The sequence below is a fragment of the Arthrobacter sp. BI5 genome, assembly GCF_056680065.1.
The window spans coordinates 226,884-281,219 of record NZ_CM155264.1 but is presented as its reverse complement, the minus strand read 5'-3'; the positions used below and the strand labels follow the sequence as shown (position 1 = coordinate 281,219).

58 protein-coding genes (1 of these 58 cut by a window edge) are annotated in these 54,336 nt (G+C 68.6%); 33 read left to right on the top strand and 25 right to left on the bottom strand.

Annotated elements, in window-relative coordinates:
- The first annotated feature begins 362 nt into the window (after positions 1-362).
- The 4 genes from AC1MED_RS01360 (at position 363) to AC1MED_RS01345 (ending at position 5,488) form a co-directional block, all read left to right on the top strand.
- A complete protein-coding gene (locus AC1MED_RS01360; RefSeq protein WP_479785063.1) occupies positions 363-1,832 on the top strand; it encodes an amidase in 1,470 nt (489 codons plus the stop codon).
- Positions 1,833-1,914: 82 nt separating this feature from the next.
- A complete protein-coding gene (locus AC1MED_RS01355) occupies positions 1,915-3,027 on the top strand; it encodes an alcohol dehydrogenase catalytic domain-containing protein (RefSeq protein WP_479785061.1) in 1,113 nt (370 codons plus the stop codon).
- A gap of 125 nt (positions 3,028-3,152) precedes the next feature.
- Positions 3,153-4,622: a peptide MFS transporter gene (locus AC1MED_RS01350; RefSeq protein WP_479785059.1), complete on the top strand. Its 1,470-nt coding sequence runs from the start codon at positions 3,153-3,155 to the stop codon at positions 4,620-4,622.
- Positions 4,623-4,627: 5 nt separating this feature from the next.
- Positions 4,628-5,488 carry a phosphotransferase gene (locus AC1MED_RS01345; RefSeq protein ID WP_479785058.1) on the top strand — a complete coding sequence of 287 codons (861 nt, stop codon included), beginning with the start codon at positions 4,628-4,630 and terminating at the stop codon, positions 5,486-5,488.
- Here AC1MED_RS01345 and AC1MED_RS01340 read toward each other — a convergent pair.
- Complete coding sequence (locus tag AC1MED_RS01340) at positions 5,478-5,939, bottom strand: DUF4190 domain-containing protein (RefSeq protein ID WP_479785057.1); 462 nt, start codon at positions 5,937-5,939, stop codon at positions 5,478-5,480. The genes AC1MED_RS01345 and AC1MED_RS01340 overlap by 11 nt on opposite strands.
- A gap of 132 nt (positions 5,940-6,071) precedes the next feature.
- Between AC1MED_RS01340 and pgm the strand changes: the two genes are divergently transcribed.
- Positions 6,072-7,733, top strand: coding sequence for a phosphoglucomutase (alpha-D-glucose-1,6-bisphosphate-dependent) (gene pgm / locus AC1MED_RS01335; protein ID WP_479785056.1), 1,662 nt, complete (start codon positions 6,072-6,074; stop codon positions 7,731-7,733).
- 10 nt (positions 7,734-7,743) lie between these two features.
- Here pgm and AC1MED_RS01330 read toward each other — a convergent pair whose 3' ends face one another.
- From AC1MED_RS01330 to AC1MED_RS01310, 5 genes are all read right to left on the bottom strand, one after another.
- Positions 7,744-8,910: a GGDEF domain-containing protein gene (locus AC1MED_RS01330; protein ID WP_479785054.1), complete on the bottom strand. Its 1,167-nt coding sequence runs from the start codon at positions 8,908-8,910 to the stop codon at positions 7,744-7,746.
- A 103-nt stretch (positions 8,911-9,013) separates the two neighbouring features.
- Positions 9,014-9,604: a hypothetical protein gene (locus tag AC1MED_RS01325; RefSeq protein WP_479785052.1), complete on the bottom strand. Its 591-nt coding sequence runs from the start codon at positions 9,602-9,604 to the stop codon at positions 9,014-9,016.
- 48 nt (positions 9,605-9,652) lie between these two features.
- Positions 9,653-10,258 (bottom strand): malonic semialdehyde reductase, encoded by a 606-nt coding sequence (locus AC1MED_RS01320; RefSeq protein ID WP_346958357.1) that lies wholly within the window; start codon positions 10,256-10,258, stop codon positions 9,653-9,655.
- 151 nt (positions 10,259-10,409) lie between these two features.
- Entirely contained in the window at positions 10,410-11,150 is a 741-nt protein-coding gene (locus tag AC1MED_RS01315) for a phosphotransferase (RefSeq protein ID WP_479785050.1), read from the bottom strand.
- 183 nt (positions 11,151-11,333) lie between these two features.
- A complete protein-coding gene (locus AC1MED_RS01310) occupies positions 11,334-11,912 on the bottom strand; it encodes a flavodoxin domain-containing protein (RefSeq protein ID WP_479785049.1) in 579 nt (192 codons plus the stop codon).
- A gap of 249 nt (positions 11,913-12,161) precedes the next feature.
- Between AC1MED_RS01310 and AC1MED_RS01305 the strand changes: the two genes are divergently transcribed.
- The 10 genes from AC1MED_RS01305 (at position 12,162) to AC1MED_RS01260 (ending at position 23,014) form a co-directional block, all read left to right on the top strand.
- A complete protein-coding gene (locus AC1MED_RS01305) occupies positions 12,162-12,632 on the top strand; it encodes an N-acetyltransferase family protein (protein WP_479785047.1) in 471 nt (156 codons plus the stop codon).
- Between the two features lie 512 nt (positions 12,633-13,144).
- Positions 13,145-14,848, top strand: coding sequence for an HNH endonuclease signature motif containing protein (locus AC1MED_RS01300; protein ID WP_479785045.1), 1,704 nt, complete (start codon positions 13,145-13,147; stop codon positions 14,846-14,848).
- Positions 14,849-15,400: 552 nt separating this feature from the next.
- The gene (locus AC1MED_RS01295) at positions 15,401-16,507 is read left to right on the top strand and encodes a multicopper oxidase domain-containing protein (protein ID WP_479785044.1); all 1,107 of its coding nucleotides are present in this window, start codon (positions 15,401-15,403) and stop codon (positions 16,505-16,507) included.
- A 40-nt stretch (positions 16,508-16,547) separates the two neighbouring features.
- On the top strand, positions 16,548-17,207 hold the full coding sequence (locus tag AC1MED_RS01290; protein ID WP_479785042.1) for a class I SAM-dependent DNA methyltransferase: 660 nt from the start codon (positions 16,548-16,550) through the stop codon (positions 17,205-17,207).
- Positions 17,208-17,578: 371 nt separating this feature from the next.
- On the top strand, positions 17,579-17,830 hold the full coding sequence (locus AC1MED_RS01285; RefSeq protein WP_479785040.1) for a hypothetical protein: 252 nt from the start codon (positions 17,579-17,581) through the stop codon (positions 17,828-17,830).
- A 120-nt stretch (positions 17,831-17,950) separates the two neighbouring features.
- On the top strand, positions 17,951-19,237 hold the full coding sequence (locus tag AC1MED_RS01280; RefSeq protein WP_479785038.1) for an NAD(P)/FAD-dependent oxidoreductase: 1,287 nt from the start codon (positions 17,951-17,953) through the stop codon (positions 19,235-19,237).
- Positions 19,238-19,333: 96 nt separating this feature from the next.
- Positions 19,334-19,537 (top strand): hypothetical protein, encoded by a 204-nt coding sequence (locus tag AC1MED_RS01275; protein ID WP_479785036.1) that lies wholly within the window; start codon positions 19,334-19,336, stop codon positions 19,535-19,537.
- Between the two features lie 50 nt (positions 19,538-19,587).
- On the top strand, positions 19,588-20,010 hold the full coding sequence (arfB, locus tag AC1MED_RS01270; RefSeq protein WP_346960952.1) for an alternative ribosome rescue aminoacyl-tRNA hydrolase ArfB: 423 nt from the start codon (positions 19,588-19,590) through the stop codon (positions 20,008-20,010).
- Positions 20,011-20,114: 104 nt separating this feature from the next.
- On the top strand, positions 20,115-21,470 hold the full coding sequence (locus AC1MED_RS01265) for a uracil-xanthine permease family protein (RefSeq protein WP_479785034.1): 1,356 nt from the start codon (positions 20,115-20,117) through the stop codon (positions 21,468-21,470).
- Positions 21,471-21,808: 338 nt separating this feature from the next.
- On the top strand, positions 21,809-23,014 hold the full coding sequence (locus AC1MED_RS01260; RefSeq protein WP_479786735.1) for an IS30 family transposase: 1,206 nt from the start codon (positions 21,809-21,811) through the stop codon (positions 23,012-23,014).
- A gap of 80 nt (positions 23,015-23,094) precedes the next feature.
- On the opposite strand, the gene AC1MED_RS01255 is transcribed toward AC1MED_RS01260, so the two are convergent.
- Both AC1MED_RS01255 and AC1MED_RS01250 read right to left on the bottom strand, forming a co-directional pair.
- Positions 23,095-23,628, bottom strand: a complete 534-nt coding sequence (locus AC1MED_RS01255; RefSeq protein ID WP_479785033.1) for a hypothetical protein — start codon at positions 23,626-23,628, stop codon at positions 23,095-23,097.
- Positions 23,629-23,692: 64 nt separating this feature from the next.
- On the bottom strand, positions 23,693-24,589 hold the full coding sequence (locus AC1MED_RS01250) for an SDR family oxidoreductase (RefSeq protein ID WP_479785031.1): 897 nt from the start codon (positions 24,587-24,589) through the stop codon (positions 23,693-23,695).
- Between the two features lie 101 nt (positions 24,590-24,690).
- On the opposite strand from AC1MED_RS01250, the gene AC1MED_RS01245 reads away from it, so the two are divergent.
- From AC1MED_RS01245 to AC1MED_RS01235, 3 genes are all read left to right on the top strand, one after another.
- Entirely contained in the window at positions 24,691-25,182 is a 492-nt protein-coding gene (locus AC1MED_RS01245) for a DUF6328 family protein (protein ID WP_346958663.1), read from the top strand.
- Positions 25,183-25,185: 3 nt separating this feature from the next.
- Entirely contained in the window at positions 25,186-25,896 is a 711-nt protein-coding gene (locus AC1MED_RS01240; RefSeq protein ID WP_479785029.1) for a DUF6766 family protein, read from the top strand.
- A gap of 101 nt (positions 25,897-25,997) precedes the next feature.
- Positions 25,998-26,222 (top strand): DUF2188 domain-containing protein, encoded by a 225-nt coding sequence (locus AC1MED_RS01235; RefSeq protein ID WP_479785027.1) that lies wholly within the window; start codon positions 25,998-26,000, stop codon positions 26,220-26,222.
- Positions 26,223-26,245: 23 nt separating this feature from the next.
- On the opposite strand, the gene AC1MED_RS01230 is transcribed toward AC1MED_RS01235, so the two are convergent.
- Positions 26,246-27,370, bottom strand: coding sequence for a glycerate kinase (locus tag AC1MED_RS01230; protein WP_479785025.1), 1,125 nt, complete (start codon positions 27,368-27,370; stop codon positions 26,246-26,248).
- Positions 27,371-27,535: 165 nt separating this feature from the next.
- Here AC1MED_RS01230 and AC1MED_RS01225 point away from each other — a divergent pair, with 165 nt between their 5' ends.
- The 3 genes from AC1MED_RS01225 to AC1MED_RS01215 all read left to right on the top strand — a co-directional run bounded on the left by AC1MED_RS01225 (position 27,536) and on the right by AC1MED_RS01215 (position 29,726).
- Positions 27,536-28,297, top strand: coding sequence for a histidine phosphatase family protein (locus tag AC1MED_RS01225; RefSeq protein WP_479786734.1), 762 nt, complete (start codon positions 27,536-27,538; stop codon positions 28,295-28,297).
- Entirely contained in the window at positions 28,281-29,174 is an 894-nt protein-coding gene (locus tag AC1MED_RS01220) for an NAD(P)H-hydrate dehydratase (RefSeq protein WP_479785023.1), read from the top strand. Before AC1MED_RS01225 ends, AC1MED_RS01220 begins: the two co-directional genes overlap by 17 nt.
- A gap of 93 nt (positions 29,175-29,267) precedes the next feature.
- Positions 29,268-29,726 (top strand): hypothetical protein, encoded by a 459-nt coding sequence (locus AC1MED_RS01215; RefSeq protein WP_479785022.1) that lies wholly within the window; start codon positions 29,268-29,270, stop codon positions 29,724-29,726.
- A gap of 62 nt (positions 29,727-29,788) precedes the next feature.
- Here the strand turns inward: AC1MED_RS01215 and AC1MED_RS01210 are convergent, their stop codons facing one another.
- The 6 genes from AC1MED_RS01210 to AC1MED_RS01185 form a co-directional block, all read right to left on the bottom strand.
- Complete coding sequence (locus AC1MED_RS01210) at positions 29,789-30,589, bottom strand: glycerophosphodiester phosphodiesterase family protein (RefSeq protein ID WP_479785020.1); 801 nt, start codon at positions 30,587-30,589, stop codon at positions 29,789-29,791.
- Between the two features lie 110 nt (positions 30,590-30,699).
- Complete coding sequence (locus AC1MED_RS01205) at positions 30,700-30,942, bottom strand: hypothetical protein (RefSeq protein WP_479785018.1); 243 nt, start codon at positions 30,940-30,942, stop codon at positions 30,700-30,702.
- Between the two features lie 126 nt (positions 30,943-31,068).
- Positions 31,069-31,887: an HAD family hydrolase gene (locus tag AC1MED_RS01200; protein ID WP_479785016.1), complete on the bottom strand. Its 819-nt coding sequence runs from the start codon at positions 31,885-31,887 to the stop codon at positions 31,069-31,071.
- 139 nt (positions 31,888-32,026) lie between these two features.
- Positions 32,027-32,524 carry a YbhB/YbcL family Raf kinase inhibitor-like protein gene (locus AC1MED_RS01195; RefSeq protein WP_479785014.1) on the bottom strand — a complete coding sequence of 166 codons (498 nt, stop codon included), beginning with the start codon at positions 32,522-32,524 and terminating at the stop codon, positions 32,027-32,029.
- A gap of 9 nt (positions 32,525-32,533) precedes the next feature.
- A complete protein-coding gene (locus AC1MED_RS01190; RefSeq protein WP_346958673.1) occupies positions 32,534-33,499 on the bottom strand; it encodes a carbohydrate kinase family protein in 966 nt (321 codons plus the stop codon).
- 77 nt (positions 33,500-33,576) lie between these two features.
- The gene (locus AC1MED_RS01185; RefSeq protein WP_479785012.1) at positions 33,577-34,950 is read right to left on the bottom strand and encodes an MBL fold metallo-hydrolase; all 1,374 of its coding nucleotides are present in this window, start codon (positions 34,948-34,950) and stop codon (positions 33,577-33,579) included.
- Between the two features lie 198 nt (positions 34,951-35,148).
- Here AC1MED_RS01185 and AC1MED_RS01180 point away from each other — a divergent pair, with 198 nt between their 5' ends.
- Positions 35,149-36,414, top strand: a complete 1,266-nt coding sequence (locus tag AC1MED_RS01180; protein ID WP_479786733.1) for an MFS transporter — start codon at positions 35,149-35,151, stop codon at positions 36,412-36,414.
- 16 nt (positions 36,415-36,430) lie between these two features.
- Here AC1MED_RS01180 and nhaA read toward each other — a convergent pair whose 3' ends face one another.
- The 4 genes from nhaA to AC1MED_RS01160 all read right to left on the bottom strand — a co-directional run bounded on the left by nhaA (position 36,431) and on the right by AC1MED_RS01160 (position 40,802).
- Positions 36,431-37,792 carry a Na+/H+ antiporter NhaA gene (gene nhaA, locus AC1MED_RS01175; RefSeq protein ID WP_479785011.1) on the bottom strand — a complete coding sequence of 454 codons (1,362 nt, stop codon included), beginning with the start codon at positions 37,790-37,792 and terminating at the stop codon, positions 36,431-36,433.
- Positions 37,793-37,869: 77 nt separating this feature from the next.
- Positions 37,870-38,565: a potassium channel family protein gene (locus AC1MED_RS01170; protein WP_479785009.1), complete on the bottom strand. Its 696-nt coding sequence runs from the start codon at positions 38,563-38,565 to the stop codon at positions 37,870-37,872.
- Positions 38,558-39,949, bottom strand: a complete 1,392-nt coding sequence (locus AC1MED_RS01165; RefSeq protein WP_479785008.1) for a TrkH family potassium uptake protein — start codon at positions 39,947-39,949, stop codon at positions 38,558-38,560. Before AC1MED_RS01165 ends, AC1MED_RS01170 begins: the two co-directional genes overlap by 8 nt.
- A 58-nt stretch (positions 39,950-40,007) precedes the next feature.
- Positions 40,008-40,802 (bottom strand): alpha/beta hydrolase, encoded by a 795-nt coding sequence (locus AC1MED_RS01160; protein ID WP_479785006.1) that lies wholly within the window; start codon positions 40,800-40,802, stop codon positions 40,008-40,010.
- Between the two features lie 205 nt (positions 40,803-41,007).
- Here AC1MED_RS01160 and AC1MED_RS01155 point away from each other — a divergent pair, with 205 nt between their 5' ends.
- On the top strand, positions 41,008-42,114 hold the full coding sequence (locus tag AC1MED_RS01155; RefSeq protein WP_479785004.1) for a GTP pyrophosphokinase: 1,107 nt from the start codon (positions 41,008-41,010) through the stop codon (positions 42,112-42,114).
- Between the two features lie 37 nt (positions 42,115-42,151).
- On the opposite strand, the gene AC1MED_RS01150 is transcribed toward AC1MED_RS01155, so the two are convergent.
- On the bottom strand, positions 42,152-42,592 hold the full coding sequence (locus AC1MED_RS01150) for a protein-tyrosine phosphatase family protein (protein ID WP_479785003.1): 441 nt from the start codon (positions 42,590-42,592) through the stop codon (positions 42,152-42,154).
- A gap of 170 nt (positions 42,593-42,762) precedes the next feature.
- Between AC1MED_RS01150 and AC1MED_RS01145 the strand changes: the two genes are divergently transcribed.
- Positions 42,763-43,056: a DUF4287 domain-containing protein gene (locus tag AC1MED_RS01145; protein WP_479785001.1), complete on the top strand. Its 294-nt coding sequence runs from the start codon at positions 42,763-42,765 to the stop codon at positions 43,054-43,056.
- 51 nt (positions 43,057-43,107) lie between these two features.
- On the opposite strand, the gene AC1MED_RS01140 is transcribed toward AC1MED_RS01145, so the two are convergent.
- A complete protein-coding gene (locus AC1MED_RS01140) occupies positions 43,108-44,631 on the bottom strand; it encodes a SulP family inorganic anion transporter (RefSeq protein WP_479784999.1) in 1,524 nt (507 codons plus the stop codon).
- A gap of 178 nt (positions 44,632-44,809) precedes the next feature.
- On the opposite strand from AC1MED_RS01140, the gene AC1MED_RS01135 reads away from it, so the two are divergent.
- On the top strand, positions 44,810-45,199 hold the full coding sequence (locus AC1MED_RS01135; RefSeq protein WP_479784997.1) for a MerR family transcriptional regulator: 390 nt from the start codon (positions 44,810-44,812) through the stop codon (positions 45,197-45,199).
- A 90-nt stretch (positions 45,200-45,289) separates the two neighbouring features.
- Positions 45,290-46,300 carry a bile acid:sodium symporter family protein gene (locus AC1MED_RS01130; RefSeq protein WP_479784995.1) on the top strand — a complete coding sequence of 337 codons (1,011 nt, stop codon included), beginning with the start codon at positions 45,290-45,292 and terminating at the stop codon, positions 46,298-46,300.
- A 26-nt stretch (positions 46,301-46,326) separates the two neighbouring features.
- On the opposite strand, the gene AC1MED_RS01125 is transcribed toward AC1MED_RS01130, so the two are convergent.
- Positions 46,327-46,752 (bottom strand): DsrE family protein, encoded by a 426-nt coding sequence (locus AC1MED_RS01125; RefSeq protein WP_479784994.1) that lies wholly within the window; start codon positions 46,750-46,752, stop codon positions 46,327-46,329.
- A gap of 300 nt (positions 46,753-47,052) precedes the next feature.
- Here AC1MED_RS01125 and AC1MED_RS01120 point away from each other — a divergent pair, with 300 nt between their 5' ends.
- Genes AC1MED_RS01120 through AC1MED_RS01110 form a run of 3 tightly spaced genes read left to right on the top strand, consistent with a single transcriptional unit; the run spans position 47,053 to position 49,167 of the window.
- A complete protein-coding gene (locus AC1MED_RS01120) occupies positions 47,053-47,808 on the top strand; it encodes a DsbA family protein (RefSeq protein ID WP_479784992.1) in 756 nt (251 codons plus the stop codon).
- Positions 47,808-48,650 (top strand): cytochrome c biogenesis CcdA family protein, encoded by an 843-nt coding sequence (locus AC1MED_RS01115; RefSeq protein WP_479784990.1) that lies wholly within the window; start codon positions 47,808-47,810, stop codon positions 48,648-48,650. The genes AC1MED_RS01120 and AC1MED_RS01115 overlap by 1 nt, the downstream gene beginning before the upstream one ends.
- Positions 48,640-49,167, top strand: a complete 528-nt coding sequence (locus tag AC1MED_RS01110) for a hypothetical protein (protein WP_479784989.1) — start codon at positions 48,640-48,642, stop codon at positions 49,165-49,167. Before AC1MED_RS01115 ends, AC1MED_RS01110 begins: the two co-directional genes overlap by 11 nt.
- 36 nt (positions 49,168-49,203) lie before the next feature.
- On the opposite strand, the gene AC1MED_RS01105 is transcribed toward AC1MED_RS01110, so the two are convergent.
- Positions 49,204-49,974 carry a GntR family transcriptional regulator gene (locus AC1MED_RS01105; RefSeq protein WP_479784987.1) on the bottom strand — a complete coding sequence of 257 codons (771 nt, stop codon included), beginning with the start codon at positions 49,972-49,974 and terminating at the stop codon, positions 49,204-49,206.
- A gap of 135 nt (positions 49,975-50,109) precedes the next feature.
- On the opposite strand from AC1MED_RS01105, the gene AC1MED_RS01100 reads away from it, so the two are divergent.
- The 4 genes from AC1MED_RS01100 to AC1MED_RS01085 all read left to right on the top strand — a co-directional run bounded on the left by AC1MED_RS01100 (position 50,110) and on the right by AC1MED_RS01085 (position 53,265).
- Positions 50,110-50,721 (top strand): hypothetical protein, encoded by a 612-nt coding sequence (locus AC1MED_RS01100; protein WP_346958690.1) that lies wholly within the window; start codon positions 50,110-50,112, stop codon positions 50,719-50,721.
- Positions 50,722-50,974: 253 nt separating this feature from the next.
- The gene (locus AC1MED_RS01095; RefSeq protein ID WP_479784985.1) at positions 50,975-51,571 is read left to right on the top strand and encodes a copper chaperone PCu(A)C; all 597 of its coding nucleotides are present in this window, start codon (positions 50,975-50,977) and stop codon (positions 51,569-51,571) included.
- Entirely contained in the window at positions 51,568-52,851 is a 1,284-nt protein-coding gene (locus AC1MED_RS01090; protein WP_479784984.1) for a Dyp-type peroxidase, read from the top strand. Before AC1MED_RS01095 ends, AC1MED_RS01090 begins: the two co-directional genes overlap by 4 nt.
- Before the next feature lie 174 nt (positions 52,852-53,025).
- Positions 53,026-53,265, top strand: coding sequence for a hypothetical protein (locus AC1MED_RS01085; RefSeq protein ID WP_346958693.1), 240 nt, complete (start codon positions 53,026-53,028; stop codon positions 53,263-53,265).
- Between the two features lie 120 nt (positions 53,266-53,385).
- Here the strand turns inward: AC1MED_RS01085 and AC1MED_RS01080 are convergent, their stop codons facing one another.
- Entirely contained in the window at positions 53,386-53,682 is a 297-nt protein-coding gene (locus AC1MED_RS01080; RefSeq protein ID WP_479784983.1) for an antibiotic biosynthesis monooxygenase family protein, read from the bottom strand.
- 211 nt (positions 53,683-53,893) lie between these two features.
- A protein-coding gene (locus AC1MED_RS01075; protein WP_479784981.1) for an acetyl/propionyl/methylcrotonyl-CoA carboxylase subunit alpha crosses the window boundary here: on the bottom strand, positions 53,894-54,336 show its final stretch. 1,342 nt of this gene lie beyond the right edge of the window; the window shows 443 of its 1,785 coding nt (coding positions 1,343-1,785); its start codon lies beyond the right edge, outside the window — the gene reads right to left on this strand; its stop codon occupies positions 53,894-53,896.

The window sequence follows — 54,336 nt, the reverse complement described above, 5'->3', positions numbered from 1 at the left end:
CGCCAGCCGTCGGAGCCAGGTCCAAACCAGCGGCAGGTTACGCTTCTGGAGAGCGCAAAGGAGACCCATGGCAGCCGCACGGCGCACGATTCCGGCCCCTCGGCCACCCCGCCACCACCGGGCATGCCCTCCCCCGGCCGCCGCGGTCGGACATGCTGCCACAATGTCCAATGCTGGCCACGAAGAATGGGCATGTCCCCCGGGCGCGGAAGTCCGCACGGACCGCCACCACCGGGCATGCCCTCCCCCGGCCGCCCCGGTTGGACATGCAGCCACTATGTCCAACGCCGTGCCCGAAGAATGGGCATGTCCCCCGGGCGCGGAAGCCCGCGCGGCCCGCCACCACCGGAAGCCCCTCCACCGTGGCTGAGATCCACGAACTGTCGGCGGTCGCGCTCCGGGATGCCCTGCGCTCCGGCGAACTTTCCGCCCGACAGGCCGCGGCGCATTACCTGGACCGCATTGCGTCCGAGAACCCGCACCTTGGCGCCTTCATTACTGTCACCGCTGAGCAGGCGCTCAAGGACGCCAACGCCGCGGACAGCCGCCACGCCCGCGCCTCCGCCGCGTCCACGAGCGACGACGGCGGCCCGGCCCTGCCGCTGCTGCACGGGATGCCGACCGCTTTTAAAGACCTGACCGACGTCGCGGGTGTCGCCACCACGCACGGCAGCGCCGCCCTGGACCACAGGCCGGCCCCGGCCGACGGCGCCCTCGCCGCCACACTGAAGGGCGCCGGGGTTGTTTCGCTGGGTAAGACGCAGGTCCCGGAGTTCGGGCTGACGGCTTACAGCGAGAACCGGATCGCCCCGCCCTCACGCAACCCCTACGCGCTGAGCCGGAGCTCCGGCGGCTCCTCGGGCGGCAGCGCTGCCGCCGTCGCCGCGGGGCTGCTTCCTTTCGCGCCAGGGTCCGACGGCGGCGGCTCCATCCGGATTCCCGCCGCCGCATGCGGCCTGGTGGGCCTGAAGCCGGGCCGCGGGCTGGTCCCGTCCGGGGAAAGCACCGGCGACCCTGCCGGACTAGTGGTCGCCGGCCCGCTGGCCCGCTCCGCGGCCGACGCCGCCCTGATGCTCGACGCCCTCGTCCCGCCGCGCCCGACCCGCCAATCACCGGGAGAACCAGCCGGCAGCCGGGGCAGCTACCTCCAACTGGCTGGCCAGGACCCGCCCCGGCTGCGGATCGGCATCAGCCTGGACAGCCCCTGGCAGGCGGTCTTCCCTTTCACCCCGGACCGCGAAGCCCTCGATGCGCTCAACACGGGTATCAGGCTGCTGGAGGCGGCCGGGCATGAGACCGGCGAGGCGGCCATCCGCTACGACAACCGTTACCCCGGCGCGTTTACGACGGCGTGGACCGCCGGCGTCGGGAGCGCCCGCATCGCGCCGCAGCGCGAGGCCCTCCTGACCCCGTTAACCCGGACCTTCCGGCGCCGCGCCCAGCAGCGCAGCGCTGCGAAATTGAACGAGGCCCTCGGGTTCCTGCGCCAGTTCCAGCGGGACACTGTCGCCCAGTTCTCGGCCTGGGACCTGGTGCTGAGCCCCGCGTTGGCACAGACGCCCCGGCCGGTGGGCTGGTTCACGGGCGCCGCGCACGGCGACGGCTACTGGCCGGCCGAGTGGCCCGCCGACGCCGACGACGACTATCGCAAGCAGTGCGAGTTTGCCCCGTGGTCCTCGCTGGTCAACGTCTGCGGGCTGCCCGCGATCAGCATTCCGGTGCACTGGACGGGCGGGTCGCCGGGTGAAGGGCTGCCGATGGGCATCCAGCTGGTCGGGCCGATGGGTTCCGAGGCGCTACTGCTCCAAGTGGCCGGGCAACTGGGCTTCTAGGCAGCCGCCGGCCGGGATTTCCCGGGTCCGGCCGCGTGCGGTTTACTGGTCCAAACGCGGTTTAACGACACGAGAGGGATCGATGAAGATCACCGGTGCAGTACTTGAGGAAATCGGCCGCCCCCGGCCCTTCGCGGAGTCGAAGCCGATCAGTATCTCGGAACTGGAGCTCTCCGCCCCCGGGCCCACGGAGATCCTCGTCCGGCTCGAGGCCGCCGGCATCTGCCACTCGGACCTCAGCGTCGTCGACGGGAACCGGGTGCGCCCGGTGCCCATGCTGCTGGGCCACGAAGCCGCCGGACGCGTCGTCGAGGTCGGCGCGGAGGTCACCGACCTGCAGCCCGGCCAGCGCGTCGTCATGTCCTTCCTGCCGCGTTGCGAGCAGTGCGCCAACTGCGCCGCGGACGGCCGGCTGCCGTGCAGCGCCGGTTCCAAGAGCAACAACGAGGGCACCCTGTTGCATGGCTCCATGCACCTGAGCCGCGGCGGCGAACAGATCTACCACCACCTCGGCGTCTCCGGCTTCGCCAGCCACGCCGTCGTGGACCGGGCCTCCGCGGTGCCGGTCGGCGACGACATCCCGCCGGACATCGCGGCCGTGCTGGGCTGCGCGGTGCTCACCGGCGGCGGCGCCGTGCTGAACGCCGCGAAACCCGGGCCCGAGGACAGCATCATGATCGTCGGGCTCGGCGGCGTCGGGATGGCCGCGCTGATCACCGCGGTCTCCCAGGGCGTCTCGCGGATCGTCGCCGTGGACACCCTGGACGAAAAACTGGAGCACGCCCGCCGTCTCGGGGCGCACGAAACGTACACCCCGCAGCAGCTGGCCGAACAAGGCGTCAAGGCCAAGTTCGTCGTCGAATGCGCCGGCAGTGCGCGGGCGTTCGAGACCGCCTTCGCGGCGACCGACGTCGGCGGCACCACGATCACGGCCGGCCTCCCCTCACCTGAGGCGCGCGCCCAGCTCTCCCCGCTGACCATCACGGCGGAGGCGCGCACGATCATCGGCAGTTACCTCGGCTCGGCCGTGCCCGCCCGGGACATCCCCAAGTACGCCCAGCTCTGGCGGGACGGAAAACTCCCCGTCGAGGAGCTCATTTCGTCCCGGATCGCCCTGGCGGACATCAACCAGGCCATGGACCAGCTCGCGGACGGAAAAGCGGTCCGCCAGGTCATCATGTTCGACGCCGGCTAGCCTGGCCGAGGGTGCCTCCCCTCCCGCAGCCTGGGCCGAGCCGGGCCGCGAAACACCCGCGGATTGACTTGCCCCGGACCGCCGCGGATGTGACAATCGCCCGCCGCGGTGTCAGCATTAAGTAAATGAGCACAACTCATTTAGCCGATCCCCCCGCTACAACGCCGGGCGATACCTCGTTTTTTGGCCACCCAAAGATGCTGGCCAGCCTCTTCTCCGTAGAAATGTGGGAGCGCTTCTCCTTCTACGGAATGCAGGGGATCCTCCTCTATTACATGTACTTCACAGCCGCCGAGGGCGGCCTTGAGATTGACAAGGCCCTCGCCGCCAGCCTGGTCGGCGCCTACGGCGGCGGTGTCTACCTCTCCACCATCCTGGGCGCCTGGCTCGCGGACCGGCTCTTCGGCTCCGAGCGTGTGCTCTTCGGTTCCGCGATCATGATCATGGCCGGCCACATCGCCCTGGCCCTCATCCCGGGGATCCCGGGCCTGGTCGCCGGCCTCGTGCTGGTCGGCGTCGGATCCGGCGGCCTCAAGGCCAACGCCACCGCGCTGGTCGGAAGCCTGTACCGCGAGAAGGACGAGCGCCGCGACGCCGGGTTCTCCATCTTCTACATGGGCATCAACGCCGGCGCCCTGATCGGCCCGCTGGTCACCGGCTGGCTGCAGGAAAGCCAGGGCTTCCACTGGGGCTTCGGCGCCGCCGCCGTCGGCATGGCCGTGGGACTAGGCATCTACGCCCTCGGCCGCAACAAGCTGCCTGAAGAGGCGCACCGGGTACCGAACGCACTGCCCGCCGCCAAACGCACCCGCTACGGCCTGATCTTCGCCGGTCTCGCCGTGGTCATCGCCGTGCTGCTGGCCACCGGCGCCGTCAACGCCGGCAACCTTGCCCTCTCCATGGCGTACGCGGCCATCGGCGCGTCGGTGCTGTACTTCGTGCTGATCTTCAGCAGCAAGAAGGTCAACGCCACCGAGCGCAGCCGGGTGGCAGCGTTCATCCCGCTGTACATTGCCTCCGCCGCCTTCTGGGCGCTCTTCCAGCAGCAGTTCACCTTCATTGCCGTGTACTCGGAGGAGAAACTGGACCGGAACCTGTTCGGCTGGGAAATGCCGGCGGCCTGGGTCCAGTCGATCAACCCGGTATTCATCATCATCTTCGCCGGCGTGATGGCCGCCCTGTGGACCCGGCTGGGACGCAGGCAGCCGGGCTCGGCGCTGAAGTTCTCGATCGGCCTCTTCGTGATGGGCCTGGCGTTCCTGGCCTTCATCCCGCTGGCCGGCGAGGGCAAGACGCCGCTGCTGGCCCTGGTGGGAATCCTGCTGCTGTTCACGCTGGCCGAACTGTTCCTCTCCCCCATCGGCCTGTCCGTGACCACCAAGCTGGCCCCCAAGGCCTTCCACACCCAGATGGTTGCTCTGTTCTTCCTCTCGGTTTCGCTGGGCACCACGCTGGCCGGCCTGCTGTCGGGGCTCTACAACCCGGACGACGAACTGCCGTACTTCATCGGCGTCGGCGGCACCGCGATGCTTCTAGCCGTCGGCCTGGCCGCGGCCTCGCCTGCCATCAAGAAGCTCATGGGCGGCGTACGCTGAGCTGAATGAGCACCCGAGATCGCCCGCCGGTTGAGGCGCGCGTCTACGTCCCCGCCCCCGGCGAGGCGTCCGACGTCGAACTCATGCCTGCGGGCGATGTCACTGAAGGCGTGGTGCGGGTTGGCGGGACCATCCGCCGCCCGCACCAGCCGCAGAGCCTCGCCGTCGCCGGTTACCTCGACTGGCTCGAGGACGCCGGTTTTGACGGTTCCCCGCGGTACCTGGGCCGGGACGCGGACGGCCGGGACGTGCTGACCTTCCTGCCGGGGCAGTGCGCCGGCCCGCTCCCGGAGACCTGGGTGCAATCCGAGGAGCTGCTGGCCTCGGTGGCGCGGTTGCTGCGCCGGCTCCACACCGCCTCTGCCGGTTTTGTGCCGGATACCCACCCGTTTCCGCCCCGCTTTATCCCAGCGGGCGCAGTCAGCCAGGATCCTGTGGAACTCGTGTGCCACCTTGACGTCACGCCGCAGAACGTGGTGGTCCGGGACGGCCTCGCCGCCGGGCTGGTGGACTTCGACCTCGCCGGCCCCAGCACGGCCCTCAAGGACGCCTTTAATACCGCCATGCACTGGGCGCCGCTCCGCGACCCGGCGGACGCGTGGCCGGGCTGGGAGGGAACGGACCCGTTGCGGCGGCTCCGGATTTTCGCCGACGCATACGGCTGGGGCGAGGAGGAACGGCTGGCGCTGCCGGCTTTCGGGATCGAGGCAACGGCGCTGAGCTATGAACGGATGCGGCACAACGCGGCGGTGCTCGGCGGGGGCTGGGCCCGGATGTGGAACGACGGAGTGGGCGGACTGATCCTGCGCCGCCGCGGCTGGCTGGAGGCCAACGCGGAGCGGCTGGTGGCCGCGCTTAGCGGGTGATGAAATCCGCGTTTGCGAAGGCGACGCCCAGCGTGACCACCACCAAAAGGGTGATGGCGATCGCGGCATAACCGAGGACCAGGCCCGCGATGGCGAGGCCCTTGCCGCCTGGCTCGCGGTTGAGCGCCAGGTGACCGAGGACGACGGCGGCCAGCTGCGGGAGCAGGAAGAAGCCGAAGCCCAGGAAAGCCGCGATGCCGCAGCACAGGCTCGCGATGCTCAGGCCCTTCGGAGCGGGAGCCACGCCGTAGTAGTAGGGCTGGCCGTAGGCGTCGGCGTAGGGACCCGCCTGCTGGCCATAGGCGTCGTAGTTGCCCGCCGGCTGCCCCAGGTGCGGCGCCCCCGCCGGCATCGGCGGAACGTGGCCGTCGCTTCCGTACGGCGGACGGTACGGCGGCGGCTGGTAGCCCCGGTACGCCTCGCCGTTCCCGGGCCTGGGCTGCTCGGTCATGAAATTCCCCTCTGACATGTATACGTCCAGACTAGCGCCGTGCCGATTTCCCGGCCGTAGCTGCAGCGTCACAGCGGGCCCGTTTCCAGCGAAATCATGTTGCCAGGCCCCCTCGTCTGGCATGCTGGAGCCATGGCTAGCCGCGCGGGCACAGTTGCCCAACCCCAAGACCTTGTTGACCTCACTGCGCTCCTGGACGCGTACTACGACGTTTCGCCGGATCTGGGGGACCCAGGCCAGCGGGTGGCGTTCGGGACCTCCGGCCACCGCGGTTCGAGCCTCAAGGCATCGTTCAACGAACCGCATATCCTGGCCATCACCCAGGCCATCGTGGAATACCGCGCCGGCCAGGGCATCACCGGGCCGCTGTACCTCGCCAAGGACACGCATGCCCTGAGCGAGCCAGCGCAGAACTCCGCGCTTGAGGTCCTCGCCGCGAACGGCGTGCACGTGCTGATCGACGCCCGCCACGGCTACACGCCCACCCCGGCGCTGAGCCACGCCATCCTGACGCACAACAACAACTCCGCCGCCGGAGCGCCGCAGGCCGACGGCATCGTGGTGACGCCGAGCCACAACCCGCCCGGCGACGGCGGCTTCAAGTACAACCCGCCGCACGGCGGCCCGGCCGACACCGACGCCACCGGCTGGATCGCCAACCGTGCCAACGAGCTGCTCGAGAACGGACTGCGCGGGGTCAAGCGGGTTCCCATCGCGGACGCCATGGCCGCGGACACCACCGGCAAGTTCGACTTCCTGAGCAGCTACGTCGATGACCTGCCCTCGGTGCTGGACCTGAACGCGATCCGCGAGGCGGGCGTCCGGATCGGCGCCGACCCCATGGGCGGCGCGTCGGTGGATTACTGGGGCGAAATCGGCGAACGCCACCATTTGAACCTCACCGTGGTGAACCCGACCGTGGACCCGCAGTGGGCCTTCATGACGCTGGACTGGGACGAGAAGATCCGGATGGACTGCTCCTCTCCCTCAGCCATGGCCTCCCTGATCAACCGCATGGCTGTCGGTGCGGACGGGTCCGCACCCTTCGACGTTGCCACCGGCAATGACGCCGACGCCGACCGGCACGGCATCGTCACGCCGGATGGCGGGCTGATGAACCCGAACCACTACCTCGCCGTCGCGATCGATTACCTGTACCGGCACCGGGGCGGGTGGAACCCGCAGTCGGTGATCGGCAAGACCCTGGTGTCCTCGTCCATCATCGACCGGGTTGCCGAAAGCCTTGGCAGGAAGCTCGTCGAGGTGCCGGTCGGCTTCAAATGGTTTGTGCCCGGGCTGCTGTCCGGCGAGGGCGCCTTCGGCGGGGAGGAATCCGCCGGCGCTTCCTTCAACAAAATGGATGGCAGCGTCTGGACCACCGATAAGGACGGCATCCTGCTGGCACTGCTGGCCTCCGAGATTACGGCGGTCACCGGCAAGTCGCCGTCGCAGCTGTACAAGGGCCTCACCGACCAGTTCGGCGATCCCGTTTACGCACGCATCGACGCCGCCGCCACGCGGGAACAGAAGGCTGCCCTGGGCAAGCTCTCGCCGGCGGACGTCACCGCGACGGAACTCGCCGGCGAGACCATCACCGCGAAGCTGACCGAGGCGCCCGGCAACGGCGCGGCCATCGGCGGACTCAAAGTGGTCACCGAGAACGCATGGTTCGCGGCCCGGCCCTCGGGCACCGAGGACGTCTACAAGATCTATGCCGAGTCCTTCAAGGGCGCGGAGCACCTCAAGCAGGTGCAGGCCGAGGCCAAGGCCCTGGTGGACGGGGTGATTTCCTAGCCCGCCGGCCTCAGGCCGTCTGCTCCTCGCGGAGGCTGGCGGCCAGCACGGACCGGTCCCGTCCCAGCGTCTTTGCGCGGTACAGAGCGGCGTCGGCCGAGGCGACCAGCGCCTCCAGATCAGTCCGGCCGGGGCCGGTGGTGGCGATGCCGTAGCTAACGGTGGGCAGCCGGGCTTCGACGCTGGGCTGCGCCTCCTGCAGCCGGCGGCTGATGGTGGCTGCCATTTCCCCGGCGCGTTCCGGTGAGACGCCCGGCAGGAGCAGGATGAATTCCTCGCCCCCGTAGCGCCCCACGAGGTCGGTGGAGCGCACCGAGGACGTGCACGCGGCGGCGAACGCCTGCAGCGCGGCGTCCCCGGCGGCGTGCCCGTACTGGTCGTTGACGGCCTTGAAGTGGTCCAGGTCGGCCAGCACAAGCGCCGCGGTGGTCCGGGCGTTGCCGAGCCTGCGCAGTTCGTTCGCGGCCAGGTCCATAAAGGCAGTCCGGTTCAGCAGGCCAGTGAGCCCGTCAACCGTCGCGCGAGCCCGGAGGTCCCGGGTCAGCTGTTCGTTGCTCAGCTCAGCCATGGTGAAGGATGCGAGCACCAGGACCATCGAGGTGAGCAGCGTGGTCACCACCGACCCGAAATAGGCGACGAACACGGGTCCCTCCGGACCGTCCAGGAGAAACGCGGCCAGCCGGCCCGCGTAGAAGACGGTCAGGAGGCCGGAGCCGTAGGCGAGCGGGCGGTGCACCCGGGAGTAGTCGACGTCGAGCAGGAAAAGCTCTCGGGAGGAGAGTCCGAGCATCAGCGCCATCATGCCCAGCAGCACCGGCCCGCCGGACCAGTTGTTTGTCGCCGGGTGGTCCAGGACCGACACGACGCCGGTCACCACCGGCCCTGCCAGCAGGAACCACAGCCGGGGGTTTCCGCTGCGCAGTGAGCGGGCGCCGGCCCACATGGCTCCGGCTCCGCCTACCAGCAGGGTGTTGCCGAGCGGGTTTGCCCAGGCCTGGTGGGAGGTGCCGTCCAGCAGGTAGGACGCGGATCCGGTGAGGAAGAGCAACAGCGCCGAGCACCACCAGGCGCTGAACGGAGAACGGGTCCGCCGGTAGGTTATGAAGTAGAAGAGGCACAGCAGCGTCAGGGTCACGACCGCCAAGGCGACACGCAACGTGGAGGTGTCAAGCATCATCCTGTGGCTCCCCCAGCACGCACCCAGTGACCCCAGTATTCGTCGGTGTCAGTCCCAATTTGACCCCAGTATTGCACCTTGGGCCGCAAATGAAGAGGTTCATTCACAATGTGGCCTCCCAAAGCCGGAGCACGCGCCGCGTGGCGTGTCCGCCGTCGGGGGCCATATCCACCAGGGCGATACGGTCCAGCGCCAGTTGCCCGCCTGCACGGAGCGCCTTGCCGCCGCGGTGCGACACGTGCGGGCGGTAACCCGCCATGGTGTAGCCGGGGGTGGCGATGCGTCCGGGCAGCGTCGCGACGACTCCGACGAGGGCTTCGTGGAGGGCCTGGAGCGGTGCGCTGGGTTCGATCAGGCTGACCGGGATGGAGCCGGCACGGCCAAAGCCTGCCTCCAATCCAACGGTTACGGCGGAGCCCAGCGCGGCCCGCACGGGTGCATCCATGCGCCCGGCCACCTGGCTGGCCAGGCTGTCCCCGGCGACGGCGGTGCCGCCAGCAGATTTGCCGCCGCCGGCGTCGGCGTCGTAGTCACCGTCACCGTCGCCGGCGTCGGCGTCGGCGTCGGCGTCGGCCGGAAGCGGATCGACGACGTCGAACTTCACCAGCGTGATGTGCAGCGGCCAGGCGTCCCGCGGGAATTCCATCCCCTCGGTGACGGGCTCCAGAAAAGCGACCACAATCAGGTTCCGCATGGGCATAGTCTGCCACCGCCCTCTGACACGGGCGGCGACATGCGGGCCTCAGACGGTGCGAACAACGTCCTCGTAAGCGAACTTCGGCTTCGGGGCGCCCCAGGCATCCTCGGCGGCCTGGCCGATGTTAACCACCATGAAGCTCTTCTGGCCGCCGTCCGGGAAGAACGCTGTGTCGATTTTGCCGAAGTCGGCCCCTGTCATCGGCCCGGCGGAGAGTCCCAGCGACCGTACGGCGAGGATGAAGTAACCCGCCTGCAGGTGGGCGTTGTCGTTCCCGGTGGATGCGGCGAGGTCCGGGGCGGCGTCGTACATGGCTTTGGGGGCGTTGTAGCCAGGAAGGAAGGTATCCCACTGCTCATGCCAGGCGGTATCGACGCTGAGGATCGCGACCAGCGGCGCGGTCGCCGTCTTGGCGCGGTTCCCGGCGGACAGTGCTTCCACCAGCGCGGCGCGGGCCTCCTCCGAGCGGACATAGGTGACGCGCAGCGGCTGGGAATTGAAAGCGGTGGGGCCGAACTTCGTCAGCTCGTAAATGGCCCGGGCCTGCTCGTCCGTGACTTCCCCGGTAAAGGCGTTGGCGGTGCGCGCCTGGGCAAAGATGGCGTCCACTGCTGCGGCGTCGATTACTGCTTCTTCATGGGCGATCGTCATTCGCGTCCCTTTCGCTGGGCTCGCCCCGTCCGGGCGCTTCTGCTGTCCCTAGGTTCAACGGAGGCCCGGGACGGCTCCTTCCCGGCTCACCGGGTGACGTCGCCCACTTCCCCGGAAGGACCACCTCAGGCGGCACTGTCCGGACCGGTCGTCATTCCTGTTCCGCGAGCCGCACCATTCGGAGACTGTCGCGGCGGTACATCGCGGCATGGTCGTCCAGTTCCGGGCGGCCGGTCGCGGCCGCCCGTCCGTCGGAGTAGTCGGCCAGCTCGCGGAGCCTGGCCCCAAGAGTTTCCAGCACGTCCCGGCGAGAGAAGGGGAAACCGTAGGCCGCAATCAGTTCATCCAGGCGGGCCAGCACCTCCGGACCCTCCGGCGCACCCGCTCCGCCGCCTTCGATCAGCGGCGCCAGCTGGTAGGCCAGGTAGCAGAGATCCCAGATCCTCGGCCCGGGCGACGCCGCATCAAAATCGAAGACGCCGGCAAACTGCTTGTCCCGGAACACCATGTTGTAGGGGGCGAAGTCGTTGTGACAGACCACCTCAACCGGTTCATGGGTTGGCAACTGCCAGCTCAGCGGCTCCTGGGCCAGTTCGACGCTGGCGTCGTGCAGCTGCCGGAGCAGTGCCGCCGCGTCCCGCAGGATCGAGCGGTGCCAAATCCATGCCGGCAGCGGATACTGCACCACATCCCCCGGCAGGAACGACAGGATCTCGCGTCCCTGCTCGTCGAGGCCGGCCGCCGCCGGAACCCGGCTGATTCCGCTGGCACGAAGCGCGTCCAGCAAGGCGTGAACGGCCGGCGTCCACGGCCCCGAATTCCTGCGAACGGTGTCCCCCACGCGCACCACGACGCTGGAATTGCCGCCGGTAAGGTTCTCTTCGTTCCCCATCCATCCAAATCTAGACGACGGGCAGTGGCCAGCCGCGGCGGTGCCCCGTCGGCGCCCGGGGCGCCTAGGCGTCGTCGTGCTGGACGGAGGACGAGAGCTCGCGGTGGGCGCTGGCCTGTCCGTGGCGGGAGTGCTCAACCGTCTGGACCCTCACCGGGTCCGTCCCCTTCGCCCGGATTTCGTTCAGCCGCCGGTCGGCCGGTCTGGCGGGAGACCCTCGACGTCGGCGTCCTCTGAAGGGGTGGACGGGGCGAGTTGAGCGAGTTGGGCGGTGATTTCATCTGTCCAGCTGTCGACGGCCGCCCAGTCCCGCAGGTCCCCGAAGCGACCGCCGGTGAGCCGGAAGAGGAGCCGGAGCGGCGCGGGCATCTGGCCGGCTTCGTAGACACCCGACAAGACTTTGTGGCCGCGAAGTGGAACGTCCTGAAATTGAGATCGTTCCAGGCGTTGCTGCTGCAGTAGCGCACCACGCTTGCGAAACAGCTTAGGCAGGGCGTCGGACATTCCGACGCTGAAGGCCCAGACAGGCCGCTGGGCCAGCTCGTGCGCGTGCTGTGAGACGAACATCAAAGCCGGCGGGAGCCACGCCTGGTTGTGGATCGCGCTGCCGACCACGACGGCTTCGTAGCCGGAGACAGCCTCGATCTCCTCCACGGACCGGCACTCCACCGGGCCCAGCGCAACAGCCATGCGGTCAGCTATGTGTTGGGCAATTTCGCGGGTGGACCCCAGAGCACTTGCATAGGCAACGAGAACCTTCATGGCTGAACCTCCTACCTTCCTCGCCCCAGTCTGTTGGAAGCTCGGGCCGGTTGTAACCTGCCATAGGTCCCGCCAAGGGGGCATAGCAGGGACGCGTTGCAAAAGGCGAGGACTCGACGCCGGTGACCCTGTGGTGCGCGGCCGCTCCTATTTGCTTGCGACAGGACTGCTTGTCTAGGGCCGACGACGGCGGCCAAGGGCGATATGTTGGTCGGAAGTCCGCGGGATTTCTAGAGGAAGGACCGGCGAATGATGTTTGCGGATTTAACCGTCCGCCCGGCTGCGCCGGAAGACGCTGGGGAGGTTCGACGGCTGTCGATCGCTTTCACGCCCGGCGCCCGGGATGTGCCGCAGCAGGACTTCGACAGCCGCTACGCAAGCGCCGTTTCCGACGACACTTGGTGCATTGCGGTAGCCCAGTCGGACAGCCGCTTGCTCGGCTACGCCTTGGCTCAGGACTTCGGACCGGGCCTACGCACAACCTTTACTACGGGCCGGGTGCATGACCTGTACGTGGATCCGGAGGTGCGGCGGCTCGGCGCGGGTAAGTCGTTGATGAACTTCATCTTTAGCTGGTCGAGAAACCGGCCCCAGCCGATGATCCTCGACTGGCAGGCAAGACCGTCGGCGGTCGACTTCTACGAAGCCCTGGGCTTCCGGGCGGACCATGTCGGCGACTTTCCGGACCATCCGGGTTTCACCCTTGATTTGCGGATATAGGGCGTCGCGGACAGAAATGGTCCGGCTGAACGGGTGCTGCCGCGAGTACCGCCCCAAGACGACGTAACCACGCCGTCCGACGTCACAGTTTCGTGGGCGTCAGTAGCAGCCACAAAGCACAGCTGCAGCCCGATACTGGGTGCCGCTAATACTGTCATAGCTCCCTGGTTGTATGGGTTCATGGGAACGAGTGCAGCTCTCGCCATTCCTCCGGCCACCCGGGCCGGTGATGCTGTCCAGCGGTGCCGGTGGTGCGGGGCGTGTTGCTCCTGCGCGGCGGTCTTGCCGGCTGTTTCGTTGCGGCGTTTAGTGTCGTAGGTCGCTGGTTGGATGGGTTCATGGGATCCAGTGCAGCTCTCGCCATTCCTCCGGCCAGTCGGCCCGGTGGTGCTGCGCGGTGGGTGCCGGTGGCGCGGGGCGTGTTGCTCCGGTACGGCGATGGTGCCGGCTGTTTCATTGCGGCGGCTTCTGGTGCGGGTATTAGTGTCGTAGGTCCGCGGCAGGATTGATTCATGGGATCCAGCGCAGCTCTCAGCGTTTCTCCGGTCTCCCGGGCCGGTGATACTGCGCGGGGGGTTCCGTCGCTGGGGAGTGTTCTGGGGCAGGTGCGGGAGTTGTGCGCGACGGCGATCGGCGACGCGGCGCGGTTCGGGTTCGCGGAGGCCGCGGAGTACGCCGCCGGGGTCGAGGAACTCTCCCGAGGGCTGGAGTTCCTGCAGCTTGTCGGCGCGGCCGCAGTGGACCGCACCCGGAAGGAAGCCGCCGCCGCGGACTCCCCGGTCCTGGATGACGGTTACCGCAAGAGCGGGGACTTCCTGCGGGACCGGTTGCAGATCACCGGCACCGAAGCGCACCGGAGGCTGTCCCTGACCGCCGCGGTCCTGCCGCGGACCGGGATCACCGGGCAGATCCTCCCGCCGCTGCATGAGGAACTCGCCGCCGCCGTGGCCGCCGGGACCGTGCCGTCCCGGTCTGCGACCATCATCGCCCAGGCCCTGGACCGGGTCCGGCCCCTGTGCGACCCGGCCACGACCGCCCGGATGGAACACTCCCTCACGGCCACCGCAGCCGAGCACGACCCGGACTTCCTGGCCCGGGTCACCCGGCGCTGGCTGGACGCCATCGACCAGGACGGCGCCGAACCTTCCGAGGAGGTCCTGCGCCAGTTACAGGGCGCGTTCATCCGTAAACCCCGCCACGGCCTGCACCACCTGGAAATCTTCGCCACCACCGAACAATTCGAGACCCTCCTCACCGTAATGAACACCGCCACCAACCCCCGCACCACCCCCGCCCAGACAGGCACCGACAGCAGCCCGGCCGCCACAGACAGTGGCCGGGCGGATGGCGGCGTGGAGGCCGGGGCGGACGGCGGCGGGAAGGTGGACGTGGCCGGGGAGGTTACCGGGGCGGAGGGGTTCGTGCCGGGCGGGTTGGACTGGCGGTCCCGGCCGCAGAAATACCTCGACGGCCTGGTCGGCGGCTGCAAAATAGCCCTCGCGTCCGGCGGGCTGCCCGCCACCGGAGGGCACCGGCCCCAGATCATGGTCACCATCGACTACCGCGACCTCCTCGAACGCCTCCTAAACGCCACCAACACCAACGCTGACCCTGCCACCGACAGCCAGACAGGCCCGTTCGCCAGGGCCGTTGACGCCCGCGCCGGCGGACGCGGCACCGGTCCGTTCGGGTTCACCGGAGCCGGGGGCCGCATCCCCGGGACCGGCGCCGGGCCGTTCGGGTTCACCGGCACCGGGGACGCCAGCGGACGCCGCACAGGCCCGTTCGGGTTCACCGGCACCGGGACCCTGGCCTTCACCGGCTCCGTCACCGCCGCGACCATCCGCAAAATCGCCTGCGACGCCGACATAATCCCCATCCTGCTCGGCAGCCAGGGCCGCATCCTCGACATCGGCCGCACCACCCGGATCTTCCCGCCCCACATCCGCAAAGCCATCACCGCCCGCGACCAAGGCTGCGCCTTCCCCAACTGCACCATGCCCGCCACCTGGTGCGAAGCCCACCACATCACCTACTGGTCCCGCGGCGGCACCACCAGCACCGACAATGGCGTCCTCCTCTGCTCCCACCATCACCACCTGATCCACAAAGAACAATGGACCATCCAACTCCGCACCGGAATCCCCTGGTTCATCCCCCCACCCCACCTCGACCCCCACCAAACACCCCAAAGAAACCACTACTTCAGATGCTGAGGAGGGAGCGCGCCAACCCGTGCGTTAGGGCAGGCGCCGGGCGTCACGAGCCTGGAACCAAGTTCCCGTCCGGCTCCTCGGCCCTCCGCTGCGGACTCAGCATTTCGACGAACCGCGTATCGACTTCGAGGTCGCAACCGGAGACAGCCAGGCCGCGGCATTTCGGCGCTCAGCGCCGTCAGCGGTACGGCGTCGTCGTCGAGACCCGGACCATGCGGCTCAGCGGCTCATCGGCTCATCGGCTCATCGGCTCATCGCGCGACAGTCGCCGTTCTGCCCGGCTGCCCGCTCCCGAGACATCTTTGGCCATAAGATCCGGAGTCCCGGCCCTACGCTTAACGGGGTCTCCGTCCTACGCTTAAGTCGCTAAGCCTCAAGTCTCTCCGTTAGGCAGCGAAGGCAGGCTAACAAATGGGCAGTCATGTCATGACGCTGGAGCAAGCGCGCCGCGGGCCTCTCTTCTGGCCGCGAAGGATTCTGGTTGCGCTTTACGTCGCCATGGCCGCGGCTCTGGCTACGATTGTGACCCTCGCAGGCTGTACGGCGACGGCAATGCCCGCCGAGGGACGATACGTTCCACAGACCCGGACCTACTTCATCGGAGCGGACGAGGTCGACTGGAACTATGCGCCTTCCGGAGTAAACCAGAATGCGGGCACACCCTTCGACAAAACCGCGGCCGTCTTCACACAGCAGGGCCCGCAGAGGATCGGCACCACGTACGTGAAGTCGCTGTACCGTGACTACACGGACGCGTCCTTCACGAAGCTCAAGCCGCGCAGCGACGCGGACAGGCATCTCGGCATGCTCGGCCCGGTCATCCGAGGCGTCGTGGGCGACACCATCAAGGTGGTCTTCAAGAACAACCTTGACCGCCCGGCGTCGGTGCACGTCCATGGAGTGTTCTACGACAAGGCCAACGAGGGCGCCCCGTACGAGGATGGCACCGGGGCGTCGGACCACGGTGACGACGCCGTCCCGCCGGGAACCGTTTACACCTACAACTACAAGGTCCCGGACAGGGCCGGCCCCGGCCCGATGGACGGGAGTTCGGTGATGTGGATGTACCACTCGCACAAGGACGAGGTCGGAGACGACTATGCCGGCCTCGTCGGTCCGATGGTCATCACCAAGTCCGACGCGGCCCGCGCGGACGGAACCCCCAACGACGTCGACCGGGAATTCTTCGTCCAGTTCAAGGTCAGCGATGAAAACGCCAGCCCGTACCTGAAACGCAATATCGGACGCTTCGCCGGCGCCCCGGGTTCCGTGGACCCGGCCAATGAAGAGTTCCGCGAAAGCAACCTGATGCACTCCATTAACGGCTATGTCTTCGGCAACCTGCCGTTGGATGCGCTGACCATGAAGAAAGACGAACGGATCCGCTGGTACCTCATGGGCATGGGCACCGAGGTCGATCTGCACACCCCGCACTGGCACGGAAACACCGCGACGTCGCTGGGGATGCGCACCGACGTCGTGAACCTGCTGCCAGCGAGCATGGTGGTAGCCGATATGGTCCCCGACGACGTCGGCACCTGGCTGTTCCACTGCCACGTCAACGACCACCTCAGCGCCGGGATGTCGGTCCGTTACCGGGTGGTTGACGCGGCGAGCCCCGGCAGCGGGAACGGCAGCCATACCGCCCATACGCCCTAAAAGGACCGGGGCGGCGGTCCCTGATCGGTAGGCTCACACCATGGCAAACCCCGGAACCCTCGCCCACGTCCGATCCGCCTACGACGCGTTGGCCGAGACCTATGCGGCGGCGCTTCCCGATACCAGCTTCGAGTCACCCCTTGATGTGGCCATGATCGACGAGTTCTCCGCTCTGCTGCGCTGCGCGCCCGGGCGGAAAGTAATCGACGCCGGATGCGGCGCCGGCCGGATGAGCGCGCACCTCAGCGACGCTGGACTGGTGGTCACCGGAGTGGATCTCTCGCGGGTAATGGTCCAGACCGCTCGGCGGCTTCACCCCGCTCTCACGTTCGACGTCGGCGAGCTGGCTGACCTCCCCGCCGACGACGGCGCCGCGGCCGGCATCCTCGCCTGGTACTCCATAATCCATTCCTCCCCAACAGCCTTGCCCGCGATCGCCCGCGAGTTCTGGCGGGTGCTCCGTCCCGGCGGCCTGGCGCTTATCGCTTTCCAGGCCGGCAGCGGCCGCCGCACCATCGAGCGCGCCTACGGGCACGACGTCGAACTCCGGGCAGAACTGCACGCGCCCGACGACGTGGCCCTCCGTTTCACGGAACAGGGCTTCGTATTGCGCGCGCAACTGCTCCGCGCGGCCCGGTCCATGGAAAAAGACCCGCAGGCGGTCCTCCTTGTGGCCAAACCGCCGGCCCCGTTACCGTGAAGCTGGTGCCAGTGAGCCGGCCCGTCCCGTACCTGTCGCCATTGCCGGAGAGCGGCCGATGCCGCAGACTGACGGAAGAGCAGCGTCAGCGTCAATGAACGGGCTGATGCAAGGCGCTCACCCTCGCCCCAGGACCAGCAAGCCGTCAATACAGAGGAGGCCCCGCCGTGCAGCAGCCTACGCCGGCCAATCCGGATAACGTCCAACGACAACTAGCGATCTTTGACGTAGTCAGACGCGGACGTGGGAAGACCCTGTCGGAGGTCAAGGCCATGCTCACCACGGCGTTCGCAGAACGGGGACTGTCCCGGCAGCCGGAACCCTGGTTGGACGCTGTGGCAGCGGAAGCGTCATATGGCAAGCCTTACATCGTGGATCTCCCCGCCGCAGTGGCCGCCGACAGCATCACCTCCGCCCCCGACCGGCTCGTCGAGGCCAGGCTCGGCGAGCGCCGGCTGCTCCGGGAATCCATACCCGGTGCAGATTCAGGACACGGCGCGGTTGCCCCCACACCCCGGGCTGCCGACACCTCCCTGCGCGGGCTGCTGCGTTTTTCCGCGGCAGCCCTGGCCGCCGTTCTGGCGACCGCGGCAGTCCGTGCGGCCCTTCGTTGGCGAAGGTGAGGCCCGCCCCGGTGTTCCTGTGACGGAGTTGCGGGCGCCACACGGACTCAGGGGCTGAGTCCGGGGCCACGGTTTCCGTAGGCACTGTTGCCCGGGCCGCGGGAGGAGTAGGTTGCTCGGATGGAGGACACGTACCAGGTCATTGTGGTCGGTGCCGGATTCGCGGGTCTAACGGCCGCCAAAGAACTCGGTCGGAAGGGCGTCCGCGTACTGCTCATCGACTCAAATAACTACCACCAGTTCCAGCCGCTGCTCTATCAGGTGGCCACCTCGCAGATCGGGGTCTCGGCCGTGACCCGGCCAATCCGTTCCGTAGTCCGGCGGCTCCGAAGCGTGCGGGTGCTGACCGCCGACGTCGCGTCGGTCGACGTCGGAAACCATGCGGTCACCACCGTTGACGGCGAGACGTTCAGCGCCCAGATCCTCGTCATCGCGGTCGGGGCCGTACCGAACTTTTTCAACACCCCCGGCGCGGAAGACCACGCGCTGCCCCTGTATTCGGTCACCGACGCGACCACGCTCGGCACCGGCCTGACCAGGCTGCTTGACCGGGCCGACCGGGAGCCCGGCGTGCCGGTGGACGTCGTCGTGGTCGGCGGAGGCCCGACCGGGGTGGAAACCGCAGGGGCGCTGGCCGAAAACATCAAATTCGTGGTGACCAAGTACTTCTCCCCCGAGCTCGCAGCGCGGTGCCGGGTGCACCTGGTGGACATGGTTCCGAGCGTGCTCGCCATGTTCTCGTCGAAGTCCCAGGCATACACAACCCAGCGCCTGAAGAAAATCGGGGTGCAGCTGCACATGGGAGTCGGCGTCACCGAGGTCCGGGCCGACGGCGTGACGCTGGCGGACGGAACCGAGATACCCAGCCGGATCGTCGTATGGGCAGGTGGGCTCAAGGCGGGCAACCTCCTGGCCGGCTCCGGACTGCCGCAGGGCAAAGGAGGACGCGTCGACGTCCGGCCGGACCTGACGGCGCCCGGCGCCGAGGGTGTCTATGTGCTTGGCGACGCGGCCAACATCACCGATGCGTCCGGTGCCAAACTGCCGCAGCTGGGCTCAGTCGCCCAGCAGGCCGGGAACTGGGCCGCCCGCAACATCTACGCGGACATCACCGGCGGCACCCGGCAACCGTTTCATTACACCGACAAGGGATACATGGCGATGATCGGACGGGGCGCCGCTGTCGCGGAGCTTGGCCGCAAACGGCTCCAGCTCCAGGGACCCCTGGCGTTCCTGTCCTGGCTCCTGGTGCACCTGGCCCTCCTTTCCGGAACCCAGCAGAAGGTCCGCGCGCTGTTTTCCTGGCTCAACGGCTACATCTTCCACAGCCCGGCGCAGGTGGTCGTCGGAGGAACGGAGCGCGGCCTAGACAAGGGCACCGGGCGCGACCCGCAGCCCGGCCGCTAGCCCACCTGACGGCGCTGTCCCGGACGCGCAATCTCCCTGTAGGATCGGACACTCAGGGCCGGGCGCAGATCCCCGGCATGGCGGCACGGAGGCATGATGAGCGACAATCTGCGTCTCACCCCGGACGAAGAGTTTCCGGAAGATCTGACTGCCGTCGAGGACCAGGAGCTGCAGGTCCTCGACAGCCAGATCCAGCGCCAGCTGGACGTTGAGATCATTGGAGAGGGCGAGCCAAACCCGGAAACGGAATTCCGGCACTATGAGCTGGACGAGGAGTTCCAGACCCGCGACGAAAGTTAGCGCAAACAGCGAAGTGCTCCATCCCGCCCGGATCGTGAAACGCTGGGTACATGGATTTGGAGGTGTCCCCCGCGCTCACCATCCCGGCGGCAGAACTGCGCTGGAGGTTTTCCCGTTCGTCCGGTCCGGGCGGTCAACACGTCAACACCACTGACAGCCGCGTCGAACTGTCCTGGGACATCGGCACCTCTGCGGTGCTCTCCGAGGGCCAGCGGCTGATGCTGGTGACCCGCCTCGGATCACGCCTGGTCGCCGGAGTGATCACCGTGACCGCCTCCGAGCAGCGCTCCCAGCTGCGCAACCGCGAAACCGCCCTGGTGAAACTCGCCGATCTGGTCGCGGAGGCCCTGGCGCCGGACGGTCCCCGACGCCGGCCTACCAAACCCACCCGCGGGTCGAACCGGCGGCGCCTGGCCGCGAAGGGGCAGCGGTCGGAGACGAAACGGCAGCGCAGGCGGCCGTCCGCCGAGTAGCGCCATCGCGGGGCTCTCAGCGGGGCGGGCCCGGCCGGCGCGGTAAAGTGGCACCGGAAGATTCCTTCCCGGTCCCGCCACACATTCTTGAAAGGCTCGCTGCAATGAGCATGCTCGGCACCAAATGGAAGATCCACGGAAACGGCAGGTCCATCCGCCCCGGCGAGGTCGTTAGGCCGGATGAGCGCCTCGCGTGGCCCCTGACCATCGGGGTAGGCATGCAGCACGTGGTCGCCATGTTCGGCGCCACCTTCCTGGTCCCGATCATCACGGGCATGCCGCCGGCCACCACTCTCTTCTTCTCCGGCATCGGCACCCTGCTGTTCCTGGTCATCACCAAGGGCCGGGTGCCCAGCTACCTCGGCTCCTCGTTCGCCTTCATCGCCCCGATCATGGCCTCGCAGCAGCAGTTCGGAATCCCCGGCGCGCTGGGCGGCGTGGTGCTGGCCGGCGTCGGACTGGCCATCATTGGCGCCGTCGTGCAGAAGTTCGGTGCGGGCTGGATCAACCGGCTCATGCCCCCGATCGTCACCGGCGCCATTGTGGGGCTGATCGGCCTGAACCTGGCCCCCGCCGCCAAGAACAACTTCGACGCCGCCCCCATCACCGCCCTGATCACCCTCGCCGTGATCATCGTGGTCAGCGTCTTCTTCCGCGGCATCCTGGGCCGCCTGAGCATCCTGGTCGGCGTCGTGGTGGGCTACCTCGTCGCGATGATCCGTGGCGAGGTCAACTTCGCCAAGGTCGACGCCGCCGCCTGGGTCGGGCTCCCGCACTTCCAGACCCCCGAATTCCACCTCGGCGTTGTGGGCCTGTTCGTGCCGGTGGTGCTGGTGCTCGTGGCGGAGAACATCGGCCACGTTAAGTCGGTGTCCGCCATGACCGGGCAGAACCTCGACGGCGTCTCGGGACGTGCGCTGATGGCCGACGGCGCCGCGACCGTCCTCGCGGGCCTGGGCGGCGGATCCGGCACCACCACCTACGCCGAAAACATTGGCGTGATGGCCGCAACGAAGGTCTATTCGACGGCGGCGTACTGGGTGGCCGGCATCTTCGCCGTTGTGCTGAGCTTCTCGCCGAAGTTCGGCGAACTGATCGCCACCGTCCCGGCCGGTGTGCTTGGCGGCGCTGCGACCATGCTCTACGGCATGATCGGTGTCCTGGGCGTGAAGATCTGGGTGCAGAACAAGGTGAACTTCTCGAACCCGATCAACCTCACCACCGCCGCCGTAGCCCTGATCGTTGGCATCGCGGATTACACCTGGACGATCGGGGACCTGAAGTTCACCGGCATCGCGCTGGGCTCCGCCGCCGCCCTGGTGATCTACCACGGCATGAAAGCCATCGCGAAGGCCCGCGGCACCGTGGCCGAACCGGAAACCGAGGACGCAGCCGCCGTCGGGGCCGTCAAAGCCGCGGTCAACGCCGCCGCGAAGCGCGCGCCCAAGAAGCGCCGCTAACCGCCGCCGCCGCACAGAAAGGCCGGCGCCCTGCCACCATGTGGTGGCTTGGCTTCTAGCGGTCGTTGCAACACCCAGAACTTTTGGGAGTTGCAACGACCGTGTCGTCGTTAACGGGGAAACCACGAGCCAGCAAGAAATACACGCAGGACCAGAAGGATCAGTTCTTCATCGTGTTCGATCGGCTGAAGAACACGCGGGCAGCGGCCAGGGAACTCGGATTCAGTCCCGACACCTGCGCCGCCTGGGTCCGTAAAGCCGGCTTGAAAAGTCATGGGAAACCGGGGGCTTCTCCTCACCCGGGGCGGGATGAGTACTTCCGGCTGCGCGGTACCGGCGTGAACCGGCGGGAGGCGGCCTCGGCGGTAGGCGTGCATCCTAAGACCGCGGCGGAGTGGGACCTCGGGATCCGTAAGTCCAACGGTCGACGCATTTACTCGGATGGGCGCCTAGTCGATTACAAACAAGGTGTGACCACAATGACCACGCCCGCTGCTGCGCCCGGAATGGTGCACATTCCTCCGATGCCGGTGTCGGCGCTGGAGAAGCCCATCGATCCGCGGTTCCTGAATGTGCAGGAGCGGGAACTGATCAGGGATCTGCAGGCCGCAGGGTCCTCGATCAGGGCAATCGCACTAACTCTGGGCCGTGCACCGTCATCGATCAGCCGCGAGCTGCGCCGGAACACCGACGCGGTGATGAGCTACCTGCCCCACGGGGCTCACCGGAAAGCCGCTGCCCGGCGGGCACGGCCGAAAACAGCCAAACTCTCCGTCGACTCGGACCTGCGCGACTACGTGAAGGGCAAACTGCTCATACGCTGGTCACCGGAACAAATCAGCCGCACGCTGGTCGAAGAGTTCCCCGACAACCCGGAGATGCGCGTGAGCCCAGAGACGATTTATCAGGCCCTCTACATCCAAGCGCGAGGAGGGCTCAAACGTGAGGTGCAGGCAGCGCTCCGCACCGGCCGGACCCGCCGCAAACCTCAGAAAAGCGGTGAGCAGCGAACCCCGAGGTTTGTGGACCCGATGGTCACGATTTCCGAGCGCCCGCCGGAAATTGAGGACCGCGCCATCCCAGGCCACTGGGAAGGAGACCTCATCACCGGCGCTCACAACCAGTCAGCGATCGCGACCCTGGTCGAACGCACCACCCGCTACGTGATGCTCGTTCACCTCCCGAATGACCACACCGCCGAGACAGTCCGCGACGGACTAATCAAGACCATGGCAACGCTCCCGGAGCATCTGCGCGGCTCTCTGACCTGGGACCAGGGGGCCGAAATGGCAGGACACAAATCCTTCACCATGGCCACCGACATGCAGGTCTACTTCTGCGACCCCGCAAGCCCATGGCAACGAGGCTCCAACGAGAACACCAACGGGCTGCTGCGCCAGTACTTCCCCAAAGGCACTGATCTCTCCGTTTACGGACCCGAAGACCTCGAACACGTCGCCCAGGAACTCAACGGCCGCCCACGCAAAACGCTCGGCTGGAAAACTCCAGCCGAGCGTTTGCGTGATTTACTACTAACCACCTAACCAACAGGTGTTGCAACGACCCCTAGAAAGCGCCTGGCAGGGCGCCGGCCTTTCGTGTGAAGACGGCGGTCTAGTTACGTCTAGCCGGCGTCGAACGACTCTGCGTCATCGCGGCCGCGGTCCTTGGGTGACTGCTCGTCCGGCAGGTCCGTGCCGCTGCCGTCCGGAATCCCGGCGGCGTCCTGGCCGGATTCGGAGGAGAACGGCCGGCCCGGCTCGGGCTCTTCGGTGTTGGCCGCGTCCATATCCGCTTCCGAGGAGGGCACAGCGCCGCCGCTTTCGGCTGCCGCTTCGTTGCCCGGCTCGAAGCCGGCGTCGATGCTTTCGTTTTCCGCGTTCATCTGTTCCTCTGTTCCTCCGAAGCGTCCGGCTCCGGGTTCTCCTGCACTGTCCTGGTCTTCGGCGCCGAACTGGCTCAGGTCCGGCGCTCCGGCCGGGTACGTCTCGCCGTCCGGGCTGTCCTGGTTGAGGCCCGCGGCGTCGAAGGCCTCCTCGTCGCGCGGCTGGGCGAAGGTCTTCGCGTCCCCGTCCGGCAGTTCCTGCTCCGCGGTGGGGGTGCCGTAGCCGCCTGCTTCTTCCTCAACGGCGCGTCCCTGGTGGTTTTCCTCAGTCATGTCGTTCCTCCTGCTTCCTGGCATGTGGCCGGTCGAATCTGGATGGTCGGATCTAGGGGGTTGTTCACAGGCCCTTGCCGCCAGTCACTGGCAGCACCGCACCGGAAATATAGGACCCGTGGTCGGACGCGAGCAGCACGTAGGCCGGGGCGAGCTCCGCGGGCTGGCCGGCGCGGCCAAGGGGCGTGTCCTGGCCGAAGCTGGGGAGCTTGTCCGGCCATTCAGTCGCCGGAATCAGCGGCGTCCAGATGGGGCCGGGAGCCACGGCATTGACCCGGATGCCCTTCGGTCCCAATTCCTGAGCCAAGGCCTTGGTGAAGGCCACCTGGGCCGCCTTGGTCATGGCGTAGTCGATGAGCTCCGGCGACGGATTGAAGGCCTGGATCGACGCCGTCGTGATGATGGACGCACCCGGCTTCAAATGCGGGACCGCCGCGCGCGCGGTCCACATAAGGGAGTACAGGTTGGTCTTGAAGACCCGGTCGAACTCTTCGGTGGGCAACGTTTCGAAGCTCTCGCGGTTCTTTTGGTAAGCCGCATTCAGCACCAGGACGTCGAGCCGTCCGAACTCTGCCAGCGCATCCTCGACGATCTTCGCGGCAAACTCCTCGCTGCGCCCGTCGCCCGGGAGAAGGAGCGCCTTGCGGCCGGCTTTCCGGATCCACTCGGCCGTATCCCGGGCATCGTCCTCCTCTTCCGGGAGGTAGGAGATGGCGACGTCGGCACCTTCGCGGGCAAAGGCGATCGCCACTGCCTTACCGATTCCGGAGTCCCCGCCAGTGATCAGCGCAGCTTTGCCACTCAGCGCCGCGCTGCCCTCATAACTGTGCTCGCCGTGATCGGGTTTTGGCTCCATCGGAGCTGTGAGTCCGGGCTGTTCCTGGACCTGCTCGGGAAAGGGCCCGGCGTGGTAGCCGCCCCTGGGGTCTTTTGGCTGGTCCTGCTGTTTAGAGTTGCTCAATAGTCCACCTACCCAAATGTGTCGGTTTTCCTGTTCCTCCACCGTACCCGAAAATCGTCAGTAAGCTTAGTACCAAGTTTTGATCCACGTTAGGAGCGATGATGCCAAACGCCGAGGAGACCCGCAAAGACGACCGGGACGAGAGCTTCGACGAGAAGATGGACCGCAACTGGGCGGAGCTCCTGCAGGAGTTGCGGGTGCTGCAGACCGGCGTGCAGATCCTCGCGGGCTTCCTGCTGACCCTGCCGTTCCAGAGCCGTTTCGAGACGCTGGACGACTTCCAGGTGACGCTCTATCTCGCCAACGTCATCCTGGCGGCGCTGACCACCGCACTGATCCTGTTGCCGGTCAGCACGCACCGGCGGCTCTTCCGCAAAGGGCTCAAGGACACCCTGGTGGCCAGCGCGGACCGCATCGCGAAAGTGGCACTGGCCGGCGTCGCGCTCTTGAGCGTGGGCACCTCCGCGCTCGTCTTCGATGTGACGGCCGGACGTGCCGCCGGGCTTACGGCCGGCGCCGCCCTGCTCGCCGTACTGTTGGTCCTGCTGGTGCTGATTCCCAACATGCTTCGCCACCGGGCCCGCCAGGACTAGGCCTTGACGGAAACCACACGTCACACCAACCACCCAGAGCCGGGAGCAAAGATGCGCAAGTGGGCCAAGGAACACGGACTGCTGCTAGCCAACACTGGACTCTTTGTTGTCTTCTTCGGCGGCATGGTCGTCAGCGGCGCGGCCGATTACAGCGAGGACCAGCTCGCCCACGGCCAGTCCGCCGTGGGAATCTTCGAGTATCTGGGCACGGGCGCCTTCCTGGAGGCGACGTTCGAAAACTGGGAGTCGGAGTTCCTCCAGATGGGCATGTACGTCATCCTGACGGTGTTCCTCTTCCAGAAGGGTTCCTCGGAGTCCAAGCCGATGAACAAAAAGGCCCCGCAGGATGAGGATCCGCGGGACGCCCCGATCAAGGCGGCGACACCCTGGCCGGTGCGCCGTGGCGGATGGATGCTCAAGCTTTATGAACACTCGCTCTCCATTATGTTCCTGTTGTTGTTCCTGATGTCGGTGGGACTCCACGCTGTTGGCGGCAGCGAGGAATACAGCGAGGAGCAGCAGGCGCACGGCCAGCCGCCGGTCAGTGTCCTGGGCTATCTCGCGACGAGCCGATTCTGGTTCGAGTCGTTCCAGAACTGGCAAAGCGAGTTCCTGGCCGTCGCGGTGCTGGTGGGCGCCTCCGTCTACCTGCGGGAAAAGGGCTCACCGGAGTCCAAGCCCGTCGCCGAACCGCACTACGAAACCGGGGCCTGACCTCGGGCGGGCGCGCCTTTCGGCAGCGCTTGCCCCATTGCGTGGCCCGTCTTGTGTAGCGTGACCGTTGTCAGCAGACCGTGATCAAGAAGGAGCTTTCCATGGCCAAGGGCGATATCGAGACGTACTACGAAGACGGCGTGTGGAAGAACAAGCGCGAAGGAACCGGGCGCGCTTTTTCCACCAGCGGAACGAAAGACGAGGCGGTCGCCGAGGGCCGGGAAGCCGCCAAACAGGACGAGGTTGAGCACGTCATCAAGAACCAGGACGGGCAGATCGCCAGCAAGAACAGCTACGGCAACGACCCCGCAAACGTCCGGGGCTAGTCCCCGCTAACGGCGAGGGCGGCTCAGGCCCCTTCGAGTACCTGGCTGGTGGCCCAGGCCAGGTACTTCGCTGCTTTCGCGATGGCCTCGGCCGGGCTGGGCGCCACGTCCAGCAGTTGGGCGGCGGCGACCACCCCGTGCCGGGCCAGGTCCTCGGGCGTGACGAGGATCCGGCCGGCGACCATGATCACCGGAATGCCCAGTTCGCGGGCGGCGTCGGCGAGGGCAATCGGCGCCTTGCCGGTCAGCGACTGCGAGTCCAGTGAACCCTCCCCCGTGATCACCAGGTCCGCGTCCGCGAGCTTTGCGGCGAGTCCGGTGAGCCCGGCGACGAGTTCGAACCCGCCTTCCAGCGAGGCGCCACCGAAGGCCAGGAACGACGCCGGGAATCCCCCGGCCGCGCCCGCGCCCGCGACGTTGACGTCACGGCCGGTCGCCTGCCGCAGCACCGAGGCCCAGTTGCGCAGCCCGGCGTCGAGCACTTCCACGGCCTCCTGGTCGGCGCCCTTCTGCGGGCCGAACACGTGAGCGGCGCCGTCGGGTCCGTAGAGCGGGTTCTGCACGTCCACGGCAATCCGGAACTTCACGGCGGCCAGCCGCGGGTCCAGGCCGCTGACGTCCACGGCGGCCACCTCGCCAAGCGACCCGCCGCCGAGCGGCACCACGTTGCCGGCAGCGTCCACGGGCTTCAGGCCCAAGGCGCGCAGGGCGCCGCTGCCGCCGTCGCTCATGGCCGAGCCGCCCACGCCCAGCACGATTTCGGTGGCACCGGCGTCCAGCGCGGCAGCGATCAGCTGGCCGCACCCGTAGCTGTGGGCGCGCAGGGCGTTGGCGGGCGTCGGCTCCATGTGCGCGAGTCCGGAGGCCTGTGCTGTCTCAATGACGGCGGTGGCGCCGCCGAAGGCGTCCTGGCGGATTGCCCAGGCCGCCCCGATCGGCGCCAGGATCGGCCCGACGACGGCGTTCAGGCGCTCCTCGTAGCCTGCGGCGACGGCCGCCTCCAGGGTGCCCTCGCCGCCGTCGGCCACCGGGAACTGGATGGCCTCGGCCTCGGGATAGACGCGCAGGGCGCCCTCGGCAATGGCGGCGGCGGCCTCGGCCGCGGTCAGGGAGCCCTTGAACTTGTCCGGGGCGATCAGGATACGCATGGTTCCATCCTGCCAGCCGGCGCGGACATTTCGCTTCCGAGACAAGGCCGCGCGGGCGGGAGTAACGTGGGCACTTCCGGGCCGCCCGGGGATTCTCCCGTGGACGGCCGTGGCAGTTCCGGCCCGCGCCGCGGGCCCAGCGCGCAGGAGGTAACGGTGAGCATCATGGGACACGCCGGCGGCGGCCGGCCGGGTATTACGGGGCTGGTCCTGGTCCGGCACGGGGAAAGCGAAGGCAACGTGGCCGCCACGCTCGCGCATCAGGCCGGGTCACACGTCATCAACGTTCCGGCGCGCGACGCCGACGTCGGCCTCTCCGACACGGGCCGGGAACAGGCGCTGGCCCTGGGCCGGTTGCTGGCCCGCGTCCCCGAGCAGGGCCGCGCTGCCGTGTGGTCCTCCCCCTACGCCCGCGCCCGGCAGACCGCCGAACTGGCCGTCCAGACCGGCGGATGGCGCGGGCAGATCAGGCTGGACGAGCGGCTCCGGGACCGCGAGCTGGGGATCCTGGACATGCTGACCTCCGCCGGCGTGGAGGCGCGGCTACCGGAGGAAGCTCAGCGACGGCGGTGGCTGGGGAAGTTCTACTACCGGCCGCCGGGCGGCGAATCATGGGCGGACGTAGTGCTGCGGCTCCGCTCGCTGCTGGCCGACCTGGACCGGGAGCACGCCGGGGAGGAGGTCCTGGTGGTCTGCCATGACGCCCTGATCGTGCTGTTCCGCTACATCCTGCAGGGCCTTTCGGAGTCCGAGCTGCTGGACATTGCCGCCACGACCAGTGTCCTCAATGCCTCCGTCAGCCGCTTCGTCCGCGCCGGCGGGGACGGGGCCTGGGAGCTGGAGAGCTTTAACATGGCGGACCACCTGGCGGAGCAGGGCGTGCCCGTCACCGAACACGCAGGAGATGCCGATGTCCACCCGCGCTGAGTCCTCGCCCGTGGTCCAGGTGACACCGACGCTGCTGCGCGGCTGGCCGTTGCCGGGCGGCGGGTCCGGCAAGGATGACCGCGGCTCGGTGCTGGTGGTGGGAGGTGCCCGCAAGACGCCGGGCGCGGCCCTGCTCGCCGGCGTCGCTGCCCTGCGCTCCGGCGCCGGCCGGCTGACCCTGGCGGTGGCGGAGTCGACGGCGGTGCAGCTGGCGGTTGCCTTCCCCGAGTCCGGCGTCGTGGGGCTGCCGGAGACCGCCCGCGGATCGGTCAAGGGTTCCGGGGCGTCGCTGGTGGCGGACGAGGTTGGCGCCGCCGACGCCATCCTGGTCGGGCCCGGCCTGGATGACAAGGACGAGACCCTGGCGTTGCTGCGCGGCTTGCTGCTGCCGGGACGGTCGCGGCCCAAGCGAGGTCCCGCCGTCGTCCTCGACGCCTACGCCTTGGGCTGCCTGCCCGAGCTGGCCGGCGAGTTGAAGCCCTGGGCGGGCCGGCTGATCCTGACCCCCAACGTGACCGAAGCCGGCATCCTGCTGGGGTACGATGTTGAGGACCTCAAGCGGGACGTGCCGAAGATCGCCGAGGCCTACCAGGCAGTCGTGAGCTGCCAGGGCATCATCGCGGCGCCGGGCGGGGACAGCTGGGAAATCACCACCGGACACAGCGGCCTGGGGACCTCGGGCAGCGGCGACGTTCTGGCCGGCGCCATCGCGGGCCTGCGGGCACGCGGCACCACCGATGAGCAGGCCGCCTGCTGGGGCTCCCACCTGCACGCCGCCGCCGGCGACCGGCTCGCCAGCAGGCTGGGGGGACTCGGCTACCTGGCCCGCGAGCTCTGCGACGAGTTGCCGGCCCTGATGGTGGAACTGAGCAGCTGAACGAGGCTGGACTAATCCTAAGCCTGCTGATAATTCTGGATGGGCAGGGCCGGTTCTTCCGGCCGCGGCGAAATTGAGAGTGAGGAGTACGCGATGGGCATCGGAGACAGCATCAAGAAGGGCGCCGAGTACGCGATGGAAGACCTCGCGGGGACGGCTAAGAAGTCCGATGACGGCCACACCCCGGACCCGGGAGATCCCCGCGACGAGGTCCAGGTACATTCCTCGATCAGCGAGGGCTCAAATGCGATGGAGGCAGAACGGGACGACAATGACGGCGCGCTGACCGGCGGCCGCGCCGCAACCGATCCGACCTCCACCCCGCCGGGCGAGCGGCCTGCGGACCCCACGCAGCCACCGGGCGGCCCGCTGGACAACCCTGTCAACGACCCGGACAACGCTCCCCCGCTGGGCGACCCCGCTCCGGGGCCGGACAGTGCCCCCGGCAGCGTACCCGGGCCCGGGGGCCTGCCGGAGACCCAGCCGGGCCAGTTCCGGGCCGATCCCTCCGAAGGCGACGGCGACCCCACCCTCAGCATGGGGCGCGGCTAGGCACCCGCGCACTGCTCCTTCCCCGGCCGGCCGTCGCCAGTCAGGGAAGGAGCCTCAGGGCTTCAGTCCTGCCACTGGCCGCGCTCCTGCAGCACGCTCTTGAGCAGGTCGGCGCGGTCGGTGACGATCCCGTCCACGCCGAGGTCCAGCAGGCGGTGCATCTCGGCCGGTTCATTGATGGTCCAGACGTGGACGTGCAGGCCGTGGCGGTGGGCGCGGCGGACGAACCCGGCCGTCACCACCGGCACGGCCCCGTAACGGACCGGGACCTGCAGGGCGTGCACGCCGCGCAGCGCACGGGCCGTCACCCGGCGCAGCAGGCCCGCTGGAAGCAGCGGACCCAGCAGCACGAACAGGGCGTTGGACGCCATGCCGGCCGAACTGGCGGCCGGACGGCTCAGGCGCCGCAGCACGGCGCGGCGCCGGCGGTCGGAAAAACTGGCGATCAGGACTCGGTCATGCAGGCCGTGCTGCTCGATCGCGGCTGCCAGCGTGGCCACCGAGTTCCAGTCCTTGACGTCGAGGTTGAGCCGGATGTCGGGAAACTCCGCGACCAGCTCGGCCAGCAGCGGGATCGGCTCCGCGCCGGCGATCCGGGCCCGGGCCACCGTCGCGGCGGGCAGCTCGGAAATGCGCCCGCTGCCGTCGGTCACGCGGTCCAGGGTTTCGTCGTGGAACAGCAGCAGGACACCGTCCGCGGTGGTGTGCACGTCCGCCTCCAGGTAGCGGTACCCGAGGGCGACGGCGGCGCGGAACGCGGCCATTGAGTTCTCGGCGCCTGCCGGAGAGAAGCCGCGGTGGGCCATCGGCACGGGCGCTCCGGCGGCGCCGCCATGGGCGAGGAAAGGGTGCGGGGCGGTCACTCCTGAAGCGTACCGGAGCCCAGCCCGGTGACGCCCGGCTGGCCGGGGGCGACCGGGTGGCCGGGGGCGTCCGGCTGGCAGAACCTCGGGCTGGCCGCTGCGGATCAGGCTCAGCCGTGCGGCAGGATCTCCACCCCGTCGCTGCAGTGCAGCAGGGTGCGGCCGCCGCCGTCGAGGTCCACCCACACCGTGGTGTGGTCCGGCGTCACCGCGTCCACGAACCCGCCGGTCTCGAACCCAGGCGTGAGCCGCACCCGGACCCGGTCACCCTGGCGCAGGCTCTTCCAGTGCGCGTCCGGATCGACCCGCCGGAGCGGCTGGTCATCACTATGTCGGTTGCCGTATCTGGCCATGAGTGCCCCACCATCAGTCAAGAGATCCGTTCGGTCCCGCCAGCCTAAGAGGCCAAGGTGAACGGCAGTTGTCCGTCAGCTGGGAATCCCATGGCCGCGCGGGCCGCGGCGGGCAGCCGGGGCCGGCTACGGGTGCCGGACTCCCAGCTCGGCGAGCTTGGCCTCGAGGATCTGGGCCACGCCGTCGTCGTCGAAATGCGGTGCCTGCCGGCCGGCGGCGCGGATGGCCTCCGGGTGGCCGCTGGCCATGGCGTAGCCGTGACCGGCCCAGCGCAGCATCTCGATGTCGTTGGGCATGTCGCCGAAGGCCACCACGTCCTGCGCCTCGACGCCAAGGGACGCGGCGTATTCGGCCAGGGTCACGGCCTTGTTGACGCCCGGCAGCGACAGCTCCAGCAGCGCGATGTTGGGGGCGGAGTGCGTGGCGGCGGCCAGGTGGGCCACCGCGGGAGACACCTCGGCGAGGAAGTCGTCTGCGGTTCCTTCCCGGACGATCGCGAGGAACTTCACCACGGCGTCGTCCGGGGTGAGCGTGTCCTGCAGCGGGGCCGGGGTGAATTCGGCGAGCAGGCCGCTGGAACCGGTTCCGAGGAAGCCCGGTTCCAAGTGGAAGCCGGTCAGGGTTTCCGCGGCGAACAGCGCGGACGGGCGCAACCGCTGGATGATCCGGCGGGCCTCGAAGACGGCGTCGAGCTCCAGGGCGCGGGCGGACACCATCTTGTCGGCCTCCAGGTCCCACACCACGGCGCCGTTGGAGCAGATGACCGTTCCGGTGTGGCCCAGCTGCTCCTGCAGGGGATGCAGCCAGCGCGGCGGGCGGCCGGTGACGAACACCAGCTCCACCCCGGCGTCGCGGCAGGCGTGGAAAGCGCGCACGGTCCGGTCGCTGATTTGACCGTCGTGGCCCAGGATCGTTCCGTCAATATCACTTGCTACCAGCCGCATACTGCCAGTCTACGTTGGCTGCAGCGGGGCCATTTCGACGGTTCCCTGCCCGCAGGGTAAGCGGAAACGTCGAGGGCGCGGGGAACCGTCAAAACGGGGAGCTGGGCGGGCTGCTTCCGGGGCGGACGACGGCGGCGGGTCAGTGCCGTTCGTAGAGTCCGGTCAGCGTGGCCCGGGCCAAGGTGTGCGGGCCGAGCTTGGCTTCCAGCTTGGCCGGGGACGCACCGGCGTCGAGCCCGGACTTTTCCACATTCAGGGCGAACACCGTAATGACATAGCGGTGCGGTCCATGCCCCCTGGGCGGGGCAGCCCCCAGGTAGCCGGCGGAACCGCCGTCGTTCCGGAGCTGGAAGGCGCCGAGCGGCAGGCCCCCGCCGTGCCGTGCTCCCGCACCGGCGGGCAACGAGGTAGCGTCCGCGGGGAGGTCCAGGACGGCCCAGTGCCAGAAGCCGCCATGGCCGGGGGCGTCGGGATCGAACATCGTGACGGCGTAGCTCCGGGTGCCGGCCGGGGCTCCGCTCCAGTGCAACGGCGGTGATTCATCCTTGCCGCCCGGGCCGGTCGCCGCGCCGCGCTGGGCTGCCGGCAGGATCTGGCCGTCCTCGAAGGTGTCGCTGCGCAGAGTGAAGGTTGCCATGGCTGCCTCTCAGTTGCTGGTTAGGCCCGCACTTTCAGGGTTCAGTTCCATCCGGTTCAGTTCGGCCCGGGTGGGCGGGTTGGCGCCGGCGCGGGAGACCGTTACGGCGGCGGCCGCAGCGGCGTGGACCAGGAGTTCACGCAGGCTCTCCGCGGAGAGGCCGCGCAGTTCGGGGCGGTTCTGCGCCCCGTTGAGGCCCAGGTCCACGATGCCGGAGAGCAGGGCGGCCATGAAGGAATCGCCGGCGCCGACGGTGTCGGCCACCTTCACTGCCGGGGCCGGGGCGTGCGCCTCGCCGGCAGCGTTAATGGCCCAGGGGCCGGCCGCGCCGCGCGTGACCACCACCATGGCGGGGCCCTCCGAGCCGCCGAACGAGAGCCAGCGACGGGCCGACTCGAGCGGGTCCACGCCGGGGTAGAGCCATTCGAGGTCCTCGTCGGAGGCCTTGACCACGTCGGCGAGGCTGACGAACTTCTCGGTCTGGTGGCGCGCATAGTCGGCGTCGGTGATGATGCTGGGACGGCAGTTGGGGTCGAAGCTGATGGTCGTCGAAGGATGGGCATGCTCGACGGCGGCGAGCACGTCCGCGGCGCCCGGCGCCAGCATGGTGGCGATCGACCCGGTGTGCAACAGGGTGCTGCCCTGCAGCATGAAAGGCAGCCGGTCCGCGAGGCCGGGGAGTTCCCAGGCGAGGTCGAAGGTGTAGCTCGCGGCGCCGTCGTCGTCGATCAGCGCAGTGGCCACCGACGTGGGCAGCTCATCCGGTCCCAGCGGCAGCAGCACCGAACTGGACTTCAGGTGGGCCGCGACGGATTCGCCGTAGGCGTCCCGGCCGTAGCGGCCGATGAACTGTACCGGGTGGTCCAGCCGGGCCAGTCCCACGGCAACGTTCAAGGGACTGCCGCCGACGTGGGCCTGGATACCTGAGGAGCGCTGGACAACATCAACCAGGGCCTCACCAATGACTGTGAGCATGCTCATACTCTGCCAGAGAACCTGGCCGGGCGCCGCTGTGTTTCGCGCGGGGGCCCGGCCCGGTCCGGCCCGGCGGCCTAGTCCGCGGCCTGGAGGGTCGATTTGTCCATCGGCACCCCGGAGGTCTCGGCGTCCTCGAACGTCGCGTCGATCTGGACGACGTCCCGGCCGGCCCGCTGCAGCAGGCTCGCGGCGACGCCGGCCCGGTAGCCGGACGCGCAGTGCACCCAGAGCCTGCCGTCGGGCACCTCATCCATCCGGCCGAGCAGTTCGTGCAGCGGCACGTTCACGGCGCCGGCCACGCGCGACCCGGCGAACTCGTCGGTGCGGCGCACGTCCAGTACGGCATCCCCTTCGGCCCGGCCGCTGAGCAGCCCGTCCCAGCCGACGCGCGGATACGAGGCGAGTGCGGCATCGGGGGCCAGCGCGTGCGGCTCGGTGCCGACGGCGGCGTCCGGGGAATCGATGCCGATCCGGGAAAGGTCGCGGATGGCGTTTTCGACGTCCTCGAGTGAGCCCACGAGGGTCAGCTTCTCGTCCCAGGGCAGCACCCAGCCCAGGAACGTGGTGAAGCTCGAGCCGTCGCCGTATTCGAAGCTGACGCTCCCTTTCAGGTGGCTGCTGGAGAACGCCACCCGGTTGCGCAGGTCAACAACCCATTCGCCGTCTTCGAGGCGGCGGTTCAGTTCCGCCGGGTCCACCGACTCCGGAACCGACAGGTCCGCGGCGCCGGGGCCCTGGGCGTTGGACGGGCCCATGTGGGCGTAGTACGACGGGTAGGCCGTGAGGTTGGCGATCAGTTCGTGGACAAAATGCTCTTCATCCGGGTCCGTCAGGGCGTGGTTGGCGGTGAGCTGCTCGCCGATCGTGGATTCGTCCGCCCCGGTGGCCGGACCCGAGGAACAGAACGACCCGAACCCGTGCGTCGGGAACAGCGCAGCGTCCCGGTCGGCCTGCTCGACCAGGCGGCGGACCGAGGCGTACTGGTCGCGGGTCAGGCCGACGGTGTCCGAAGCGGCCACGAGGTCGGTCCGTCCCACGGAGCCGTAGAGCAGGCTTCCGCCGGAGAAGACGGCCTGCTTTTCGCCGTCTTCAACGATGAAGGACAAGTGCGTGTGGGTGTGGCCCGGTGTGGCCACGGCCTTGACCGTGAACGCGCCGACCTGCACGGTCTCGCCGTCAGTGATCGGCGTGCGCTCGAACTTCACCGGATCGGCGGCATTGACGAGGTAACTGGCGCCGTGGGTCTTGGCGAGTTCGAGGCCGCCTGTGACGTAGTCGTTGTGGATGTGGGTTTCCGCCACGTGCGTAATGGCGACGCCGGCCTCCCGGGCGGCCTGCTCAACCCGGTCCGTGTCGCGCTGCGGATCGATGACCAGCGCGACGGCGCCGTCGTGGACCAGGTAGCTGCGGTCCCCGAGCTGCGGCGTATCAATGACGATGACATCCATGGTTTCTCCTTCAAGGTCCGGCGGCGCGTGGCGCGCCACCCTTGCGCGGGCAACGTGGGTACAACAAAGTCACCGTTTCCATCATGAAACCCCCGGGGGTATGGACGCAAGGACCCGGCCCCCGCAGGGCGGTTTGGCTGGATACCCCAGGGGGTATAAAATTAGGGCATGGCCCCGATCGAGAGCACACGCCCCGGCATGCCCGCTGCACCACGGTCCGGCGGGCGGAACGCCGTCGTCCTGGGGCTGCGCCAAAACCTTGCCCAGTTCATGCTGCTGGTGGCGGTCAACGCCCTGGTAGGCGGCACCCTGGGCCAGGAACGCACCGTTCTTCCCCTGCTCGCCAGCGAGGTGTTCCACCTCGACAAGTACACCTCCGCCCTGACCTACATTGTGGCTTTCGGGCTGGCCAAGGCGACCACGAACTACTTCGCCGGAACCCTCTCGGACCGTTTCGGGCGCAAACCGGTGCTGGTGGCCGGCTGGCTGATCGCTCTGCCCGTCCCGCTGCTGCTGATCTTCGGCACCAGCTGGTCCTGGATTGTGGCCGCCAACGTCATCCTCGGCATCAGCCAGGGGCTGACCTGGTCCACCACCGTGGTGATGAAGATGGACCTGGTGGGGCCGAACCGGCGCGGCCTTGCGATGGGCTTCAACGAGGCCGCGGGCTACCTGGGCGTCGCGGGCACCGCCCTCTTCACCGGCTACCTCGCCGCATCCTACGGGCTGCGTCCGGCGCCGTTCTTGCTGGGCGCCGCCTACATCGCCCTGGGACTGGGCCTGTCCGTGCTCGCCGTCAAGGAGACGCACCACCACGCCAAAACCGAGGCCGCCAACCACGTCGACGCGCACAGCGGCGCCGGCGCGTCGCTCAGCACCCGCGAAATCTTTACCCTGACCAGCTTCCGGGACCGCTCGCTCTCCTCGGTCAGCCAGGCCGGGCTGGTCAACAACCTCAACGACGGCCTGGCCTGGGGCCTGTTCCCGGTGCTTTTTGCCGGTGCCGGCCTCTCGATCGAGCGCATCGGCATCCTCGCCGCGGTATACCCGGCAGTCTGGGGCGCGGTGCAGCTGGTCACCGGCGCCGCCTCGGACCGCGTGGGCCGCAAATGGCTGATCGCCGGCGGCATGTTTGTCCAGGCCGTGGGCCTGGGGATGGTGGCGGCCGGCCGCGGCTTCGACATCTGGCTCGTCGCCGCCATCCTGCTCGGCGTCGGCACGGCCATGGTCTACCCCACCCTGCTGGCAGCCATCGGCGACGTTGCCCACCCGCAGTGGCGGGCCCGTTCGGTCGGGATCTACCGCTTGTGGCGCGACGGCGGCTTCGCCGTGGGCGCGCTGCTCTCGGGGCTGCTCGCTGACGCCTACGGCATCCCGGCGGCGATCGCCGTCGTCGCCGTTGTGACCGGACTGTCCGGCGTCGTCGTAGCGGTCCGGATGCGCGGCACCGACCACCACGCCTAGCCCGGCGGCCGGGCCGCTAGGACTCCGCGGCGTCCTTTTCGTAGACGTCCGGGATGCCGTCGTTGTCCGAGTCGCGCCGCTCCTCTTCCTCGGCCAGCCGGTACTGCCGGTTCCGGGTCTTCAGTACCGCGCTGGCCAGCAGGGCAGCGAGCAGCGACGCCGCCAGGATGCCCACCTTGGCGTGGTCGTCGTGGATGCTGCCGTGGCCGAAGCTGAGTTCCGCCACAAGCAGCGAAACGGTGAAACCGATCCCGGCCAGGATTGAGACGCCGAAAATGTCGATCCACTTGAACGAGCTGTCCAGCCGGGCCCGGGTCAGTTTGGTCAGCAGCCACGTGGTGCCCAGGATGCCGGCGGGTTTGCCCAGCACCAGGGCCAGGATGATGCCGACGGCGACCGGATCCGTCAGCGCCGAGCCCAGCCCCTCCCAGCCCCCGACGGCGACGCCGGCGGAGAAGAAAGCGAAGACCGGCACGGCGACGCCGGCCGAAATCGGCCGGAAGCGGTGCTCGAAGATCTCCGACAGTCCGGGACCGGCCTCCGGACCCCCGCTGGCCTGGGAGCGCAGCACCGGGATCGCAAAACCAAGCAGGACACCGGCCACCGTCGCGTGGATGCCCGAGGCGTGCACCAAGGCCCAGGTGGCCAGGCCCAGCGGCAGCAGGATGAACCACGCCGCGGGGGCCTTCAGCCCGAAGAAGCGCCGGTACCGGTGCGCCAGATACGTGTACAACCCCAAGGGAAGCAGGGCCAGCAGCAGGGGGACGATCTGGAGATCGCTGGAGTAAAAGACAGCGATGATGGTGATGGCGATCAGGTCATCCACCACGGCGAGCGTCAGCAGGAAGATCCGCAGCGCGCTGGGCAGGTGCGAACCAATGATCGCGAGGACGGCGACGGCGAACGCAATGTCCGTGGCGGTGGGGATCGCCCAGCCGCGCAGGGTCTCCGGGCTGCCGAGGTTGACGACGGCGTATATCGCCGCCGGGACGATCACCCCGCCCGCGGCCGCGGCGACCGGCACGATCGACTTGTTCAACTGGCGGAGGTCGCCGGCCACGAATTCGCGTTTGAGCTCCAGGCCGACCAGGAAGAAGAAGATGGCGAGCAGCCCGTCCGCGGCCCACGCCCCGAGACTGAGGTTTAGGTGCCAGGGTTCGTAGCCGACCTTGAAGTCGCGGAGCGCGAAGTAGCTGTCGGAGGCCGGCGAGTTGGCCCAGATCAGCGCGGCGGCGGCCGCCAGCACAAGCAGGGCGCCGCCGACCGTTTCCTTGCGGAGGATTTCGCCGATGCGCAGGGATTCGGCATAGCTCCCGCGGCTGAAGAAGGTCAGGCGCGGTTTGCCGGGCCGGGGCGCGGGAGGAGGGGTGTGGCTCATGCGGGAGTCCTAAAATTTGGGTCGACTGAACTATGCCGACCAGACTTCCCGGCGCACCTGTCCCCAGTCTACGTCGGTCACGGCATCGTGCTGAATCGTTCCGCCTGCGACTTGGCGCCCTGGACGATGATCTGGTCTTCCTCGTAGAGGACCGTTTGCGCCGTGGTGTGGCCCCAGGTTCCGCCGGGGCGCTTGACGGCCACCACGGTCACGCCGAATTTCTCCCGCAGTCCCACGACCCCAAGCGGGCGGTCCCGGACGACCGCCGGCGGGCCGGTCCGGATCATCACAAAATCGTCCTCGAATTCGACGTAGTCGAGGATGGAGCCGAGGACCAGGTGGGCCACCCGCCTGCCCATGTCATGCTCGGGCCGGATCACGTGCTCGACGCCGAGCTGGGCGAGGATTTCGGCGTGGGGCTCGCTGATGGCCTTCGCCCAGATCTGCGGGCGCTGGAATTTCAGCAGCCGTGAGGTGGTCAGGATGCTGGCCTCAATGTCGGAGCCGATGCCCACCACCGCGCGGTCAAACTCGTGCACGGACAGCTGGCGCAGCACCTCTTCCTTGGTCGAATCGGCCCTGACCACGTGGGTGAGGCGGCCGTTGAAGGATTGGACAATTTCCTCGCTGGCGTCCACCCCGAGGACCTCGGTCCCCTGTGCCTCGAGCTCCAGGGCCAGGGCACCGCCGAAGCGGCCGAGGCCAATGACCACCACCGAGGACGCCTTGACGCTGGCGGCCGCCGTGCGGGCGGCAAAAATGTTCTTAGCCAATGAGCGGCCTTTCTTTGGGGAATTCGTAGAGCAGCGGCCGTTCGCGCAGCGCTAGGGCGGCGCCGAGGGTCACCGGTCCCAGCCTGCCCACGAACATCAGCAGGATCAGGACCAGCTGGCCGGCCGGCGGCATGGCGGCGGTGATGCCCGTGGACAGGCCCACCGTCGCGAAGGCAGAGACAACTTCGAAAAGGATCCGCTCCTGGCCAAAGTCGGTGATCAGCATCAGGAACATGGTGGATCCGACCACCAGGGCGATCGCGAGGAGCACCACGGTGATCGCTTGGCGGTGGACGGCGCGGGAGAGCCGCTTCCCGAAGATGTTCACGGCCGTGCCGCCCTGGAGTTCGGTGGTGAGGATGAAGAAGAGCACGGCGAAGGTGGTGATCTTCAAGCCACCGGCGGTTCCCGCCGGGCCGCCGCCGATGAACATCAGGATGTCCATGCCGAGCCAGGACACAGGATGCATCTGCGAGATGTCGATGCTGTTGAAACCGGCGGTGCGCGTGATGGCGGACTGGAAGAAGCCGGCGAGCACGCGGTCGCCGGCCGGCAGCGCGCCGAGTGTGGCCGTGTTGGTCCACTCCACAGCAGTCAGGAACACGGTTCCGCCGGTGAGCAGCACCGCGGTGCCGACCAGGACCAGTTTGGTATTCATGCCCCAGAAGATCGGGCGCCGGTACTGCCGGACCAGTTCAAAGAGGACGGGGAAGCCGAGGCCGCCGATGATCACCGCCGCGGCAATCGGCAAGCACACCCAGGGGTCGCCGACGAACCCCATCAGATTGTCTGAATACAGGGCGAAACCGGCGTTGTTAAAGGCTGACACCGCATGGAAGATGCCGCGCCACACGGCCTCGCCGGGCGGGTAGCCGTAGCTGGCCATAAAGCGGGCCGCGAGGATCACGGCCAATAGTGTTTCCACGATCAGGCTGATGCCGAGGACGCCTACCAGCACCCCGCGGACGTCGCCGAAGCCGGTGCTTTTCGTCTCCGCGGCGGCGGACAACCGGGATTTCAGGCCCAGCCGGCGGGCGGTCAGGACCCCGAGCAGGGTGCCGAAGGACATCACACCGAACCCGCCGATCTGGATCAGCACCAGGATGACCACCTGGCCGAAGCCGCTCCAGAACACCGGCGTGTCCACGGTGCTCAGGCCCGTCACGCAAACGGCTGAGGTGGCCGTGAAGAGGGCCTCCAGGAAGGTGGCCCCGCCGTCGCCGGTCTTTGCCACCGGCAGGGACAGCAGTCCGGTCCCCGCGGCGACGGCGCCGGCAAAGCCCAGGACGATCACCTGGGCGGGATGGCGGGGCGCGAAAGCGCGCGCAAACTTGGTGAAGCCCGCCACGGGGGCACGGAGCACCGCGGGAACTTTCACATGCATGGGGCCACGCTATCACCGGCGCCCGGCCGCTTCAGCCGGTTCAGCCGGTTCAGCCGGTTCAGCCCAGCAACTGCTGGACGAGTTCGCGGCATTTCCGGTAGGCGGCAGCCTTCGGGTCGATCAGGGAGAAGTGGTCGCCGGGGACCTTGAGGAACTGGACCGGGGCGCCGCCGGCCTTGGCCGCGGCGGAGTAGGCCTCGGACTGGCTGACCGGCACGGTGTCGTCGTCGGTGGTGTGGACGGCGTACACCGGAACCCGCAGCGGCACGGCGCTCATGGGGTCAGCGAACTTATGCCGTTTGGGGTATTTTTCCGAGGAGCCGCCCAGGAAGTTGCTCACCGCGCCGTTACTCAGGTTGAGCCGCTCGGCCTCGGCCAGGTTCAGCAGGCCCGACTGGCTGACCACCCCGGTGAGGTGCACCGCCGCGTCGTCGTCCTTGCGCAGGAGCTGGCGGTCAGCGTCCGGGGTGCCGAGCTGTCCGAGCCGGCTTCGGCCGGCTGCCCACACGGCCAGGTGACCGCCGGCGGAGTGGCCGAGCGCGACGACGCGGTCCAGGCCGAGGCCGTGTTCGCCGGCGACGTCCCGGAGCTTGTCGATCCCGGCAAGGACATCCGCGAAGGTGTGCGGCCAGCCGCCGCCGTTCCCGGCACGCCGGTACTCGAGATTCCAGGCGGCCACCCCGTGGGCGGCGAGATCCTTGGCCAGCGGTTCGCCGAGCTCGGCGCCGTACTGCGAACGCCAGTAGCCGCCGTGAATGACCACTACCACTCCCCTGGGCTCGGCCGCATCCGGGAGGAAGAGTTCCCCCCACTGGCTCGGGTCGTCGCCGTAGTGGTACTTCTGCCGCTTCACTGTGTCCTCCTTGGGGCCCGGTGAGCAAGCAGCGACCGCCCCCAGTGTCACCGCCGCTGCGGCCGCGAAGAAAGTCCGACGCCGCACATCAGCCATGTGCAGAGCCTACCGTGGGCACCGCGCGGCACCGTTGAACGCGGCTCTGCTTTGCCGCCGAACCGCCGCCTCCCGGGTAGATGTCACAGCCGCGCCGTAAGCTAGGCCCATGGCTAGCAACTGGGACCGCCTGGACCCCGCACTGCGCGATTCCGTGCAGGAGAACGTGGAACTCTACGAGCGGGTCCGCCCTGCCCTGAAACTGGTCACCCGGGAGGTGCTGCTGTCGCTGCGGGCCATGCTCAAGGGCACCGAGGTGACGCCGCTGTTTGTGACCGGCCGCACCAAGACCGTGGAGTCCTTCCGCGAGAAGATCTCCCGCATCGAGGAGCCCCTGGAGCCGGGCGGGCCGCCGGTGCTGAAATTTCCAGATCCGTTCCGCACGCTCAATGACATGGTCGGCATCCGCGTCATCACCAAGCTCCCGGCCGAAAACGCCGTAGTCGCCAACCTGATCAAACGCCAGCGCCAGCTTTTCGACTGCCGCGGCGACCGCGAGAAGGACATCGGCTCGATTGAATCCGGGACCTACGGCTACTCGAGCCGGCACCTGATCCTGCGAACCATCCAGAACGAGGTCGTCAAGGAGTACCAGCACGTCTTCAACCCGGACGTGCAGCCCAACGGCAGCTACTTCTTCGAGTGCCAGATCCGGACGGTTTTTGCGCACGCCTGGAGCGAAATCGAGCACGACATCCGGTTCAAGGCCGAGGATCCGCGCGCCTGGACCCCGCATTTCGACCGGCAGTTCACTGCCACGGCCGCCATGCTGGAAACCGTGGAGGGGGCGTTCGCCGACCTGCATGAACGCTACGAAGAGGTCCGCAGTTACTGGGATATGGACGGCGAGGGCGCCGCGCAGCTCACGCCCAACCGGATCCGCGACGTCTGGCGGACGCTGCTGCCGCACGTGGACCGCAAGGTCGACGACGACTGGGGCTGGGCCGCCGAACTGATGGCCGCGCACGGCCTGAACCAGACCATGCAGCTCGCCGGCCTGCTCAGCGCCAACCGGATCACCGAGGTCCGCAAGGCCCTGGACCACCGCTACTCGCCCGGCCCGGACAGGTTGCTGGACGACCTGCTGCTGTGGCAGTACGGAACCGCGCACATCGACCTCACCGCGGAACCGGCCGACGCCGTCCCGCACCCTCGGCGCGACAGCCTGCTGCGCCGGCTCAAACAGATTGAGCGCTACCGGCTGACGCAGGGCTAACTGCGGGGAATCTGCGCCTCGCGGATGCGCTTGCGCCTCAGGAACCTGCCCCGCGAAACCGCGCCACGTAGCGCCGTTGCCAGGGTGTTTCCACGGCGCTGCGCCGGTAGTTCCGCCGCACGAAGGCGACGGCCTCGGCGGGCGGGACGCCGTCGAGCACCGCGATGCAGGCCAGCGCCGTGCCGGTCCTGCCCCGGCCTGCCCAGCAGGCCACCTCCACCCGCTCGGTTTCCGCGCGCCGCCACGCCTCGCGGAACGCGTCCAGGGCGTCGACGTCGTCGGCGGGCACATGCAGGTCCCGCCAGCGGACCCAGCGGAAGTCCCACTCCACCGGCCGCGGACGACGGCCCAGCATATACAGTCCGAATTCGGGCCGCGGGCCGGGCGGAAACGGCGCCAGCAGGCCGCGGCCGCGGATGAGGCGTCCGGAAGGAAGACTGAGCACACCGGGCTGGCCCGGCTCCCATGTCTGCGCCATACTCCCGAGCGTAGCCGCCGCGGTGTGCCCGTTGAAGCCCGGCCCGGGCCGCCAGATATGCCGCCGCAAATAGGGCCGCACGGGCCTACCGGTGGCCGGTTCCAGACCCTAAAGTGACCCCAGCCCCAACAACCCCACGAGCCCCACAAACCGGAGAAAGGAATCCGCGGATGTCATTCCAGGCGTACCTCGACACCATCGAGGACAAGACCGGCCTCACTCCCCGCCAACTTCTCGAACTCGCCCGGCAGAAAGGCTTCGCCGGTACGTCCGCGAAGGCCGGCGAGATCCTGGACTGGCTGAAGACTGACTACGGCCTGGGCCGCGGCCACGGCATGGCCCTGGTCCACGTCATCCGGCAGGGGCCGGGGATCAGCAGCAAGCACGTGGGGGCCACCGGCGCGCACAGCGATGCGTCGGACACGCTCTGGCTGGACGGAAAGGCGTCGAGGCCCGCCTCCTAGAGGCGGCCTCGTAGGCCAGCCTCCTGGTGTCGTGCTGCTAGTGCCCTGCTGCTAATGCCCGGCGCCGAGCTTGCCGCCGAGGCGTTCGCGCATGAGGACGCTGGCGTCGTTGAGCCCGACGATCTGAACGTCCTTGCCGTGGTGGTGGTATTTCTCCGTGATGGCGTCCAGCGCGGCAATAGTGGACGCGTCCCACAGGTGCGAGGCGTGCATGTCGATAACCACGTGCTCGGGGTCCAGCGCATATTCGAACTGGGTGTAGAGGTCATTCGAGGAGGCGAAGAACAGCTCGCCGTCCACCACGTAGGTGGCCGTTTCGTGGCCGCCGATGGTCTTGACCGTCCGCTCGACGGTGACGAAGTGGGCGACGCGGCGGGCAAACATCACCATCGCGACAAGGACGCCGACGCCGACGCCGATGGCCAGGTTGTGGGTCGCCACCGTGACGATGACGGTGGCCACCATGACGGCGGTTTCGCTCTTTGGCATCATTTTCAGGGTCCGCGGACGGATGCTGTGCCAGTCGAAGGTGGCTACGGAGACGAAGATCATCACGGCCACGAGCGCAGCCATCGGGATCACGGAGACGATGCCGCCCAGGGCCACCACCAGGATGAGCAGGAACACGCCGGCCAGGAAGGTGGAGATCCGGGTGCGGGCGCCGGAGGCTTTGACGTTGATCATGGTCTGGCCGATCATCGCGCAGCCGCCCATGCCGCCGAAGAACCCGGTGACGATGTTTGCCACACCCTGGCCCCACGCCTCGCGGGACTTGTGGGAGCGGGTGTCGGTGACATCGTCTACGAGCTTCGCGGTCATCAGGGATTCGAGCAGCCCCACAAACGCCATGGCCAACGCAAACGGGAAGATGACTTGGAGTGTTTCGAGGCTGAACGGCACATTCGGGATGAACAGTGTCGGCAGGGAATCCGGCAGGTCGCCCTTGTCACCCACGGTCGGGACGGCGACGGCGGCGAAAACGGTGATCAGGGTCATCACCACGATCGCGACGAGCGGGGCCGGGACCGCCTTAGTGAGTTTGGGCAGGCCGAACACGATCAGCAGGCCCAGCGCCGTCAACGGGTAGACAAGCCACGGGACGCCGAGCAACTCGGGGACCTGGGACATAAAAATCAGGATGGCGAGCGCGTTGACGAAGCCCACCATCACGGAGCGCGGGATGAACCGCATCAGCTTGGCAACCCCGGAGAGGCCCAGGACGACTTGGAAAATGCCGGCCAGGATCACGGCGGCGATGAAGTAGTCCACGCCGTGGGATCTCACCAGCGGGGCGATGACCAGGGCGATGGCGCCGGTGGCGGCGGAGATCATCGCCGGCCGGCCGCCGACGATCGAGATGGTGACGGCCATGGTGAACGACGCGAAGAGCCCGATCCGCGGATCGACGCCGGCGATGATCGAGAAGGCGATGGCTTCGGGGATGAGGGCCAGGGCGACGACGAGTCCGGCCAGGACTTCGGTTTTCAGTCGGCGCGGGGACATGAGGGTCCCGCGCACGGATTGAAGTTGCTCAGGTGTGAAGGCGGGGGCTTCCCCGGCGGTTTTGACGGCCATTACTGGCTCCGTTCATGGTCAAGAAGACGCGCGGCAGCGTCTTCGTTTTGCTAATGATTGAGGGGGCGCAGCGTCGCGCCGGGAAGTGGGGGAATTAGCCTTGAAGGTCTCACCCCACCAGCTAAACCCTACCCTAACGTGATGGTAGGGTTTAAATCCGAACCGGACGGAGGCCTTGATGACGGCTCAAACCACCAGCACCATGCACATCGGCGAACTGGCAGAACGCACCGGACTGTCCCTGCGGACTATTCGCCATTACGACGACGTCGGGCTGCTCCCCGCGACGGCCCGCACCGAGGGCGGCTTCCGGGTCTATTCCGAGGCCGACGCTGCGCGCCTGATGCTGATCAAGCAAATGAAACCGCTGGGGTTCTCCCTCGAGGAGATGGCGGAAATCCTGGGCCTGCTCAACGCGGAGGCCGGCCCCGCCGACACTGCCGGCGCCGGCCCCGACGCACGGCTGGCCGAATTCCTGGAGCGCGCCGAGCACCAGCGCGCGAAAATGGCCCGCAACCTCAGCCAGGCGGACGAGTTCATCGCGATGCTGGGCAACCGAAGCGCCTGACCTGCGCGCCGCAGCCATAAATCTGACATACTCGCCTGCTCTCCGGTCATAAAGTGGCCGGACCACGATTGCCGGTGGGACCATACTTGGATGCTTGAGGCAACCAAATCCCCGAAGTCCGCGCCGGCGTCCCACACTGACGCGGACACCCCGGTCAATCCGGCCCTCGCCGCCGAGGCCAAAATCGCCCGCATAGCGGTCACCGTGTTTCCGCTCCTCGTGGTGGTCGCCGGCGTCGCCGGCTTCCTGCTGCCAGGCGCGTTCAAGCCGCTCGCGCCGAGCGTGCCGTACCTGCTGGGCATCATCATGTTCTGCATGGGCCTGACCCTGACGCCGCCGGATTTCGCTTCCGTGGCCAAGCGTCCGTGGGCCGTGGTGCTGGGCATCGTGGCGCACTACGTCATCATGCCCGGTGCCGGGTGGCTGATCGCCCAGGCGCTGCACCTTGAGCCGGAGCTCGCCGTCGGCCTGATCCTGGTCGGCTGTGCACCGTCCGGTACGGCCTCGAACGTGATGGCGTTCCTGGCCAAGGGCGATGTGGCCCTCTCCGTCGCTGTTGCTTCCGTGTCCACGCTGATCGCCCCGATCGTCACGCCGCTGCTGGTGCTCTTCCTCGCCGGCTCCTACCTGCAGATCGACGCGGCCGGCATGGTGCTGGACATCGTCAAGACCGTGCTGCTGCCGGTGGTCGCGGGCCTGGTGGCCCGCCTGTTCCTGAAAAAGTTCGTCGCCAGGGTGCTCCCGGTGCTGCCCTGGGCTTCCGCCGTGGTCATTTCGCTGATCGTGGCAATCGTCGTGGCGGGCAGCGCCAACAAGATCGTGGCCGCCGGCGGCATCGTTTTCCTCGCCGTGGTGCTGCACAACGGCTTCGGCCTGGGCCTGGGCTACCTGGCCGGCAAGCTCGGCCGCCTGGACGACAAGGCCCGCCGCGCCCTGGCCTTCGAGGTGGGCATGCAGAACTCCGGCCTCGCGGCGACGCTGGCCACGGCCCACTTCAGCCCGCTGGCCGCGCTGCCCTCCGCCGTGTTCTCGCTCTGGCACAACATCTCCGGCGCCATCGTGGCCGCCTGGCTGGCCCGCCGCCCGCTGCGCGACGCCTGAGTCCCACCGGGGGCCGTGCCCGCCCGTCACAGGCGGACGTACGCCCAGCCATCCCACTGACGCCGGGCAAGGTGCGCGATGGCGGCCGGGACGACGCCGACGCCCGGCAGCAGGCGCTCGGCCGGCAGGTCCGCCGAGCGCAGGCTGTTCCCGCAGGCCAGCACCCGGACGCCATGGGCGAGCGCGGCCAGGACCGCAGCCCGGTGTTCCGAATCCTCCGCCAACTGGGCAACCCCCGGACCCTGGATAACAGCCTCCACCGGGGTCCCGGGCCCCAGGGCATCCACCGCGTTCTGGCTGCTTCGCAGCACTCCGGCCAGTGCCCCGTCCGGCAAAGGACCGGATCCGTGGGCCACGAGTCCCCGGGGACCCGCACCCGCCGGCTCCCCCGGACGGATCAGGTCATTTTTTGCCGAGCCCCGGGGCTCGTTTTCGGCGGAAAGCTCAGACACACAATCTCCTTTGGCGCGGACGGGTCCGGGCACCGCAGTGCGGGCCCGGACATATCGTGCATGCTAGCGACCCACCGCCGGAAATGTACAGACATTCGACTGGACCCACAGCGCGCACCCGCCGTGCCCCGCCCTCGCCCCACCCGCCGCGCCCCGCCCGGGACCCCCGGACTGCATCCCCAACTGCACCACCAACGGCCCGGCTGGGTGTTGTACATGACCCCGGTTGTCACGTAGCCTCGCTAGGACATTAAATGTCTAGACATTTGCGGGTCCATTGCTGCCCGTTCGAGGAGCCGGATGCCCACCTTGACCACGTCCAAACAACCCCCAGCCAAGCCGCGCCGCCGCGCCGCCTCGTTCATCCTGCCCGCCCTGGGCATCGCGGTGCTGCTGCTGTTTGTGGGCCTGCTCTCCTACCAGGGCGCAGCGGCGCAGAAGAATGACGACAAGCAACAACAGCAGTCCCGGAGCACCGGAAGCCCCGCCAGTGAGAAGCTGGACATGGCACGCCGGATCCCTGATGATCCGATGGCGATCGGGCGTCCGGACGCACCGGTTGTCCTGGTGGAGTACGCCGACTTCCGCTGCCCCTTCTGCGGGCTCTTCTCACGCGAAACCCTGCCGCCGCTGGTGGCAAAATACGTCGGCAGCGGCCAGCTGCGGGTGGAGTGGCGGGACCTTCCGGTCTTCGGCGGGGAGTCCTCCGATGCCGCCGTCGCGGGCCGCGCCGCTGCCGCGCAGGACCGGTTCTGGGAACTCAACAAGGCCGTCTACGCCATTGCGCCGGAACGGGGGCACGCCGCCCTGCCGCGGGAACGGCTGGTCCAGCTGGCCGGGAAGGCCGGGGTCCCCGACCTGAAGAAGTTCGAAGCGGATCTGGAATCCGCCGAGCTCCAGGCTGCGGTGGCCAAGGACGCCCAGGAGGCTGCAGGCCTCGGCGCGACCGGCACCCCAACATTCCTGGTCAACGACACCCCGATCGTGGGTGCGCAGCCGCTGGCCACCTTTGAGAAAGCGATCGAGGCCGCCTTGAAGTCGGCCAAGCGGAACTGATGGACATCGGTTACGCCGGCGCCTTCCTAGGCGGGGTCCTCACCCTGCTGAGTCCATGCTCCGCCCTGCTGCTGCCGGCGTTCTTTGCCTACGCTTTCTCGACGAAAACCCGGCTCGTGGCACGCACCGGGTTGTTCTACCTGGGGCTGCTGAGCACCCTGGTGCCACTGGGCATCTTCGCGGGGGCGCTCGGCTCCCTCGTCACGCAGCACCGCGCGGTCCTCGTCGGCGCCTCGGCGGCCTTGGTGATCCTCCTGGGGCTGGCCCAGATCAGCGGCGTCCGGCTTCCCGCCGCCTTCACGCCGACGGCCCGGACCGGGACCTCCCGGCTGTCCGTCTTTGCCCTGGGGACCGTCTATGGCGTTGCCGGAGTCTGCACCGGACCCATCCTGGGCTCCGTCCTGACCGTGGCGGCAGTCGGCAGCAATGCCGTCTACGGCGGTATGCTTCTGGCAATCTTCGCCCTCGGCATGGCGGTGCCGCTCTTTGTCCTGGCGCTCGTCTGGGACCGGCTGGGCATCTCCGGCCGCCGCTGGCTGCGGCCCCGGCCGCTCACCATCGGGACCTGGACCAATTCCTGGCTGATGGTGGTTTCCGGACTCATTTCCGTCGGCATCGGGGTGCTTCTGCTCCTGAGCGACGGGACGGCAGGCCTGGGCGGCGTACTGACGGTCCAGGACCAGTTCAGGGCTGAATCCTTTGCCAGTGAGGCGGCCGCCGGGGTCCCGGACCTCGCGGTCGCGGGCGCCGCAGCCCTCGCCCTGCTGGCGGGCGTGGCCCTCTATTACAAGAACCGGCAGACAGAGCCGACCAGAGACAGGATGCACGACGATGCGCACTAACACCCTGATACCGGCCCTGGCGCAGTGGCCGGCGCGACGCTGGCTGGCTGCCGCCGTCGCCGCCGTCGGCACCTACGTCCTCGTGGCCGTCCCGACGGACCTGATCGACACACCCCTTTTCAGCCGTGATGTGCCGCCCACTTGGTGGTCGTTCCCCATCCTCGCGGTGACGGCCGTGCTCACCGGATTGCTGCTGGCCACCTATGTGTCCCGCGAACCCGCGGCCGACGGCGGGAGCAGCGGCGACGAGCCGGACAGCCGGGGCCGCTTCGGCGCGGCGGGAACGATCGTCTCCTTCTTTGCCGTGGGCTGCCCGGTCTGCAACAAACTTGTCCTGCTCGCCCTTGGCACGTCCGGCGCCATGCAGTACTTCGAGCCGATCCAGCCGCTGCTGGCGGCCCTGTCCATCGCCCTGCTGCTGTGGGCCTTCGTGAAGCGGGCTACCTCCGAGGACCGCTGCCCGGTACCGCGGGTGCGGGCCGCCACGGCGGGTGCAGCCACCGGCAGCGGGCGCTAGGGCCGCAGCCCAGCGGAGCCGGGTCGGCGGGCCGGGTCAGCGCGGAGTGGCCTTGCAGCCGAAGGCGGTCGCAATAGCCACCCGGTCGCCCAGGACGTGGCTGCACCGGAACTCGACGTCGCGCGCCCGGTGGCAGCCGGTCCGTTCAATCAGCAGCAGCGGGGCGCCCTCCGGGCAGCCGAGCAGCGCAGCCTGGGCGGGGGTGGCGGGCACCGCGGTGAGGTGCTCCACCCCGCCGTCGAGCACGACGCCGCAGCGCCGGTCGAGCTCGCCGTACAGGGATGCGTCACGGAAGTCAGCCTCGAGGAGCTTCGCTGCGGTGGTGCCCGGGAGCCAGACCTCGTCCAGCCCGATCGGCTCGCCGTCGGCGAGGCGGACCCGCGAGAGGTGAAAGAGCTCCGCGTCCGGAGCCAGGGAGAGCTTGGCCGCCACCTCCGCGTTAACCACCAGGTGCTGTTCGAGGACCACGCTGCGGTGTTCCATCCCGGACTCCCGGATGGACGCCAGGACGCTGTAGATCGGTCCGTAAGCCGTGCTTCTTCCGGCGACCACCGTGGGTTTCTTGCCGGGGTGCGCGGTGATGTGCCCGGCGTCGCGGAGGGGCTTCAGGGCGGCCCGGATGGTGCCCCGGCTGACGCCGTACCGCCGGGCCAGTTCCAGTTCGCCGGGGAAACTGCCCGCAAACGCGCCGGCGAGGACCTCCGCCAGGAGCTCGGCGCTGACCGCTTTCCAGAGCGGTCCCTCCTTGGCCCTCCCGACGGCAGCCTCCGCGCGGGACTGCGCTGCTGGCTCCTGGTGATGTGTCACATAACTCCCGCCCGGTCTCCTGCACACAGCTGCTGGCATTACGACGTTACTGCATCGCCCCGCCCAGGCGGCTGCGCGGACGCCCTAAAGCCGTCTTCGACGGCCTGTAGAATGGTGCGGGAGTGAGGAGGAAGAATGACGGCACCTGCCCTGCGCCTGGTCCGCGGCTGGATCGGCGCCGTCGTCGCGACCTCGCTCGCCGCCACGTCCCACGTCCTGGCCGGCGGCAGCATTCCCGAAGTTTCCCTGCTCGTGCTGGCCCTGGCACTGTCCGGACTGGTCTGCACCGCACTTACGGGCCGCGGGTTGTCCCTGTGGCGGCTGGCAACAGGCGTCCTGCTCAGCCAGGGTCTCTTCCACTGGCTCTTCAGCGGCTCGGCGGCCCCGCGCCATTCCCCCCTTCCGTCCAGCGGCCACGCAGCGCACTCCATGCCGCTCGAACCGGCCGCCGGCACGGCTGTCTCCGCCGCCATGGACCACACTTCGCCCCTGATGTGGGCCGGGCACGCCGTTGCCGCCGTCCTGACGGTCGCCCTCCTGCGCCGCGGCGAGGTCACCGTCGTCCGTCTGGTCCAGGCTTTGCGCCTGCGCGTGACAGCCTTCCTGCCGCTCTTCCAGCCGTTGCCCCAGCCGCCGGCCGCCGTCACCCGGCCCGCCAACCGGCGTCTGCAGCCGCTGCGCAACCTCGGCGTTCCGCTGCTGGTGATGCGCCACCGCGGGCCGCCCGCCGCTCCGATCGCATCCTAGGCGCCCGTCCCGTCACCCGATAAGCCCGGCACCCTGCCTGACAGTTCCGGGGGCGGACACGTCACCTGCCCGCCGCCCTTGACGCTGCACCGTAGCCGGCGCAGCGGGCGGCCGCCAGGCTGACCCGCGCCGCTGTCGCTCGTGCTGCCGCCTTTGCGTGCCCGCAGCGGAGCATGCCCGGTGTGCGATTCCCCGGCCCCCAACATTGTCCGGGCAGGCCCGTGGCCGCCCGTAACCCTTCAGGAGTACCACCATGTCCAAAAAGTTCATCTACACCGGCCTCTCCGTCCTCGCGGCCGCATCCCTGGCCCTTACCGGCTGCGCGCCGTCGGCGTCCACTTCGGCGCCCTCCGCACCTGTTACCGCCGCCCCGGCCAGCGCGGCCGGCCTCACGGTCAGCCAGCCGTGGGTCAAAGCCGCCGCTTCCGGGATGACCGGCGGCTTCGGCGTCATCAAAAACACCACCGGCGCCGACGTCACCGTCACCGGCGCCTCGACCCCCGCGGCCCGGAAGGTGGAGCTCCACGAAACCGTTGCGGGCACCACCGGCGGAATGCAGATGCGGGCCAAGGAAGGCGGCTTTGTGATCCCGGCGGGCGGCGAACTGAGGCTGGAGCCCGGCGCCAACCACATCATGCTGATGGGGCTGACCGCACCGGTCACGGCGGGTGCCGAGGTCACGTTCACGCTGGCGCTGGCCGGCGGCGGAACCCTCACGTTCACCGCGTTGGCGAAAGATTTCAGCGGCGCCAACGAGAACTACGTCGAGGGCGAAGACGCGGAAATGTCCTCCGGGGAATCGGCCACCGGCAGCGCAGGCAGCCCCGCGCCGTCGTCGACCGCGAAATGAGCACCGGGAAACGGCAGCCCGCGCACGCCCCCGCTGGCGGTGACGATCCGCGCGAACCGCGGAAACTCCCGCGGCGCGGACTGCTTTTCGGCGGCGCCGCCGCGGGACTCGGGGCGCTGGCCGCCGCGGGCGCCCCGTTCGCCGGGGCCGCCGTCGGGCAGCTGACCGGAAATCCGGCCCCGGACGAACCCGCGGAGAGCGTCCACGGCGGCACGGCGGTGGCCTTTTACGGTGACCGGCAGGAGGGGATTACCACCCCCGCCCAGGCCCACGGCGTTTTCGTCGCCCTCGATCTGCGTCCGGGAACGACGCGCGCCAGGGTCAAAGCGCTGCTGCGGCTGCTCAGCGACGACGCCGCCAATCTCTGCGCCGGCACCCCGGCCCTGGCGGACACGGAGGGGGAACTCGCCCAGGTCCCGGCACGGTTGACGGTCACATTCGGCTTCGGACCGGGACTGGTGGCCGCGGTGGCCCCCGCCCGGGCTCCGGGCTGGCTGAAGCCGTTGCCCGCGTTCAGCATCGACCGGCTGCAGCCCGGGTTCTCCGGCGGCGACCTGCTGCTGCAGATCTGTGCGGACGATCCGGTGACCGTGGCACATGCCCAGCGGATGCTCCTCAAGGACAGCCGCAGCTTCACAACCGTGCGCTGGGTGCAAACCGGTTTCCGGCGTTCGTACGGCAGCGAGAAGTCCGGGACGACCATGCGGAACCTCTTCGGCCAGGTGGACGGGACATCCAACCCTGCCCCGGACACGGCGGACCACGAGCGCGTGGTCTGGGGCGGCGGGGACATCCCCGCCTGGACGGACAACGGCACCTCGGTGGTCATCCGGCGGATCGCGATGAACCTGGACAAGTGGGATGAAGTTGACCGCGTCGGCCGGGAGGACGCGGTGGGCCGCCGGCTCTCCAACGGAGCGCCGCTGACCGGGGAGCAGGAGCACGATGAGCCGGACTTCACGGCGATGTCCCGGCACGGATTCCCGGTCATCTCCGACGTGTCCCACCTGCGCCGTGCCCGGCCCGAAGACAGCTCGCAGCGGATCTTCCGCCGGGCGTACAACTACGACGCCGCCCCCGGCGCCGGAGGGGTCTCGGACTCGGGGCTGATCTTCGTGTCCTACCAGGCCGACGTCGAGAAGCAGTTCACGCCCATCCAGCGCCGGCTCGCTGAAGCGGACATGCTCAATCTATGGACGACGCCGGTCGGTTCGGCCGTTTTCGCCGTCCCGCCGGGATGCCGCGAGGGCGGCTTCATCGGCGAGCAGCTGTTCGCCTGATCCTCGGCCTAGGGCCGCCCCGTCCGGGTGAACTGGAGGGGCGGCCCCGGGGTCGATCCGGCGGGGGGCTGCCGCCGTCACCGGGGAGGGTCTAGCGTGGGAAACATCAGGCCTCCTACCCGGCGTAGCGGGCCGGTATAAGCAGCTGACGGCAGGAAGAACCCAGGAGGACAAGTGACCACAGAGCAGTCCGAACCAGTAGAGATTTCGACCCGCATCCGTCCCGGGGAATGGACGGAGGAAAGCCTGGCGGAGACCGTGGCCGGGTACCGGCGAAAACTCCTGGAGATGGGGGCGGCGCCGTCGGAGATCGACGTCGTAACGGACCGCGATCACGGGGGCGGGGTTTCGGTGGTGGCCACCTGGACCAAGGCCTGGCATCTTGAGACGCCCGGTTCCGGTTCGGACGCGTAAGCCTCGGCCCGGCGCAGGGGCCGGAAGACCCGCTGCGGCCGTCGGTGACAGGTTCCTCGACGGCCGCTGACGGCTGCGGCCCGGCGGCGGCGACCCCGCCACCCGCCGACGGCGGTGCCCTCAGCCGATGCTGGCTGCCTCGTCGAGCGTCCGCGATTCGAAGTGCTCCAGCATCTCGCGCATTGCCTCCACCTCCTGGGTGAAGGTGGCTGATGCCCGCCACTGTTCAATCTGTTCGAGGGACTCCCAGGGTCCGGTGCTGATGAACCGGTTCCTGACGTCATGGTCGTGCATGAGCACCGCCTTGGCGTTGGGGTAGTCCTCCTGCGTTTTTCTCGCCAAATCCCGCCAGGCCTGCACAAAATCGTTCTCGCGTCCCGGGTGGACCAGCCAGATTCCAAGCGTGTAGACAGACATGGCTGCCGCCTTCCATTCTCCGTACGGGGTTGATACCGCCGATTATGTTCCGGGGACGCGCGGGGCGGTAGGGCCGGATTGCCCGGCGGTGCGACAGAAAAGCCCGTCCGGCGGCCCCTTGAACGACGAGCATGCCCAGCCCTGAGCTCCGGGGTTGGACACAGTGGCAATATGTCCACCCGCCGGCCCGGGCGGTGGGCATGTCCCGTGGCTAACCGATCAGCGCCAGCACCGCTCCGGCAGTGACCACGCCGCCGGCTTCGGCCCGGACGTCGGTCACGGTTCCGTCCCGGTGCGCGGCGACCTGGGTCTCCATTTTCATCGCTTCGAGCACGACGACGGGGTCCCCGGCTGTAACTTCGGCCCCCGGTTCGACGAGCCACTTCACCACGGTTCCTGCCATGTCGGCGCGCAGTTCCCCCGGATCAGCGGGCGCGGCAGCGCCGCCGTCGGACGCGGTTCCCCGCGGGCCCTCCAGCGACACCCCGGCAGGCAAGGTCCCGCCGGGCAGCGTCCGGCCGGACCCGGCCCAACCGTCCAGCAAATCAGCCGGCAGGCCGACGGCGAGACGCTTGCCGTCGACCTCGACCGTGATGGTGCGGCGTTGGCCGTCGGGCGCCGTGGTGCTGTAGGCGGGGTCGGCAGGAATCCTGT

Bases quoted from the DNA above. Each gene is read 5' to 3' on its own strand.
- AC1MED_RS01185 (WP_479785012.1), bottom strand. From the start codon at position 34,950: ATGGATGTCATCGTCATTGATACGCCGCAGCTCGGGGACCGCAGCTAC.
- AC1MED_RS01220 (WP_479785023.1), top strand. From the start codon at position 28,281: ATGTCCACCCGCGCTGAGTCCTCGCCCGTGGTCCAGGTGACACCGACG.
- AC1MED_RS01205 (WP_479785018.1), bottom strand. From the start codon at position 30,942: ATGGCCAGATACGGCAACCGACATAGTGATGACCAGCCGCTCCGGCGG.
- AC1MED_RS01315 (WP_479785050.1), bottom strand. From the start codon at position 11,150: ATGGGGAACGAAGAGAACCTTACCGGCGGCAATTCCAGCGTCGTGGTG.
- AC1MED_RS01355 (WP_479785061.1), top strand. From the start codon at position 1,915: ATGAAGATCACCGGTGCAGTACTTGAGGAAATCGGCCGCCCCCGGCCC.
- AC1MED_RS01150 (WP_479785003.1), bottom strand. From the start codon at position 42,592: ATGGCGCAGACATGGGAGCCGGGCCAGCCCGGTGTGCTCAGTCTTCCT.
- AC1MED_RS01155 (WP_479785004.1), top strand. From the start codon at position 41,008: ATGGCTAGCAACTGGGACCGCCTGGACCCCGCACTGCGCGATTCCGTG.
- AC1MED_RS01140 (WP_479784999.1), bottom strand. From the start codon at position 44,631: ATGGCCGTCAAAACCGCCGGGGAAGCCCCCGCCTTCACACCTGAGCAA.
- AC1MED_RS01215 (WP_479785022.1), top strand. From the start codon at position 29,268: ATGGGCATCGGAGACAGCATCAAGAAGGGCGCCGAGTACGCGATGGAA.
- AC1MED_RS01265 (WP_479785034.1), top strand. From the start codon at position 20,115: ATGAGCATGCTCGGCACCAAATGGAAGATCCACGGAAACGGCAGGTCC.
- AC1MED_RS01100 (WP_346958690.1), top strand. From the start codon at position 50,110: ATGACGGCACCTGCCCTGCGCCTGGTCCGCGGCTGGATCGGCGCCGTC.
- AC1MED_RS01305 (WP_479785047.1), top strand. From the start codon at position 12,162: ATGATGTTTGCGGATTTAACCGTCCGCCCGGCTGCGCCGGAAGACGCT.
- AC1MED_RS01145 (WP_479785001.1), top strand. From the start codon at position 42,763: ATGTCATTCCAGGCGTACCTCGACACCATCGAGGACAAGACCGGCCTC.
- AC1MED_RS01275 (WP_479785036.1), top strand. From the start codon at position 19,334: ATGAGCGACAATCTGCGTCTCACCCCGGACGAAGAGTTTCCGGAAGAT.
- AC1MED_RS01245 (WP_346958663.1), top strand. From the start codon at position 24,691: ATGCCAAACGCCGAGGAGACCCGCAAAGACGACCGGGACGAGAGCTTC.
- AC1MED_RS01340 (WP_479785057.1), bottom strand. From the start codon at position 5,939: ATGACCGAGCAGCCCAGGCCCGGGAACGGCGAGGCGTACCGGGGCTAC.
- AC1MED_RS01235 (WP_479785027.1), top strand. From the start codon at position 25,998: ATGGCCAAGGGCGATATCGAGACGTACTACGAAGACGGCGTGTGGAAG.
- AC1MED_RS01300 (WP_479785045.1), top strand. From the start codon at position 13,145: ATGGGATCCAGCGCAGCTCTCAGCGTTTCTCCGGTCTCCCGGGCCGGT.
- AC1MED_RS01255 (WP_479785033.1), bottom strand. From the start codon at position 23,628: ATGACTGAGGAAAACCACCAGGGACGCGCCGTTGAGGAAGAAGCAGGC.
- AC1MED_RS01165 (WP_479785008.1), bottom strand. From the start codon at position 39,949: ATGCATGTGAAAGTTCCCGCGGTGCTCCGTGCCCCCGTGGCGGGCTTC.
- AC1MED_RS01330 (WP_479785054.1), bottom strand. From the start codon at position 8,910: ATGATGCTTGACACCTCCACGTTGCGTGTCGCCTTGGCGGTCGTGACC.
- AC1MED_RS01230 (WP_479785025.1), bottom strand. From the start codon at position 27,370: ATGCGTATCCTGATCGCCCCGGACAAGTTCAAGGGCTCCCTGACCGCG.
- AC1MED_RS01350 (WP_479785059.1), top strand. From the start codon at position 3,153: ATGAGCACAACTCATTTAGCCGATCCCCCCGCTACAACGCCGGGCGAT.
- arfB (WP_346960952.1), top strand. From the start codon at position 19,588: ATGGATTTGGAGGTGTCCCCCGCGCTCACCATCCCGGCGGCAGAACTG.
- AC1MED_RS01120 (WP_479784992.1), top strand. From the start codon at position 47,053: ATGCCCACCTTGACCACGTCCAAACAACCCCCAGCCAAGCCGCGCCGC.
- AC1MED_RS01310 (WP_479785049.1), bottom strand. From the start codon at position 11,912: ATGAAGGTTCTCGTTGCCTATGCAAGTGCTCTGGGGTCCACCCGCGAA.
- AC1MED_RS01130 (WP_479784995.1), top strand. From the start codon at position 45,290: ATGCTTGAGGCAACCAAATCCCCGAAGTCCGCGCCGGCGTCCCACACT.
- AC1MED_RS01180 (WP_479786733.1), top strand. From the start codon at position 35,149: ATGCCCGCTGCACCACGGTCCGGCGGGCGGAACGCCGTCGTCCTGGGG.
- AC1MED_RS01190 (WP_346958673.1), bottom strand. From the start codon at position 33,499: ATGCTCACAGTCATTGGTGAGGCCCTGGTTGATGTTGTCCAGCGCTCC.
- AC1MED_RS01280 (WP_479785038.1), top strand. From the start codon at position 17,951: ATGGAGGACACGTACCAGGTCATTGTGGTCGGTGCCGGATTCGCGGGT.
- AC1MED_RS01325 (WP_479785052.1), bottom strand. From the start codon at position 9,604: ATGCGGAACCTGATTGTGGTCGCTTTTCTGGAGCCCGTCACCGAGGGG.
- nhaA (WP_479785011.1), bottom strand. From the start codon at position 37,792: ATGAGCCACACCCCTCCTCCCGCGCCCCGGCCCGGCAAACCGCGCCTG.
- AC1MED_RS01115 (WP_479784990.1), top strand. From the start codon at position 47,808: ATGGACATCGGTTACGCCGGCGCCTTCCTAGGCGGGGTCCTCACCCTG.
- AC1MED_RS01080 (WP_479784983.1), bottom strand. From the start codon at position 53,682: ATGTCTGTCTACACGCTTGGAATCTGGCTGGTCCACCCGGGACGCGAG.
- AC1MED_RS01345 (WP_479785058.1), top strand. From the start codon at position 4,628: ATGAGCACCCGAGATCGCCCGCCGGTTGAGGCGCGCGTCTACGTCCCC.
- AC1MED_RS01320 (WP_346958357.1), bottom strand. From the start codon at position 10,258: ATGACGATCGCCCATGAAGAAGCAGTAATCGACGCCGCAGCAGTGGAC.
- AC1MED_RS01295 (WP_479785044.1), top strand. From the start codon at position 15,401: ATGCCCGCCGAGGGACGATACGTTCCACAGACCCGGACCTACTTCATC.
- pgm (WP_479785056.1), top strand. From the start codon at position 6,072: ATGGCTAGCCGCGCGGGCACAGTTGCCCAACCCCAAGACCTTGTTGAC.
- AC1MED_RS01110 (WP_479784989.1), top strand. From the start codon at position 48,640: ATGCGCACTAACACCCTGATACCGGCCCTGGCGCAGTGGCCGGCGCGA.
- AC1MED_RS01225 (WP_479786734.1), top strand. From the start codon at position 27,536: ATGGGACACGCCGGCGGCGGCCGGCCGGGTATTACGGGGCTGGTCCTG.
- AC1MED_RS01135 (WP_479784997.1), top strand. From the start codon at position 44,810: ATGACGGCTCAAACCACCAGCACCATGCACATCGGCGAACTGGCAGAA.
- AC1MED_RS01095 (WP_479784985.1), top strand. From the start codon at position 50,975: ATGTCCAAAAAGTTCATCTACACCGGCCTCTCCGTCCTCGCGGCCGCA.
- AC1MED_RS01090 (WP_479784984.1), top strand. From the start codon at position 51,568: ATGAGCACCGGGAAACGGCAGCCCGCGCACGCCCCCGCTGGCGGTGAC.
- AC1MED_RS01200 (WP_479785016.1), bottom strand. From the start codon at position 31,887: ATGCGGCTGGTAGCAAGTGATATTGACGGAACGATCCTGGGCCACGAC.
- AC1MED_RS01195 (WP_479785014.1), bottom strand. From the start codon at position 32,524: ATGGCAACCTTCACTCTGCGCAGCGACACCTTCGAGGACGGCCAGATC.
- AC1MED_RS01290 (WP_479785042.1), top strand. From the start codon at position 16,548: ATGGCAAACCCCGGAACCCTCGCCCACGTCCGATCCGCCTACGACGCG.